The sequence below is a fragment of the Paracoccaceae bacterium genome (assembly GCA_033344815.1).
Lineage (GTDB): Bacteria > Pseudomonadota > Alphaproteobacteria > Rhodobacterales > Rhodobacteraceae > Roseobacter.
The window spans coordinates 3,053,955-3,109,580 of record JAWPMR010000001.1; the positions used below are offsets into that span (position 1 = coordinate 3,053,955).

General features: G+C 56.0%; 62 protein-coding genes and 2 pseudogenes (2 of these 64 running past the window's edge). 34 read left to right on the forward strand and 30 right to left on the reverse strand.

The window, feature by feature from the left end:
- Both R8G34_14095 and R8G34_14100 read left to right on the forward strand, forming a co-directional pair.
- Window positions 1–290, forward strand: the 3' portion of a protein-coding gene (locus tag R8G34_14095) for a transcriptional regulator (protein MDW3223994.1). 22 nt of this gene lie to the left of the window's left edge; 290 of the gene's 312 nt are visible here — the last part of the coding sequence; its start codon lies off the left edge, out of view; it ends in the stop codon at window positions 288–290.
- Window positions 291–326: 36 nt separating this feature from the next.
- Window positions 327–737: a hypothetical protein gene (locus R8G34_14100; protein MDW3223995.1), complete on the forward strand. Its 411-nt coding sequence runs from the start codon at window positions 327–329 to the stop codon at window positions 735–737.
- Window positions 738–862: 125 nt separating this feature from the next.
- On the opposite strand, the gene R8G34_14105 is transcribed toward R8G34_14100, so the two are convergent.
- The 6 genes from R8G34_14105 to R8G34_14130 form a co-directional block, all read right to left on the reverse strand.
- The gene (locus tag R8G34_14105; protein ID MDW3223996.1) at window positions 863–1,633 is read right to left on the reverse strand and encodes a VPLPA-CTERM sorting domain-containing protein; all 771 of its coding nucleotides are present in this window, start codon (window positions 1,631–1,633) and stop codon (window positions 863–865) included.
- A gap of 277 nt (window positions 1,634–1,910) precedes the next feature.
- Complete coding sequence (locus tag R8G34_14110; GenBank protein MDW3223997.1) at window positions 1,911–2,933, reverse strand: aspartate-semialdehyde dehydrogenase; 1,023 nt, start codon at window positions 2,931–2,933, stop codon at window positions 1,911–1,913.
- A gap of 70 nt (window positions 2,934–3,003) precedes the next feature.
- Window positions 3,004–3,780, reverse strand: a complete 777-nt coding sequence (locus R8G34_14115) for an HpcH/HpaI aldolase/citrate lyase family protein (GenBank protein ID MDW3223998.1) — start codon at window positions 3,778–3,780, stop codon at window positions 3,004–3,006.
- Window positions 3,781–3,802: 22 nt separating this feature from the next.
- On the reverse strand, window positions 3,803–4,426 hold the full coding sequence (gene bluB / locus R8G34_14120) for a 5,6-dimethylbenzimidazole synthase (protein ID MDW3223999.1): 624 nt from the start codon (window positions 4,424–4,426) through the stop codon (window positions 3,803–3,805).
- A gap of 32 nt (window positions 4,427–4,458) precedes the next feature.
- On the reverse strand, window positions 4,459–5,133 hold the full coding sequence (locus R8G34_14125; protein ID MDW3224000.1) for a hypothetical protein: 675 nt from the start codon (window positions 5,131–5,133) through the stop codon (window positions 4,459–4,461).
- Window position 5,134: 1 nt separating this feature from the next.
- The gene (locus R8G34_14130; protein MDW3224001.1) at window positions 5,135–5,422 is read right to left on the reverse strand and encodes a hypothetical protein; all 288 of its coding nucleotides are present in this window, start codon (window positions 5,420–5,422) and stop codon (window positions 5,135–5,137) included.
- 174 nt (window positions 5,423–5,596) lie between these two features.
- Here R8G34_14130 and R8G34_14135 point away from each other — a divergent pair, with 174 nt between their 5' ends.
- From R8G34_14135 to R8G34_14155, 5 genes are all read left to right on the forward strand, one after another.
- Window positions 5,597–6,067, forward strand: a complete 471-nt coding sequence (locus R8G34_14135; GenBank protein MDW3224002.1) for a hypothetical protein — start codon at window positions 5,597–5,599, stop codon at window positions 6,065–6,067.
- 172 nt (window positions 6,068–6,239) lie between these two features.
- Window positions 6,240–6,869 carry a ribonuclease HII gene (locus tag R8G34_14140; protein MDW3224003.1) on the forward strand — a complete coding sequence of 210 codons (630 nt, stop codon included), beginning with the start codon at window positions 6,240–6,242 and terminating at the stop codon, window positions 6,867–6,869.
- Between the two features lie 85 nt (window positions 6,870–6,954).
- Complete coding sequence (locus R8G34_14145; protein ID MDW3224004.1) at window positions 6,955–8,052, forward strand: site-specific DNA-methyltransferase; 1,098 nt, start codon at window positions 6,955–6,957, stop codon at window positions 8,050–8,052.
- Between the two features lie 136 nt (window positions 8,053–8,188).
- Entirely contained in the window at window positions 8,189–8,749 is a 561-nt protein-coding gene (locus R8G34_14150) for a TetR/AcrR family transcriptional regulator (GenBank protein ID MDW3224005.1), read from the forward strand.
- Window positions 8,750–8,793: 44 nt separating this feature from the next.
- Window positions 8,794–9,546: a glucose 1-dehydrogenase gene (locus R8G34_14155; protein MDW3224006.1), complete on the forward strand. Its 753-nt coding sequence runs from the start codon at window positions 8,794–8,796 to the stop codon at window positions 9,544–9,546.
- A gap of 42 nt (window positions 9,547–9,588) precedes the next feature.
- Here R8G34_14155 and R8G34_14160 read toward each other — a convergent pair whose 3' ends face one another.
- Both R8G34_14160 and mutY read right to left on the reverse strand, forming a co-directional pair.
- Window positions 9,589–10,014: a response regulator gene (locus tag R8G34_14160; protein MDW3224007.1), complete on the reverse strand. Its 426-nt coding sequence runs from the start codon at window positions 10,012–10,014 to the stop codon at window positions 9,589–9,591.
- A 153-nt stretch (window positions 10,015–10,167) separates the two neighbouring features.
- On the reverse strand, window positions 10,168–11,244 hold the full coding sequence (gene mutY, locus R8G34_14165; GenBank protein ID MDW3224008.1) for an A/G-specific adenine glycosylase: 1,077 nt from the start codon (window positions 11,242–11,244) through the stop codon (window positions 10,168–10,170).
- Between the two features lie 84 nt (window positions 11,245–11,328).
- Here mutY and R8G34_14170 point away from each other — a divergent pair, with 84 nt between their 5' ends.
- Genes R8G34_14170 through R8G34_14180 form a run of 3 tightly spaced genes read left to right on the forward strand, consistent with a single transcriptional unit; the run spans window position 11,329 to window position 13,641 of the window.
- On the forward strand, window positions 11,329–11,838 hold the full coding sequence (locus R8G34_14170; GenBank protein ID MDW3224009.1) for a DciA family protein: 510 nt from the start codon (window positions 11,329–11,331) through the stop codon (window positions 11,836–11,838).
- A 13-nt stretch (window positions 11,839–11,851) separates the two neighbouring features.
- A complete protein-coding gene (locus R8G34_14175; GenBank protein MDW3224010.1) occupies window positions 11,852–12,529 on the forward strand; it encodes a DsbA family protein in 678 nt (225 codons plus the stop codon).
- Window positions 12,526–13,641, forward strand: a complete 1,116-nt coding sequence (locus tag R8G34_14180; protein MDW3224011.1) for a CaiB/BaiF CoA-transferase family protein — start codon at window positions 12,526–12,528, stop codon at window positions 13,639–13,641. Before R8G34_14175 ends, R8G34_14180 begins: the two co-directional genes overlap by 4 nt.
- Here the strand turns inward: R8G34_14180 and lpxK are convergent, their stop codons facing one another.
- The 6 genes from lpxK to R8G34_14210 form a co-directional block, all read right to left on the reverse strand.
- The gene (lpxK, locus tag R8G34_14185; GenBank protein MDW3224012.1) at window positions 13,642–14,628 is read right to left on the reverse strand and encodes a tetraacyldisaccharide 4'-kinase; all 987 of its coding nucleotides are present in this window, start codon (window positions 14,626–14,628) and stop codon (window positions 13,642–13,644) included.
- Window positions 14,615–15,862 carry a glycosyltransferase N-terminal domain-containing protein gene (locus R8G34_14190; protein ID MDW3224013.1) on the reverse strand — a complete coding sequence of 416 codons (1,248 nt, stop codon included), beginning with the start codon at window positions 15,860–15,862 and terminating at the stop codon, window positions 14,615–14,617. Before R8G34_14190 ends, lpxK begins: the two co-directional genes overlap by 14 nt.
- A gap of 6 nt (window positions 15,863–15,868) precedes the next feature.
- Complete coding sequence (locus tag R8G34_14195; protein MDW3224014.1) at window positions 15,869–16,111, reverse strand: DUF4170 domain-containing protein; 243 nt, start codon at window positions 16,109–16,111, stop codon at window positions 15,869–15,871.
- A 56-nt stretch (window positions 16,112–16,167) separates the two neighbouring features.
- Complete coding sequence (locus R8G34_14200) at window positions 16,168–16,956, reverse strand: 3'(2'),5'-bisphosphate nucleotidase CysQ (protein ID MDW3224015.1); 789 nt, start codon at window positions 16,954–16,956, stop codon at window positions 16,168–16,170.
- Window positions 16,943–18,289, reverse strand: coding sequence for a TldD/PmbA family protein (locus tag R8G34_14205; GenBank protein ID MDW3224016.1), 1,347 nt, complete (start codon window positions 18,287–18,289; stop codon window positions 16,943–16,945). Before R8G34_14205 ends, R8G34_14200 begins: the two co-directional genes overlap by 14 nt.
- 119 nt (window positions 18,290–18,408) lie before the next feature.
- Window positions 18,409–19,920 carry a DUF2125 domain-containing protein gene (locus R8G34_14210; GenBank protein MDW3224017.1) on the reverse strand — a complete coding sequence of 504 codons (1,512 nt, stop codon included), beginning with the start codon at window positions 19,918–19,920 and terminating at the stop codon, window positions 18,409–18,411.
- 131 nt (window positions 19,921–20,051) lie between these two features.
- On the opposite strand from R8G34_14210, the gene R8G34_14215 reads away from it, so the two are divergent.
- Entirely contained in the window at window positions 20,052–20,801 is a 750-nt protein-coding gene (locus R8G34_14215; GenBank protein MDW3224018.1) for an SDR family oxidoreductase, read from the forward strand.
- Window positions 20,798–21,415 carry an enoyl-CoA hydratase/isomerase family protein gene (locus R8G34_14220; GenBank protein MDW3224019.1) on the forward strand — a complete coding sequence of 206 codons (618 nt, stop codon included), beginning with the start codon at window positions 20,798–20,800 and terminating at the stop codon, window positions 21,413–21,415. The genes R8G34_14215 and R8G34_14220 overlap by 4 nt, the downstream gene beginning before the upstream one ends.
- Here R8G34_14220 and R8G34_14225 read toward each other — a convergent pair.
- Together R8G34_14225 and R8G34_14230 are read right to left on the reverse strand one after the other, a co-directional pair.
- Window positions 21,407–21,769, reverse strand: coding sequence for an STAS/SEC14 domain-containing protein (locus R8G34_14225; GenBank protein ID MDW3224020.1), 363 nt, complete (start codon window positions 21,767–21,769; stop codon window positions 21,407–21,409). The two genes, R8G34_14220 and R8G34_14225, sit on opposite strands and share 9 nt — an antisense overlap.
- 1,412 nt (window positions 21,770–23,181) lie before the next feature.
- Window positions 23,182–23,601 (reverse strand): annotated as a pseudogene (locus tag R8G34_14230) (transposase).
- Between the two features lie 32 nt (window positions 23,602–23,633).
- Between R8G34_14230 and R8G34_14235 the strand changes: the two are divergent.
- Window positions 23,634–23,900, forward strand: coding sequence for a DUF6471 domain-containing protein (locus R8G34_14235; protein MDW3224021.1), 267 nt, complete (start codon window positions 23,634–23,636; stop codon window positions 23,898–23,900).
- Between the two features lie 134 nt (window positions 23,901–24,034).
- On the opposite strand, the gene R8G34_14240 is transcribed toward R8G34_14235, so the two are convergent.
- The gene (locus R8G34_14240) at window positions 24,035–24,430 is read right to left on the reverse strand and encodes a hypothetical protein (GenBank protein MDW3224022.1); all 396 of its coding nucleotides are present in this window, start codon (window positions 24,428–24,430) and stop codon (window positions 24,035–24,037) included.
- A gap of 97 nt (window positions 24,431–24,527) precedes the next feature.
- Window positions 24,528–24,704 (reverse strand): hypothetical protein, encoded by a 177-nt coding sequence (locus R8G34_14245; GenBank protein ID MDW3224023.1) that lies wholly within the window; start codon window positions 24,702–24,704, stop codon window positions 24,528–24,530.
- 73 nt (window positions 24,705–24,777) lie between these two features.
- Here R8G34_14245 and R8G34_14250 point away from each other — a divergent pair, with 73 nt between their 5' ends.
- Complete coding sequence (locus R8G34_14250; protein MDW3224024.1) at window positions 24,778–26,112, forward strand: mechanosensitive ion channel; 1,335 nt, start codon at window positions 24,778–24,780, stop codon at window positions 26,110–26,112.
- On the forward strand, window positions 26,109–27,293 hold the full coding sequence (locus R8G34_14255; protein MDW3224025.1) for a TIGR03862 family flavoprotein: 1,185 nt from the start codon (window positions 26,109–26,111) through the stop codon (window positions 27,291–27,293). Before R8G34_14250 ends, R8G34_14255 begins: the two co-directional genes overlap by 4 nt.
- On the opposite strand, the gene R8G34_14260 is transcribed toward R8G34_14255, so the two are convergent.
- Window positions 27,272–27,856, reverse strand: coding sequence for a glutathione S-transferase family protein (locus R8G34_14260; GenBank protein MDW3224026.1), 585 nt, complete (start codon window positions 27,854–27,856; stop codon window positions 27,272–27,274). The genes R8G34_14255 and R8G34_14260 overlap by 22 nt on opposite strands.
- A gap of 134 nt (window positions 27,857–27,990) precedes the next feature.
- On the opposite strand from R8G34_14260, the gene R8G34_14265 reads away from it, so the two are divergent.
- Window positions 27,991–28,419 carry a GFA family protein gene (locus R8G34_14265; protein ID MDW3224027.1) on the forward strand — a complete coding sequence of 143 codons (429 nt, stop codon included), beginning with the start codon at window positions 27,991–27,993 and terminating at the stop codon, window positions 28,417–28,419.
- A 3-nt stretch (window positions 28,420–28,422) separates the two neighbouring features.
- Here the strand turns inward: R8G34_14265 and R8G34_14270 are convergent, their stop codons facing one another.
- From R8G34_14270 to R8G34_14285, 4 genes are all read right to left on the reverse strand, one after another.
- A complete protein-coding gene (locus tag R8G34_14270; GenBank protein ID MDW3224028.1) occupies window positions 28,423–29,424 on the reverse strand; it encodes a DNA polymerase III subunit delta in 1,002 nt (333 codons plus the stop codon).
- Window positions 29,421–29,900 carry an LPS assembly lipoprotein LptE gene (gene lptE, locus R8G34_14275; GenBank protein MDW3224029.1) on the reverse strand — a complete coding sequence of 160 codons (480 nt, stop codon included), beginning with the start codon at window positions 29,898–29,900 and terminating at the stop codon, window positions 29,421–29,423. Before lptE ends, R8G34_14270 begins: the two co-directional genes overlap by 4 nt.
- On the reverse strand, window positions 29,887–32,433 hold the full coding sequence (gene leuS / locus R8G34_14280) for a leucine--tRNA ligase (protein MDW3224030.1): 2,547 nt from the start codon (window positions 32,431–32,433) through the stop codon (window positions 29,887–29,889). The genes lptE and leuS overlap by 14 nt, the downstream gene beginning before the upstream one ends.
- Before the next feature lie 83 nt (window positions 32,434–32,516).
- Window positions 32,517–33,023: a DUF3576 domain-containing protein gene (locus R8G34_14285; GenBank protein MDW3224031.1), complete on the reverse strand. Its 507-nt coding sequence runs from the start codon at window positions 33,021–33,023 to the stop codon at window positions 32,517–32,519.
- 285 nt (window positions 33,024–33,308) lie between these two features.
- Between R8G34_14285 and R8G34_14290 the strand changes: the two genes are divergently transcribed.
- The gene (locus tag R8G34_14290; GenBank protein ID MDW3224032.1) at window positions 33,309–34,328 is read left to right on the forward strand and encodes a porin; all 1,020 of its coding nucleotides are present in this window, start codon (window positions 33,309–33,311) and stop codon (window positions 34,326–34,328) included.
- A gap of 102 nt (window positions 34,329–34,430) precedes the next feature.
- Entirely contained in the window at window positions 34,431–35,084 is a 654-nt protein-coding gene (locus R8G34_14295; protein ID MDW3224033.1) for a YggS family pyridoxal phosphate-dependent enzyme, read from the forward strand.
- Window positions 35,085–35,103: 19 nt separating this feature from the next.
- On the opposite strand, the gene R8G34_14300 is transcribed toward R8G34_14295, so the two are convergent.
- Both R8G34_14300 and ribA read right to left on the reverse strand, forming a co-directional pair.
- Window positions 35,104–35,601 carry a L,D-transpeptidase family protein gene (locus R8G34_14300; protein MDW3224034.1) on the reverse strand — a complete coding sequence of 166 codons (498 nt, stop codon included), beginning with the start codon at window positions 35,599–35,601 and terminating at the stop codon, window positions 35,104–35,106.
- Window positions 35,598–36,686 carry a GTP cyclohydrolase II gene (gene ribA / locus R8G34_14305; GenBank protein ID MDW3224035.1) on the reverse strand — a complete coding sequence of 363 codons (1,089 nt, stop codon included), beginning with the start codon at window positions 36,684–36,686 and terminating at the stop codon, window positions 35,598–35,600. The genes R8G34_14300 and ribA overlap by 4 nt, the downstream gene beginning before the upstream one ends.
- A 161-nt stretch (window positions 36,687–36,847) precedes the next feature.
- Between ribA and R8G34_14310 the strand changes: the two genes are divergently transcribed.
- The 5 genes from R8G34_14310 (at window position 36,848) to R8G34_14330 (ending at window position 40,433) form a co-directional block, all read left to right on the forward strand.
- Complete coding sequence (locus R8G34_14310) at window positions 36,848–37,534, forward strand: response regulator transcription factor (GenBank protein MDW3224036.1); 687 nt, start codon at window positions 36,848–36,850, stop codon at window positions 37,532–37,534.
- Between the two features lie 286 nt (window positions 37,535–37,820).
- Window positions 37,821–38,609: an exodeoxyribonuclease III gene (locus R8G34_14315; GenBank protein ID MDW3224037.1), complete on the forward strand. Its 789-nt coding sequence runs from the start codon at window positions 37,821–37,823 to the stop codon at window positions 38,607–38,609.
- 52 nt (window positions 38,610–38,661) lie between these two features.
- Window positions 38,662–39,579 (forward strand): thioredoxin, encoded by a 918-nt coding sequence (trxA, locus tag R8G34_14320; protein ID MDW3224038.1) that lies wholly within the window; start codon window positions 38,662–38,664, stop codon window positions 39,577–39,579.
- Between the two features lie 27 nt (window positions 39,580–39,606).
- Window positions 39,607–40,251 (forward strand): LON peptidase substrate-binding domain-containing protein, encoded by a 645-nt coding sequence (locus R8G34_14325; protein ID MDW3224039.1) that lies wholly within the window; start codon window positions 39,607–39,609, stop codon window positions 40,249–40,251.
- Window positions 40,248–40,433, forward strand: coding sequence for a Trm112 family protein (locus tag R8G34_14330; GenBank protein MDW3224040.1), 186 nt, complete (start codon window positions 40,248–40,250; stop codon window positions 40,431–40,433). The genes R8G34_14325 and R8G34_14330 overlap by 4 nt, the downstream gene beginning before the upstream one ends.
- Here the strand turns inward: R8G34_14330 and R8G34_14335 are convergent.
- Window positions 40,430–41,692, reverse strand: coding sequence for an FAD-dependent monooxygenase (locus R8G34_14335; GenBank protein ID MDW3224041.1), 1,263 nt, complete (start codon window positions 41,690–41,692; stop codon window positions 40,430–40,432). The two genes, R8G34_14330 and R8G34_14335, sit on opposite strands and share 4 nt — an antisense overlap.
- Window positions 41,693–41,739: 47 nt before the next feature.
- Between R8G34_14335 and R8G34_14340 the strand changes: the two genes are divergently transcribed.
- From R8G34_14340 to R8G34_14355, 4 genes are all read left to right on the forward strand, one after another.
- Window positions 41,740–43,068, forward strand: a complete 1,329-nt coding sequence (locus R8G34_14340; GenBank protein MDW3224042.1) for an amidase family protein — start codon at window positions 41,740–41,742, stop codon at window positions 43,066–43,068.
- Window positions 43,069–43,177: 109 nt separating this feature from the next.
- Window positions 43,178–44,359, forward strand: coding sequence for an aminotransferase class I/II-fold pyridoxal phosphate-dependent enzyme (locus R8G34_14345; GenBank protein MDW3224043.1), 1,182 nt, complete (start codon window positions 43,178–43,180; stop codon window positions 44,357–44,359).
- 18 nt (window positions 44,360–44,377) lie between these two features.
- Window positions 44,378–47,197 carry a DNA translocase FtsK 4TM domain-containing protein gene (locus tag R8G34_14350; protein ID MDW3224044.1) on the forward strand — a complete coding sequence of 940 codons (2,820 nt, stop codon included), beginning with the start codon at window positions 44,378–44,380 and terminating at the stop codon, window positions 47,195–47,197.
- A 116-nt stretch (window positions 47,198–47,313) separates the two neighbouring features.
- Window positions 47,314–47,919 (forward strand): outer membrane lipoprotein carrier protein LolA, encoded by a 606-nt coding sequence (locus R8G34_14355; GenBank protein MDW3224045.1) that lies wholly within the window; start codon window positions 47,314–47,316, stop codon window positions 47,917–47,919.
- Between the two features lie 5 nt (window positions 47,920–47,924).
- On the opposite strand, the gene R8G34_14360 is transcribed toward R8G34_14355, so the two are convergent.
- Complete coding sequence (locus R8G34_14360; GenBank protein MDW3224046.1) at window positions 47,925–48,512, reverse strand: lytic transglycosylase; 588 nt, start codon at window positions 48,510–48,512, stop codon at window positions 47,925–47,927.
- A 249-nt stretch (window positions 48,513–48,761) separates the two neighbouring features.
- Between R8G34_14360 and hspQ the strand changes: the two genes are divergently transcribed.
- Entirely contained in the window at window positions 48,762–49,088 is a 327-nt protein-coding gene (hspQ, locus tag R8G34_14365) for a heat shock protein HspQ (GenBank protein ID MDW3224047.1), read from the forward strand.
- A 15-nt stretch (window positions 49,089–49,103) separates the two neighbouring features.
- On the opposite strand, the gene R8G34_14370 is transcribed toward hspQ, so the two are convergent.
- The 3 genes from R8G34_14370 to R8G34_14380 form a co-directional block, all read right to left on the reverse strand.
- Window positions 49,104–50,678, reverse strand: coding sequence for a gamma-glutamyltransferase family protein (locus R8G34_14370; protein MDW3224048.1), 1,575 nt, complete (start codon window positions 50,676–50,678; stop codon window positions 49,104–49,106).
- 258 nt (window positions 50,679–50,936) lie between these two features.
- Complete coding sequence (locus R8G34_14375) at window positions 50,937–51,392, reverse strand: ATP-binding protein (protein ID MDW3224049.1); 456 nt, start codon at window positions 51,390–51,392, stop codon at window positions 50,937–50,939.
- Window positions 51,393–51,418: 26 nt separating this feature from the next.
- Complete coding sequence (locus R8G34_14380; protein MDW3224050.1) at window positions 51,419–51,757, reverse strand: STAS domain-containing protein; 339 nt, start codon at window positions 51,755–51,757, stop codon at window positions 51,419–51,421.
- Window positions 51,758–51,836: 79 nt separating this feature from the next.
- On the opposite strand from R8G34_14380, the gene R8G34_14385 reads away from it, so the two are divergent.
- The 6 genes and pseudogenes from R8G34_14385 to R8G34_14410 form a co-directional block, all read left to right on the forward strand.
- On the forward strand, window positions 51,837–53,009 hold the full coding sequence (locus tag R8G34_14385) for an acetyl-CoA C-acyltransferase (protein ID MDW3224051.1): 1,173 nt from the start codon (window positions 51,837–51,839) through the stop codon (window positions 53,007–53,009).
- Window positions 53,006–53,409, forward strand: a pseudogene (locus R8G34_14390) (GAF domain-containing protein). The gene R8G34_14385 and the pseudogene R8G34_14390 overlap by 4 nt, the downstream one beginning before the upstream one ends.
- Window positions 53,410–53,611: 202 nt before the next feature.
- On the forward strand, window positions 53,612–54,184 hold the full coding sequence (locus tag R8G34_14395) for a helix-turn-helix domain-containing protein (GenBank protein ID MDW3224052.1): 573 nt from the start codon (window positions 53,612–53,614) through the stop codon (window positions 54,182–54,184).
- Window positions 54,184–54,804 (forward strand): LysE family translocator, encoded by a 621-nt coding sequence (locus tag R8G34_14400; GenBank protein ID MDW3224053.1) that lies wholly within the window; start codon window positions 54,184–54,186, stop codon window positions 54,802–54,804. Before R8G34_14395 ends, R8G34_14400 begins: the two co-directional genes overlap by 1 nt.
- Window positions 54,801–55,187, forward strand: coding sequence for a GFA family protein (locus R8G34_14405; protein MDW3224054.1), 387 nt, complete (start codon window positions 54,801–54,803; stop codon window positions 55,185–55,187). The genes R8G34_14400 and R8G34_14405 overlap by 4 nt, the downstream gene beginning before the upstream one ends.
- A gap of 12 nt (window positions 55,188–55,199) precedes the next feature.
- A protein-coding gene (locus R8G34_14410; GenBank protein ID MDW3224055.1) for an FAD-dependent oxidoreductase crosses the window boundary here: on the forward strand, window positions 55,200–55,626 show its 5' end (the start). Its footprint extends 2,024 nt past the window's final position; the window shows 427 of its 2,451 coding nt (coding positions 1–427); its start codon is at window positions 55,200–55,202; its stop codon lies off the right edge, out of view.

Genomic DNA, 55,626 nt, shown 5'->3' on the forward strand with positions numbered 1-55,626 from the left:
GGGTCGAAATCACCATTGAGGCGATCATGCAGTCGCGTCTGACCGAGGCTCTTCTCAAAGCTGGCGTGACCGGATTCACCGTGCTGCCGGTTCTGGGCGGATCGGGCCGCTCCGGGGATTGGGTGCGCGCCGGCGAAATCGGGCGCGCCAGTGGTATGGTGCAGATGATTTGCATCATCCGATCTGAAAAACTGGATGATCTTCTGGATGCCGCTTTCAGTGTCGTGGACCGTCATATCGGCGTCGTGAGCATCGTTGACTGCGAAGTCCTGCGCGCCGAGAGATTTTAACACTTTCTAAACCATAATTCGGGAAACCTCGGCCTTATGAACAGCCGTACCGTAACGATTGAATTGCCTGCCGATCTGGTGTTGGCCGTACATGATCTGGCAACAGAGCGTGAAGGCACCGTCGGCAAGATCGTGGAAGATCTTCTTGTGGCGCATCTTGCTACGCAAAAAGGCGTCAAAAAGAAGGCGCAAACCGCGGATGAACGGCTGGTTTTCGCCCTGCAGAAACTGTTGTTTCGGGATATGGCGGAGGCCGAAGGGTGGCATGATCTGGATGTGCGCCTGCGCCGTCACGGGTATTTCCTGAAAATCGCCTGGGGCGGCTTGTCTCTGCATACGGAAACCAGCGGGCAATGGCTGTGCAACGCGTCGGATCTGGGTTTTTCCTATGTGACCTTCCTGCGCCGTTTCGGCCCCGGTAAGCCAAAAAACCCCAGCGAAATCTGAACCGGGCGTCATTGGCGCCAACAGTCAGAAGCGCGATAGGTCTGGACCAGAAGGCTCTGTATTTGATCAAGAAACTGCGCCTTTCTCAGGCGCAGCTGCATAGGTTTCAATAGCGCGCGAAGACGTCAGGCTTGGGCGTGCGGGGCACGACGTGCTTTGCGACGCAGGAACGCCATTGCGCCCAGACCACCAAGCAAAAGCGGTAAACCTGCGGGCAGCGGCACGGGGGCCACATCCACGATCAGAGCGTCGAGAAAAAACCTTTCGTTCCCTCCGTCCACACCGCCGGGCGCGACGTCATCCCCGTGGAACAGACTGAAGCCGAATTGAGCGTCAGTAGAGAGAAATCCAACGAACACCGGATCCGTATTTTCGACGCTATTAACGTTTTGACCATCTGATGAATTCGTCAGGCCTAGAATATCGCTGAGCAAAAAGCTCTCTGTGCCAAAGCTGATGCCAATCTCTTCGAGATCGAGCCCGGCAGGGTCAGTTAGGTTGTCGTTTTGCAGCCCCACCAACCCAAAGCCAAAAATGGGGCCTGTGTTGAAAACATAGGATTCCCCGTCGCCGCTGCCCACCAGGCTTGAATCCACTTCGCCGTTGAAAAATCCGTTTCCGTCGATCCCATTGAAGCTGTCGTCATCAAAGCCGCCAATCACGTCCACAGTTGTTTGTAATCCAACAGGATTGCGCTTGCTGTTGTCGGCGAATTCGACCCGATCTCCATTGAAGTCTTCGGTCACGGGTGTGGCAATGGCGGCCTCAAACAGCGCCTGATCGGTAAAGACGGTCACAAGGCTGGCCGCGTGCGCAGAGAGGGCCGCAATGGAAAGCATCCCGGCTAGCCCTATTGCGCGGGATTTCGTCACCAATTTAATCGTTAACAAAGACATGATACATTTCCTGTTCGTAAAAGTTTTCGCAAATGCGGATTCACAATCGACCCCGAAGAAGTCATTCAACACGGGTCAAGAGTGCTACGTCTCAGGTGCAGCATCTATTCGGATAAATTTGAGGTAAGTTTTAAAGGATACTGCAAACGCTCTTGCGCGATTGCGGTGATCTATGTCGATGCAACACCTCGCCGGGTTGCAGGCGAGACATCGTATGTCTTCCTTGATGGAATGGCGGATCAATCCGACTTGCGCCGGATCGACCCTTGAAATCACGTCACCCCTTTTTGAGCACCCGGTTGCCCAGCAGTTCCGCGATCTGAACCGCGTTCAACGCGGCACCTTTGCGCAGGTTGTCGGACACGCACCACAGGTTCAGGCCGTTGTCGATCGTGCTGTCCTGACGGATGCGGCTGATGAAAGTGGCGAAATCGCCAACGCATTCAACCGGAGTCACGTAGCCGCCGTCCTCGCGTTTGTCGATCACCATGACGCCCGGCGCTTCACGCAGAATCTCGCGCGCCTCGTCTTCGTCCAGGTGGTCTTCGAACTCAATGTTCACGGCTTCGGAATGCCCTACGAACACAGGCACGCGCACACAGGTTGCGGTGACCTTGATCTTTGGATCGACGATCTTTTTCGTTTCCGCGACCATCTTCCACTCTTCCTTGGTCTCACCGGAATCCATGAAGACATCGATATGCGGGATCACGTTGAACGCAATCTGCTTGGTGAACTTGCGCGCAGGCTTGTCATCCACCGGATTGTAGATGGATTTCGTCTGGTCCCAGAGCTCATCAATGCCGTCTTTGCCCGCACCGGAGACCGATTGATAGGTCGAGACCACAACGCGCTTGATCGTGGCGCGATCATGCAGGGGCTTGAGAGCCACAACCATCTGCGCTGTGGAACAGTTCGGATTGGCGATGATGTTTTTCTTGGCATAACCTGTGATCGCATCCGCATTCACCTCGGGCACAATCAGCGGTACATCAGGATCATAGCGGTAGAGCGACGAGTTATCGATCACAACGCAGCCGGCTTTGGCCGCCACAGGCGCATACTTCTTGGTCGCCTCAGAGCCCACCGCAAACAGCGCCATGTCCCAGCCCGTGAAGTCAAACGTGTCCAGGTCCTTCGTCTTCAGCGTCTTTTCCCCAAAGCTCACTTCCGTTCCCAGAGATTTCCGGCTGGCCAGCACGGCGATCTCGTCCACGGGGAAGTGTCGCTCAGAAAGAATGTTCAGCATTTCGCGGCCCACATTGCCTGTGGCGCCCGCAATAACGACGCGGTAACCCATCTGTTTTACTCCAATACGAAAGGGATGGTGCGCGCGTCTTATACCCGATGCGGGTTAAGGGAAAGACCCGTTACGATTTCGTGTCCTGCCATTTTGCGGCCACGGATTTCGCGGAGTTGAGCAACAACGCAATGTCCATCGCCACCGCAACAAACCGTGCGCCCGCCTCAAGCGAGGCCTTAATCATTGCATCATCCGGGGTCAGGATGCCCGCCGCCTTGCCGCTGGCGTCGATTTTGCGCAGCGCGGCCATAATCGTGGCCTGCATGTCCGGGTGCATGGACTGACCCAGATAGCCGAGGCTGGCGGAAAGATCGGCGGGGCCGATGAATACGCCATCGATGCCGTCCACAGCCAGAATTTCGTCAAGGTTATCCAGCCCGGTTTTATTTTCCACCTGCACCAGCAGGCAGATTTGTTCATTGGCGGTGGGGCCGTAGTTTTCCATCTGGCCAAAATTTGACACACGCCCCACAGCATAACCAACGCCTCGCGTGCCATTTGGCGGATAATGACAGGCGCGCACCAGCTCGCGGGCCTGATCGGCGGTTTCCACCATGGGCACCAGGACGGTTTGCAAGCCCACGTCCAGCACCTGTTTGATGATCCACGTCTCCCCCACGGGGACGCGCACGACCGGGTGGCTGTTTGAGCCTTTGAGCGCGACGACCTGATCGCGGATCGAGCGGATGTCATTGGGTGAATGTTCCCCGTCAATCAGCAACCAGTCAAAGCCCGCGCCGGAAAGGATTTCGGCGGTATAGCTTTCCGCCATGCTCATCCAGCAACCAAAGAGAGTCTCGCCCCCGAGGAGGGCTTTTTTGAAGGTATTGAGAGGCGCGGGCATGGTGTGTTCCTTTTTTGAGGTCTTAGCGGGTTTGCCAGGGGAGGGCGGTGTTTTCCTGCCATCCCGTGCGATGCAACAGGGGGGTGTCGGAGGTGGTTTCGGGGTGGCCAAGACACAGATATCCGGTCAGCGACCAATCAGATGGGGTATCCAGAATGCGCGCCACGACCACAGGATCAAGGATGGACACCCATCCCAGCCCGATGTTTTCCGCGCGGGCGGCAAGCCACAGCGTGTGAATCGCCATCACTGTGGAATAGCTGAGCATTTCGGGCATGGTCTGGCGCCCAAGGCCTTTGCCCTCGGCCACCGCCAGATCCGTGAACACGGCCAGATGCACCGGCGCCTCGCGCAATCCCGCAAGTTTGAGGGCGAGGTAGTCGCGCCGGGCATCATCGGCGTAATTTTCGGCGGCCTGCTTGTTACAGGTCTCGAAATTGTCGGTGATAGCCGCGCGACAAGGCGCGCTGGTTACATGGATCACGCGCCAGGGCCGGGCGTTGCCCACCGACGGCGACATGTCCATCCGGGCGCGCAGCCGGTCCAGCACAGCGGCGTCAATGGGATCGGTGCGGAAATGGCGGATGTCGCGCCGCCATGTCAGCAGATCGTCCAAAGCCTCGCGATGCGCGCGGGTCAGTTCCATCAGGGGCGCTTCCTTATGTGTCGCCCAGCCGCTTAAAGCACCTTGATCACGTCTTTATCAATGGCGAGCATATAGCCGCGCCGCGCGATGTTCTTCACCAGCAACTCCGCCACGATCTGATTGCCCAGCGTATCGCGCAAGCGTTTGATGCGCGTGGCACCCGCCGCCTCGTCACACTCAGCCGAGGCGCGCCCGGAAATCACGCCTTCGATTTCAGAGCCAGAAAGCACGTCATCATCCATGCGCGCCTCGGCCAGCACGGACATGGTTTCCATGGCCGCATCGGTCAGTTTGAAACCAAGGTTGTTGAGGTAAACGGTGTTTTCCTCGCGGCTGATCAGCAGGGAATTGACCTGAATGCCAGCGCGCTCGATCTGCGCCATGCGGCGGTTGAACCCAACCAGAAACACCAGAAAGACCAGTGCCGCGATCAGCATCGCCGTGGCAAACACCAGCAGCACGAAGATCACCAGACGATAGCTCATCAAGGTATCGGAAAAGGCGGTGCCCGATTGGGCAAGTATTTCCAGAAGTTTGATTTCGGCCTGCGCGGTGAGGTCATTGTTTTCCACAAAAAGCTGTTCCACGCGCGCGTTGAACGCATTGGCGTCGGGCAGAGCCCAGAACAACAGGGCGGCGGCCAGCACCAGAATGCCGACAATGGCCGCGATCCCAAAGGTCACGATCCGCCCACCCGAGCGGCGCATGTCAGAAGCGGAGGTAGTTTTGTCCTGCACTTTGCCTCCTTTCTGCCAGCCCGCTTTCATCAAAGACGGAAAGGATGTTCAGCAAGGTCCAGCCCTCTGCTGCCAAGCGGGCGGCAAGCTCATCGCGCGCCGCACCCGCCGAACATTGGGAAACCTGCGCCACGCCGTAATGCAGACGCAGGGGATTGTCTTGTTTGGCCTTGTAATCAGCATAACATCCGGCGGCATGGCCGGGCGTGGCAAGGGCAAGGGCGGCCACAAGGCTAAAGATCAAAGTGATATGTTTCATGGCCGCAACCTGCGCGCGCCGCCGTCGATATTCAATAACAAAGCGGGATTTGCACCCGTGTTATCCGATAACATCGCGACGATATTGCCTGTCCGAGGGCAGTGCACCCAGATTGTTTGAGACAGACCCGACACACTGCCGGGCAACATAAAAACACTTTGGAAGGACCCGCCCATGCACCGCAAATTCATCGCCACAATCGTCGCTGCCGCCCTCGCCGTCACCACGATCGGCAACGCCCCGGCGCGGGCAAACGACAATGTGCTGGGGGCCTTGGCGGCGATCGCCGGGATCGCCATCGTGGGTAAAGTCATCCATGATCACAACAAGCGCAAAGACCAACGCAATACGGTCACGCGTCAGACCTACAACCCCCCGGTTCAGAGCTACAACAATCAGGTTTACAATCTCAAACCGCGTCCGCTTCCCAAACGCGCCAATCGCAAGCTGTTGCCGGGCAATTGTTTGCGCAGTGCTGACACGCGGCAGGGGCGGGTGCGGTATTTCGGACAGCGCTGCCTGCAGCAAAGCTACAAATTCGCGAACCGTTTGCCGCAAAACTGCAAGGTGCGGGTGCGCGGTCAGGGGCGCGGATATGAGGCGCGATGCTTGCGTCAGAACGGATACCAATTGGCGCGTCGCTAAGAACGTGCCGATGCAAAGCCGGTGGGGTCTCCCCTTTGTCGGCTTTGACCCTGCAAGGTTGCGTTCGGGCGCGACCTTGCATTTTAACAAGTAACGCGCCCCCTTCCCGGGGGCGTTTTTTGTCTGGCGTTAGGGTCTTGCGCTTTCGCGGCGTTCGTTGGATCACACTTGGATGAAACCAGATTTTGAAATGGAACAAGCGGCGATGGCCAAGGGCCTGTTGCGCGTGGCCGGCGTGGATGAGGTCGGACGCGGCCCATTGGCCGGGCCCGTGACGGCGGCGGCCGTTGTTCTGGATCCCGCGCGCATTCCTGAGGGTTTGAACGATTCAAAACAGCTCTCGATCAAAAAGCGGATATATTTGGCTGAACTGCTGGAAGACTGCGCGGAGGTTTCCGTAGCCCATGCCAGCGTGGAAGAAATCGAACAACACAACATCCTGCGCGCCAGCCACATCGCGATGCGCCGCGCGCTGGCCGGATTGGCGCACCCGCCGGATCACGTGCTGATCGATGGGTCGATGATCCCGCATGGTTTAAATATCTCTGCGCAGCCGGTGGTCAAAGGGGACACCCGATGTTTGTCGATTTCTGCGGCGTCAATTGTCGCCAAAATCTGCCGTGACAAGCTGATGGTGGATTTGGCGCAACAGCATCCGGGCTATGGCTGGGAGACAAACATGGGATATGGATCAAAAAGTCACATGTCTGCGCTGCAAAATCTTGGGCCAACCCCACACCATAGACGTACGTTCAAACCCGTACACAATATGTTGTATCAAGATAAAAACATAAAGTATTGATTCAAAAAAGAAATTGACCGCGAATCAGGTTTGACTCATGCTGAGCTCAACCAACGAGTGCATAAGCACCGGGACAGAGGCAGACATGATGACCAAAACCAAAGGCGCAACCGCGCTTCCTTTAAACACGATTCTGAACGGCGATTGCATCGAAATGATGAACAGTCTGCCGGAGGCGTCGATTGATCTGATCTTTGCAGATCCGCCCTATAATCTGCAGCTCAAAGGGGATTTGCATCGCCCGGACAACAGCCGCGTGGACGCGGTTGATGATGAGTGGGACCAGTTTTCCAGCTTTAAAGCCTATGATGAATTTACGCGGGCCTGGCTCAAGGCAGCGCGGCGTTTGCTGAAACCTAACGGCGCAATTTGGGTCATCGGCAGCTATCACAATATCTTCCGGGTCGGCGCGGCGCTTCAGGATCAAGGATATTGGATCCTGAACGACGTGGTTTGGCGCAAGTCCAACCCGATGCCGAATTTCCGGGGCAAGCGTTTCACCAACGCCCATGAAACGATGATCTGGGCAGGTCGGGACGAGGCCAGCAAATACACGTTCAACTATGAGGCGTTGAAAGCGCTGAACGAAGGTATTCAAATGCGTTCTGATTGGGTGCTGCCTATCTGCACCGGGCATGAGCGTTTGAAAGACGACAAGGGTGAAAAGGCGCATCCGACGCAAAAACCTGAAAGTCTGTTGCACCGCGTTCTGGTGGGATCGACCAATCCGGGTGACGTCATTCTGGATCCGTTTTTTGGTACCGGGACAACGGGTGCTGTGGCCAAGATGCTGGGCCGGGATTTCATCGGGATTGAGCGCGAGGCGGCCTACCGCAAGGTGGCCGAGAAGCGGATCGCCAATACGCGCAAGTTTGACCGCGAAGCGCTGCAAGTGTCGACGTCCAAACGCGCTGAGCCGCGCGTTCCTTTTGGTCAACTGGTGGAGCGCGGGATGTTGCGCCCGGGTGAGGAATTGTATTCCCCGCGGGGCCAGATCGCCAAGGTTCGCGCGGATGGCACATTGATCGGCAGCGATGTCAAAGGGTCCATCCATCAGGTCGGTGCCCATCTGGAGGGCGCGCCAAGTTGCAATGGCTGGACCTATTGGACCTTTAAGCGCGACGGCAACAAAGTTCCCATTGATGTCCTGCGCCAGCAGATCCGATCAGAAATGACCAGTTGATCCACTTTTAATTCGAACACCGCCGGTGCCTGCGGCCCCTTAAAGAGGCTGCCTGAGAAGGCACTCAACTGACCCCGCCCTTCGTGGCGGGGTTTTTTTTCTTGACGATTGAGATACTACCTACTACTTGGTAGGTATGGATACGAAAACATCTCTTCTTGATGCCGCTGAAAAGCTTGCCCGCAGACGGGGCTTTGATGCCTTCAGCTATGCGGATTTGGCGCAGGCCGTCGGGATTCGCAAGGCCAGTATCCACCACCACTTTCCAACCAAGGCCGATCTGGCCCTGTCGATGGTGACGCGATACCGCGAGGGTTTTGTCGCCGAATTATCCAAGATTTCAACCCAGCATAAAACAGCCGGGGCCCAATTGGGCGCATATCTGGCGCTATACAAGTCGGCAATGGACGGGGGGGAACAGGTGTGCCTGTGCATCTCGTTCAGCGTCAGTCACAACAGTTTCGATGCGCAGGTGTTGCGTCAGGTGAACCGGTTTCATGCAGAAAGCCTCGCGTGGCTGGAATTTGTCTTTGAAAAAGCCGCATTGGATCAGACGGTTGCGAATGTGCGCGATCCAGCGGAGGAGGCGCAGGCCTGCCTTGCCCTGGCGGAAGGTGCGCAGCTGATCGCGCGGGCGAGTGGTGAGATGTCGGACTTCGACCAAGCGGTAAAACTAATGGCCGCCCGTATCCTCTAAAAATTTTGACCTATCAACCAACCAACTAGTAGGAAGAATATAAGGTGTTCAAAGATAAATCAGTGATCGTGACCGGCGGTGCATCCGGTATCGGGCTCGAAGTTGCCTCGCGCTTTGCAAAAGCAGGTGCCAATGTTGTCATCAACGGACGCGATCCCGCGAAACTGGAAGCTGCTGCGCAGAGCATCGGTGCCACAGCCGTCGCGGGGGATATCGGCGATATCCGCACGGCGCAGCGCATCGTGACTGCGGCCGAAAAAGCGTATGGCGGTGTTGACATCTTGATCAACAACGCCGGTATTTTCAGCCCCAAACCCTTTCTGGAGCAAACCGAAGCGGAATATGATGCTTTTGTGGACACGATCCTCAAAGGCAAGTTCTTCATGGCGCAGGCGGCTGCCAAATCCATGATCGCACGCGGCGGCGGTGCCATTGTGCAAACCGGATCCATGTGGGCGCTGCAAGCGATCGGGGCGACGCCATCGGCTGCTTATTCTGCGGCCAATGCTGGTGTCCATCAGATGGTGCGCAACTTGGCGCTGGAACTCGCGAGCCACAAAATCCGGATCAATGCGGTGGCACCGGCCGTAGTGGAAACACCTGTTTACAATACGTTTTTATCTGAGGAAGAAGTGGCAACGACCCTGCCCACGTTCAATGCGTTTCACCCTTTGGGGCGTAATGGTCAACCAAGCGATATTGCCGAAGCGATTCTGTTTCTGGCCTCTGAAAACGCAGGCTGGATCACGGGCACGGTCTTGCCTGTGGATGGCGGCGTGATGGCGGGCCGTAATTGAGCAAAGGTAAGAGCCTGTGCTTTGTTACAGGCTCCACCCGCTCTAATTCAGGCGCGGCCTCTTTACTTTGTGATTAAGGGCGGCGTGGATGTAGCGCGCCCCAAAATCCGATTTGTTAACCACATGAATCACGCCTGCGGACTGGGCCTTGTCAAACATGAAGGGTGTTGGCCAATCACTGACGATGATAATCGGAATGCCTGCAAATTCCGGCTTTTCCGCCAATTCGACCGCAAAATTTGCACCGTTTCCGTCGGGAAGGTTATTGTCGAGCAGGATCATGCTGGTTTGGTATCGCGCCATGTGTGCGCGCGCGTCTTCGAGCGTTGAGGCCATGGCCACAAAAACACCCTGAAAGCTCTTGTCCATAATGCGTTTGATCCGCTCTTGATCAAAGATATTGTCCTCAACCACCAGGCAGGTTTTTGTCGGTTTTGCCGCGCGTGTTGTTGCGATTTGTGCTTGCATTCTCGGTCCTCGCCTCGATCAGCCGGAACACCTTCTGTCACACAAAAGCCTTAATATATGGTGTCCCGGATCACCGAGGCACAATTATTCCTGCACCGGTTTGAGCGACCAAAACGACAAAATTACTTGCAGGGATCAAACAACAGGACACCCTCAAAATACGCCCTGAGCCAGATTAAATGCTTTGCGCATCACAGTCGGCAGGTCGGAAGGGCGAAATTCATCCTTTGGCAGGAAGGTGCCACGTTCCGGTGCGATTGACGGGTCAATCTGCGCGGTGAAAACGCGCAAGGTCAAATGGAAATGGGTAAAGGTGTGACGCACCTCGCCGTCCAACTCGCGCCACGCGCCGGGTGCTGGAGGGATGGCATCGGGAGGGTTATCGGTAATGTCCACCCAATCGGAGCCCGGCCAGCCCAGCATGCCACCCAAAAGCCCCTTTTCAGGACGCGTTTCCAGCAACCACGCACCATCGTTTCGCGTTCCCAAATATATACTGCCACGACGCGTGGGTTTGGGTTTCTTGGGAGTCTTTTTCGGCAAATCGGGTGCAGTTCCGCGCAGACGCGCAAGACAAGGATCGCGCCAGGGGCAAATGCCACAAGCGGGGGATTTGGGTGTGCAGATCGTCGCGCCCAGGTCCATGACTGCCTGTGCGTAATCACCGGGACGCGATGCGGGCGTCAGGGCCTCGGCATATATCATCAACGCAGGCTTTGCCTCGGGCAGCGGCGTGTGAATGTCATGCAGACGCGCCATTACACGTTCGACATTTCCATCAAGCACCGCGTAGGGCAGATCAAAGGCGATCGAACTGATTGCGGCGGCTGTGTAGGGGCCAATGCCCGGCAGTTTCAACAGGGCTGCATGGTCCGCCGGAAAGTACCCGCCATGATCGGCCACGACGGCACGTGCGCATTTCAAAAGGTTGCGTGCGCGTGCGTAATATCCAAGCCCCGCCCATTCCCCCATCACATCCGCATCGCGCGCGGCCGCAAGGTCGCGGACCGTCGGCCAGCGCGCGGTAAACCGTTCAAAGTAGTCCTTGACGGTCACAACAGTGGTCTGTTGCAACATCACCTCGGACATCCATACGCGGTAAGGATCGGGCGCTTGCCCTTCGAGGCGATTCTGCGGCGGGACGCGCCAGGGCATGGTGCGCGCATGAACGTCATACCACGCCAGTAGTTCATCGCCGAGCGTCACGGGGTTTTGAAGCTTTTCACGCAATGTTTATAATCATCCATCGGCTTTGACTGGTTGCGGTGGCGCCAATTGTCTATGATATGGCAACTGATCCTGTGAAAGATAGCGATGCCACCCCGACGCGCCAGTACAAAAGGCTTTACCCGCACCTCCAGTCTTTTGACGGGGCGGATCAGGGCAGCGTCGGAAAGCCGGGGATTCGCGCAAAGTCGTCTGTTGACGCAGTGGTCTGAGGTGATGGGTAAGGATATCGCCGCCATCTCGCGCCCTGTTGAGGTCAGCTATGGTCGGGGCGGGATGGGCGCGACGCTGACGCTTCTGACCACGGGGGCCAATGCGCCCATGCTGGAGATGCAAAAAGAACAGATGCGCGCCAAGGTGAATGCTGTCTATGGCTATAACGCCATTGCGCGGGTGCGGATCACACAAACTGCGGCTACCGGATTTGCCGAAGGGCAGGTGCTGTTTGAGGCCAAGACATCCCAGGCACAGGACCCGGAGAGCCCGCCAGAAGTGCGCCAACAGGCCGCCGAGACCGCCAGCCCGGTGCGCGATGTGGGGCTGCGGGATGCCCTGGCGCAACTGGGCGAAAACATTCTGAACAAAACAAACCGTTGAAAAGGAAATGCCGATGTCGCGTTTAATGATCGTTTCTGCCGCTGTGGCCGTCTTGGGGGTTGGGGCGTATTTCGTGACCTCTCCGAGCACAACGTCGGTGACCCCTGCCAATCCGCTGGGGGCTGCAAATGCGCAAGAAGCCAGCGCAGAGATTGATACATCCACGATTGCCGAAATGTCACTGGGCAATCCGGATGCACCTGTAACCGTGATTGAGTATGCATCCTTTACCTGCCCGCATTGCGCGTCTTTTCACGCGGGCGCCTACAAGGAGTTGAAGGCCGATTACATTGATACCGGCAAGATCAATTTCGTCTACCGCGAGGTCTATTTTGACCGCTATGGTCTCTGGGCCTCGATGATTGCGCGCTGTGCCGGCACGCCGGAGAAATTCTTTGGTATGGCGGACCTGATTTATGCAGGCCAATCCGAATGGGCCCGTGCGGGGGAGCCGACCGCCATTGTCGCAGAGTTGCGCAAGATTGGTCGTCTGGCCGGACTTGATGCAGAGACCATGGAAGCCTGCCTTCAGGATGGGGAAAAGGCGCAGACGCTGGTCGCCTGGTATCAGGAAAATGCAACGGCTGATGGTGTGGAAAGCACGCCCAGCTTTCTGATCAACGGTGAAAAGCACTCCAACATGCCCTATGCCGACATGGCGGCGATCATCGACGCAGCAGCCGGGGAGTGAGCGCACCTCTTGTTGGTCTCAAGGTCGTCGAACTGGCCCGTGTTCTGGCCGGCCCCTGGGCGGGTCAGACGCTGTCGGACCTGGGGTGTGACGTCATCAAAGTGGAAAGCATGGCGGGAGATGATACCCGCCAGTGGGGCCCGCCCTTTGTCACCCGCGACGAGGATGAATCCGCCGCCTATTTCCATTCAACCAACCGTGGCAAACAATCGGTCACAGCTGATTTTCGCACCGAGGAAGGCCGCCAGAAGGTCAGGGACCTGTTGGTCGATGCCGACATTCTGGTGGAAAATTTCAAGACCGGCGGTTTGGCGAAATACGGGCTCGATTATGCCAGCCTCGCGCAGGATTTCCCGCAGCTGATATACTGTTCCATCACCGGATTTGGGCATACCGGTCCCTATGCGACGCGCGCGGGGTATGATTTCATCATTCAGGGCATGTCCGGGCTGATGTCTCTGACGGGTGAACCCGAGGGCCAGCCGCAGAAATACGGCATCGCGATCACAGATATTCTAACGGGCGTCTATGCGACAACGGCGATTTTGGCGGCCGTGCATCAGCGCCACAGCACAGGTCGCGGGCAACATATCGACATGTCCTTGATGGATGTCGCCGTGGCGGTCACGTCCAATCAGGCGATGAATTACCTGACCACGGGCACGCCTCCAAAACGAATGGGCAATGCGCATGTCAATCTGGCCCCTTATCAGGTGTTTGATTGCGCGGATGGCCACATCATCATCGCGACCGGGAATGACGGGCAATACCAACGGCTATGTAAATTGCTGGGGCTGGAAGACATGATCACCGCGCCGCGTTTCCTGAAAAACGTGGACCGCCTGGCGCATCGAGAAGAGATGATTTCACGCCTGACCGGGGCCACGCGTCTACGCACGCGTGATGACCTTCTGGCGGCTTGTGAGCTTGAAGGTGTACCAGCGGGACCGATCAACCACATGGATGATGTGATGGCTGATCCGCAGGTCCGCGCGCGTGGGATGCAGGTGGAATTGGACGGTGTGCCTGGTGTCCGGTCGCCGTTCACGTTTTCAGATGCGGGTCTGGCATTGCACCGACCCGCCCCAAATCTCGGCGAAAACGATCCCTGATCAGGGCGTTGGCAGCGCGTCTAACTGATCAAAAAGCGCGTTTGACTCGTTTTCAAACCGGAGCCGTACGGGCAGGGTAATCACCTTTGTGCGAAAGGACGCGGGCAAGCGCACCGCGTCCTTTTCCGTGGTGACCAATTGCGCGCGGTGGGTTTTGGCATCCGATTCCAAACGGCCCAGGAGGGCTGAGGTCAGCGGTTGGTGATCCTCCAGTGGTTCGGCGTGTATGACATTTGCGCCAAGCCCGCGCAGGGTGGCAAAGAACTTTTCCGGATGACCGATCCCGGCAAAGGCGACAACACGTTCGTCCGCCCAGTCCATCCCGGTTTGCAAGGGCATGAGAGCGCCGCGGACATGCGGGATGGCGCTGCGCGGATCAAACCCGTCCTGCGCTGGGCGATCTCCGATGGACAGCAAAAGATCAGCACGCGCGAGCCCTATATCAACCGGTTCGCGCAGAGGCCCCGCAGGCACGCAGCGCCCGTTGCCAAACCCGCGCGCGGCGTCCACCACCACAATACTGATGTCTTTGTGCAGAGACGGGTTTTGAAACCCGTCATCGAGGATCACCACGCTCGCCCCGGCTTCTTGGGCCGCCCGTCCCCCCGCGGCGCGGTCCTCGGCGACCCAGACCTCGGCAAAGGCTGCGAGCAGTAACGGTTCATCCCCCACATCGCTTGCTGAATGACGCGCGGGATCTACCCGCAGGGGGCCTTTGAGCCGCCCACCATAGCCGCGCGTGACAACATGAGGTGCGTGAAAGCGGTTCGCCAAATGCTCGACGACTGCGATCACAGTGGGGGTTTTACCGGTGCCGCCCGCATTGACATTGCCAACGCAGATCACCGGCACATCCAGTTTGAGCGGCGTTGTCCGCGCTATCCGGCGCGCAGTGCCCCACGCATAAAGCCGCCCTAACGGGCTGAGCAAGCGCGCGGTGAAGGTGGCTTTGTCCGGGGGCGTAAACCAGAACTCAGGGGTGCGCATGAGCGCGCTCCAACCGATCATCCAGCGTGGTTTCGACAAGCTCAATGACCTTGTCAACCAGTTCAGCGCCATCGCTAATCACGTCCCATCCTGCATGGGCCATGGCGGCGGCCTGATCAGGCGCAATCAGACGGGTCACCGCAGTGCCGAGCGACTGCGCATCATTTACGATGCGTGCCGCGCCTGCATTGGCCAAGCGCGTGTAAAACGGCATGTAGCGTCTGACATTTGGTCCATAAAGAACCGCAGAGCCCAGAGCGGCCGCCTCGAAAGGGTTGCATCCGCCATATCCAGGCATCAGCGAGCTTCCCAGAAAGGACACGGGCGCCAGCCTGTAAAACAGGCCAAGGTCCTCACTATCCTCGGCCAACATGACTTGCGTGGCCTCGCTTGGATCGCCCTCGGTGACCCAATCACAAACCCGAAACCCTTCCTGCGTCGCGCGTTCGGCAAACTGCGCGGCCAGGCGGCGCTGCGCAGGATGCAGGATCAACAAAAGCCTGTGGGAATACCGCAGGGCTTGACGATGGGCTGTTAAAATCGCGTTGGCTTCGTTGTCCTGAACCGACGTCGCCAGCCACACCGGACGCCCCGCAAGGGCGGCGGCCATGTCGTTCAGATCGGAATCCTTGCACGGTAACGCCTGACCGCCGGCCTGCAACGGAGGTGTCATCTGAATTTCGCTGGATTTCAGACCAAGACCTTCAAGACGATGCAGAGCCTGAGCGGACCGGGTCATCACAGCAATAAAGTTCGACAGCAAATCGCGCGACAGATCAGGAAGCCAGCGGTCACGACGTCCGTCAAACCCGTCTTTTCCGGCATCGATCAACGCCATCGGGCAACCGGCGTCATACGCCAGAAACAATAGGTTTGGCCGCAAATGCCCCCATGTCCAGATGCACATGTCTGGCGCCCAGTGCTTCAGAAAACACTCAACCGCTTCCGGATGTTCGGAAGGGATTTCCTCAAGCAAGACGCTCGGGTGCCGCGCGGTGGTCGTGCGCGCCCGGTCCAGCGTTTCGCGATCCGGCAAGGTGATCAAGACATGCAGATCAGCGCGGGTGGCGCAGAGCCTTTCAGCCAGATCCTGGATGGCCAGGAGGTTGGAAGGTTCTGCTGAGTGAACCCATAAGAGCTCACCAAAGGGGCGTGCGGTGCTCGGCACAAACGACCGGCTGGCCGACCTGTGGGTCAGCGCGCGATAGGCCGACAGTCCAAAGGAACGGCCCATGGCGTTTTATTCCAGTTCTTCCGTTGACGAGGCTTCGGCCTCTTCGTCCCGCAGACGGTGTAGATGCGCGATGAAATATCTCATATGCGCGTTGTCCACGGTCCGCTGGGCTTCGGATTTCCAAGCATTGAAGGCTTTTTCGTAATCCGGGAAAATCCCGACAATATGCAGGTCATCGACATCCTTGAAGACGGTCTTGCTGGGGTCGACAAGCTCTCCTCCAAACACAAGGTGCAGGCGCTGGGTCATGGGGTTTCCTTTGGGTCAGAACGGTCGGCGGAAGTTTGCGTATCTATGCGTCCGGGTCAAGGCATGCCGGTAGGTGCAAGTGCCTGAAGAACATCGGCATGCAAGGCAGGGCCGGCCGCGATCACGCCATTGAGCAACGGTTCCGGGTTGTTGAAACGGAGCGGTGCGCCGGTTTTATCCGTACAAAGCCCGCCCGCTTCGGTCACGATCAAAGCACCGGCTGCAATGTCCCATTCCCAACTGGGGCGAAATGTCAGCATGCCATCAAAGCGCGCTTCCGCCACCAGCCCCAAGCGATAGGCCAGAGAGGGGCGATGAGATCTGTTGAAGCCCGGCAACCCTCTGGGCCAGTGGTCGGTTTTCATAACAGGTTTGGTCGCGAGAATTTCCGCCGTGTTCAGATCCCTTTGATCGCTTGCGGACAATCGCACGCCATTGTGAAACGCGCCCCGCCCCCGTGCGGCGGAATAGAGTTTGTCGCGGAGGGGCAGGAAAATAGCGGCTGCTGTGACCTCACCCTTATGGGCAATGGCAATGGAATGGGCCCATGTGCGGGACCCTTCAACAAAGCTGCGGGTGCCGTCAATCGGGTCGATGATGAACACCGTTTCATGCTGAAACCGCGCGCCTGTGTCCTCGGACTCCTCCGAAAGCCAGCCATATTCTGGCCGCGCGGTACGGAGCACGTTTTCCAGCGCTGTGTTCACCGCCAGATCGGCTTCGGTCACCGGGCCTGCGCCATCCGGTTTATCCCAGGATTGCGCGGTTTTGCCGACAAAGCTGGTGGCCACACGACCTGCAAGCCGCGCGGCATCCGTCAACAGATCAAGATCAGTTGCCTGCAAGGGTCATTCCCGGCACCAGAAGCGACGGCACGACACGGCTCAGATGCGTGCGCGCGTCGTTTGCAGGCACAATGCTGCGCAACATATCGCGCAGGTTTCCGGCAATGGTGCATTCATTGATGGCCTCTGCGATCTGGCCGTTTTCGACCCAGAACCCCGCCGCCCCGCGCGAATAGTCCCCGGTATTGGGATTGATCGTGGAACCAATCATGGAGGTGACCAACAACCCCGTGCCCATATCGCGGATCAAGTCCTCGCGGCTGGCTGTGCCTTGCGTGAGCGCCACGTTCCAGCTGGAGGGCGATGGCGGGGAGGAGGTGCCGCGTGCGGCATTTGCGGTTGAAGCCATGCCCAATTTGCGCCCTGTTGCCAGATCAAGCGTCCAGCCCGTCAGGATGCCATTTTCTACGATATTGCGCGGCTTGGTGGGCAACCCTTCCGCATCGAACGGTCGTGAACTGGAGGCACGGGGGCGGTGCGGGTCCTCAACGAGGGACAAATGATCCGGCAGGACAGCATCGCCCATGGCTTCGCGCAGCCAGGACCCACCACGCGCCACGGAAGATCCATTCACGGCCATCAACAGGTGCCCGATCAGAGAGGAAGAGACGCGTTCATCAAACAGAACGTTGAAAGTCCCGGTGCGCGGTTTGCGCGCGTCCAACCGTTCCACGGCCCGCGCGGCGGCTCGTTTCCCGATCTCTTCAGCGCTGCGCAAGTCCGATTGGAACGTGCGGCTATCACCGTCGTAATCCCGCTCCATGCCTGCGCCGGTGCCCGCGATGGCAACACAGGACAGGCCGCGTCCGGTTCGGGCATAACCGCCTGAAAATCCGTTTGTGGCAGCGAAATGGACCTGACGTGCGGAATACCCCGCACTGGCGGATTGCACCTGGCTGACGCCTTTGTTTTCCAGTGCGGCCGCCTCGGCCTGCACCGCATCCTCTTGCAGGCTGGCGGGGGAGGGTTCTGGCGCCGGGTCGTGTAGTTCCAACACATCAACATCGAAATCACGTACCAGTTGATCCGGCGTGGCGAGGCCTGCAAATTCATCTTCGGGCGCTTCGCGGGCCATGGCAATCGCGCGCACAGCCATTTCCTGTAGTGTTTCAGGCCGCGTATCAGAGGCCGAGACCGTTGCACTTTTCCGGCCCACAAAAACACGCAAACCCAGATCGACCCCTTCGGAGCGTTCGGCCTGCTCCAAGGCCCCTGCGCGCACTTCGATACTCACAGCAGCCCCCTGAAGCGCCATGGCATCAGCGGCATCGGCACCCGCGTCCTTTGCGGCTTGCAACAGCTGTGCTGTCAGGGTTTCAGGGGAATGGGTCATAAGAAAGGCTCCAGAGAGGTCCCACCTCAGGTAGCCGCGCAGCCCGGCCACCGCAAGGGCACGTACTTAAAAGGGGCGCGGAATGCGCCCCGATTATCCTTTGAAGGAGGTGAGTGAGACTACTGGATCCGTTGACCGTTGGCCAGAATGTGACCCTGTTCGTTCATCTCGATCTGGGAATTGAGCGTATCAGGGGCATCTCCGGGCACCGCCAGCAGGCCCATCATCATACGCGCACCCATCGCCTGATCTTCGGGCAGCAGCCCCATCGCAACCAACGTGTCGATCAATTTATTCCCGCCGACCAGCGATAGATCCGCAACGCCAATAGGCTGTGGCATGCCTCCGGGCGCGTCGTTTTTGAAGCGAAACGCGCCCTCTCCGGTCAGTTCTGCACCCGCCACGGTGATCTGCAATTTATTGATGTCCACGGTTTCCAATTCCGCCGGGGCACTGGTCAGAACCTCTGGACTGGTCGCAAACATATCCACCAGAACCTTGGCTTTGCCCGTCAGATCCAGGGCGATGGTGGCCGGATTGCGTGGCAGTTGCGCGCCGGGATCAAACATGCCCCAGAGCGCCTCGGACATGGAGAAATCATTGAGAGAGAAACCTAGTGCGAAATCTTCCGCCTCTTCAGATTTTTGAATGGGCATGGTCAGGTTGAAGCTGGACTTCACCATATCGATGTCCAGCGGAACCGGTAAATCAGGAGATGTCATGGCCAGTTTGAGGTTATTTTGCCCACCTGAATAGGTAAGGCCCTCTGGGGACATGGCCACATCAAGGGTGCCGCCGGTGGAGGTGGTCGCGCTGCTGAAAGCTTCCACGTTGTTCTCCGTCACGCGCATATTTGACGCGCCTGCGGAGTAGGCAAAGGTTCCGTCGCCGTTCATACCGGCCGCCAACATCGCATTTATGTCGCCTGCATCCATTTTGGCCAGCGGCAATGCGCTTGATCCACTGAAGTTGACATCCGCCATTTGACCGTTCGCTTTGATGTCGCCGCTGCCTTCTGGATCAACGAATGAAAAATCAAAGGTGACGCCGCTGGCTGTCATGTCTTGGTCAAACACGCGTTTGCCGCCCACAGTCGATTTTGTGCTGCCCGCCATGTCCTTGATGCCAAGGATAAAGCTTGCAATATCATCACCCATGGTTTCGCCATCAACAGTCAGGCCAGTCAAAACAAGATCAACACTTTGCGCGGAATAGGCGTTGATCATTTCTGTTGGCACACCCGAAACCGTCGAGATCAGACCGGACTGACGGATTTCCATGTCGATGTCTGCGGTTTCGCCTTCTTCGCCGACGACCTGCATCTGGACCGGCATCACGTCGGGCACGTCGATGCCGACGGTGCCATCGCCATTTTCGGTAAAGGTAACCTGTTCCATCTCTATGACGGCATCGTTTTGGCCTTCCACGCCCGGCATGGTCAGGACCAGATCACTGAGAGTCAGCCTATTGCCCGATTGCACCTCAGTCGCTGATACGTCAAAGCCAGAGCTGTCGAAATAGGACTGCCAATTGCTCCAGACTTCTTGTGCGCCAATATCTGCTTGTGCTGTTTGCGCGGCAAGAAGGGCAAAGGCAGCAGTCGCGGTGCTGCGGAAACTGATAAATGGCATGAGGTGATCCTTATAAACAGATTTTGCGCGCACAGTCAGCCACGGCCCCGGAATGGTCAAGGGGAACCGGGGGCTGGACCCTTCATGCGCGGCACATTACCACAAGGCAGTAACCTCAGGGAGCACAACATATGGACATGACGGGCAAAACGGTTCTGATCACGGGGGCCAGTCGGGGTATTGGCGCCGAGGCCGCGCGGGTTTTCGCAGCCGCTGGTGCGAATGTGGCGTTGCTGGCAAGGGGTCAGAAGGATATTGCGGACCTCGCCGGAGAGATCGGCACGCGCGCGATTGCCATTCCTTGCAACGTTGCCAATGCCCGCGAGGTGGCGACGGCTGTGGATGCCACAGTAGAGACTTTTGGCGGATTGGACGTGTTGATCAATAACGCAGGTGTGATCGAGCCCATCTCGCATCTGTCAGATGCAGAAGTCGACGCCTGGGGCGATGTGATTGATATCAACCTCAAGGGCGTTTTCTATGGCATGCGTGCGGCGGTCCCGGTGATGAAGGCGGGGGGCGGTGGGTCGGTTCTGACCATCAGTTCCGGTGCAGCGCATGGGCCGGTCGAGGCCTGGAGCCACTATTGTGCGTCCAAAGCGGCGGTGAACATGTTGACGCGGTGTCTGGACAAGGAAGAGGCCGCTCACGGCATCCGCGCCATCGGATTGTCGCCCGGCACCGTGGCCACGCAGATGCAACGCGAGATTAAAACCAGCGGCATCAATCCCGTGAGCCAACTGGCGTGGGAGGACCACATACCTGCGGACTGGCCGGCCAAAGCGCTGTTGTGGATGTGCAGCCCTGCGGCGGATTCGTTCTGTGGGCAGGAAATATCATTGCGCGATGAAGGCGTGCGCCAGCAGGTCGGCTTGATATGATAGATATCGACCGCGCGGGCGATGTCTGGATCGTTGCGTTGAATCGTCCGGACAAGGCCAACGCGTTGAACGAGCAGATGTTGTCGCAACTGGTCGAGGTGATGCGTGCGGCGCAAGAGGCACGCGCTGTGATCCTGACCGGGCGGGGCCGCGTGTTTAGTGCGGGTGCTGATCTGGAGGCGGCACGCGCCGGGCTGGCCACATCGCCGCTGTGGGAAGAGCTTTCCGCAGCAATTGCAGCTTTGCCGGGCTTGTCGGTTGCGGCGTTGAACGGAACACTTGCGGGTGGGGCGACGGGCATGGCGCTGGCCTGTGATGTACGGATCGCGCCCGCGCATGCGACGTTTTTCTATCCGGTGATGAAACTGGGATTTCTGCCACAACCGAGCGATCCCGTTCGGATGGCGGGTTTGATTGGGCCAGCCCGCACCAAGCTGATCCTGATGGGCGGGCAAAAAATCGGCGCAGAAGAGGCCTTGCGCTTTGGTCTGATCGACCAGATCATTCCGGCCGAAGACATACTGGATCATGCGAGAGGTCTGGTCGCGGATGTCATTGCCGCCAAATCCGGCCATGCACAACAGATCAAGAGGATGTGCGAGGTCTCAGACTGAGGCCAGCCAGTCCCGCGCCGCATCCACCTGATCAAGATCAAACGTGCGCAATTTCGTCGACATGAATGCGCCCGCCGCTTTGGACAGCGGACTGACCCAACCAATGTCGCTGACCACGGCAACATGGCTGATATGTTTCAGGTTTTTGATATCAAACTTGATGCCCTGCCAGATGACCGAGGCTTCAAAACCCTCAAAACTCTCCAGGATTTCGATGAACTTGATGGTGCCATGCTTGTCGATGAAGGCTTGCAGAGGCGTAACAGCCTCTTGGTAATCCTGCTCGGTGATGCGGCCGGAAACTGTGATCTCGGCCGTGCGCGTGGCATCGTTTTCGCTATACCTAACGGTCATATCGCACCTCTTTTTTTGGTACAGCGACACTAGAACGTTCCATTTGCAGACGTATTGACAGGGATCAACCCTTGCGGCGCTTGCGAACTTGGACTGTGAACTTTTTTGGCCGTAGAAGTTGTCGCAAGGCCGGCACAGACGCATAGGGACGTACCACTTCTGCCTCCGTGAGGGATGATTAAATCTCGCGGTGCCAATGTGTGGCGCAAAATATCAAATGCACCAAGTATGACACTTTGGGATCTGGCAACGAATTTCTATAACGCGCAGATACTTTTACCCCCTCAGGCAATAGACCGTACCTGATACCCTGCATTTCGTGAGGCCAGAGATTGTGCGCTATGAGGGCGACAGACTCGAATACGTTGACGCCCTACTTCCCATGTATGGGGCAGAGCCTATGGCGCTCAAGATGCCGCGCGAGATGACTAATGATTTCCATAAGGGCGAAATGCGCAGAGTCGTGTCAGGGGCGCTCAAAGCGGGGCCGCAAACGGGCGCAAGGACTGCCAAGTGAACGCCAGAAAGCCGCACATGGATTACACGAGGATCTTTGAGCGCGTATACATCTGCCTATGGAGTCAGAAGCGACGAGGGCAAGTCAGGCATAAAGGAAGATTGCGGCTGACAATGATGTGGGTTTTTTTGTGGATATGTTGGATAAGGCCTGTGGATTTCTTGATGTCTATGGAAGAAGTAGATGATATTTCAATTACTTCTGTGGGATATAGGAGTATCAACAGGATTCTGATCCGGCGAATTGACGAAACACCAGTTGTAGACTTTCAATGAGACGTGGATATTGGCTGCTGGCCTATGCATGGGGTTGTCTTTGACACGGTGATATTCTGCCGACCGCAGCACCATTTGTGGGATATGGGAGCGATTTATGGGGTTACGGGCAAGCCCTGCCACATGACCCAAATTACGCCTACCAATGATCACGGAGCCTTGCACCTTTCCGGCCTGTCCGTGGTACGGTTTTTCGGCGACTTCTTCTGAATGAAACGACCAAATTCTCCTTCACGTCACCAGTCACTTTGACCACTGCGTGGAAGCGCCATTTTTGCTCTTGAGAGAAAAAGAGCATTGCACAATGGTCTTTTTCGGTCGTTTATCCACGCCCCAGTTGAAGAATTTTCGGCAGCATTGCTAATTCCGACGGACCAATGTGATCTCCATGTTCATTTAGGATATGCCACGCTGATTCACTCGAAAGCAGTATTTGTGATTTTGCTGTCCCAAAGTGCTTGCAGACTTCATGCGGCAAAGGTCCGACTCCAAGCCGTGGCCGTTTTCCGGCAACCAAAAAGGCAATACCATCTGGTTCAACATTAATCGGGCGCCCCATATTAGTGGTATTGCTCAGGTCCAAAACAGGTTTCTTAAACCGGCCGATGCCAGTAACCTTTCTACTGGCGCGATACAGGCGCAGCCATTGAGTTGCTGACCACGATCTTCGCCACTTTGCCATTATCCGTGCGGCGGTTGTCCTCCAGCCATGCAGCGCGGTTCGCATACTGATAAAGGTGCTGCAGGCTAACGTGGTGGTGCGGGCCCAGTACCACACTGCGTAAGCGACTGAAGAATGGCTCAACGATTTTGGTGAGCTAGCTGTGGTTTGAGTAATTCTCCGAGTGGTTCGCCCGGTCAACATGGTAACCCAAGTGCAATTCATCCCAATGGCTGGCGTCATTGGCCGACATAGTGGACAGGCGTGATACGTTCTCTCTAGCCAGTAGTGCAATACGATCTGCCTCAGATTGACCAACGAAAGGCAAGGTGCTGCCTTGATGCTCAATCAGGCTGATTACAATGCGGCGCTTGCCCGTCTTCGTTCTCATCTCGTGTCCTTTCAAGGATGATGAGCGAAAGACTCTCCTTTAACAAAAAAATGCTGTCTGTCTCAAAAGCCGTGACGGGTTACAATTTACATAGGCGATGCATGCCCGAGCAAAACGACTGGGAAAGCAAGGCGGCGAACCTGCTAAAGGCAGAGCTAAAACGCACAGGCGTCACTTATGCAAATTTGGCAAGGTTGATCTGCGAAAAAAAAGTGAGCATCCGCAATAAGCTGTCGCGTAGCAAGTTTAGCGCTGCTTTTCCTTTTCAGGCGCTAGATGCTTTTTAGGTAAGTGATCTAGGCCCATAGTGGGCCGCATAAGATCGACGTCGTTACCACACTCAAAGAGAAAGCCGGATGTATTGAGCTTGCTCTTAAGTTTGATGGCCAACGACGTGTTAGTTTGTCTATCACTTCAAAAATCAACTTCTCTCCATCGTTGTGGTGTAAAGAAACAACTTCTCTCCCGATTGGCTTCTCGAAGGCCAAAAACAAAAATCCCCCTGCTTGCCGCCAGTGCAGAAAAATCTGGCAACATTCTTGCTTTCTGTTCGACGGAGCTTTCCACTTGCCGAGTCCAAGAGTGTCTTTAAGCGAGAATGTAAGCCCCCACTCACGGCGATTTCACTTTCACCTTCTGGCAGAGTTTTTAAGTACTTTTGCGCAAAATAGTGCAGCCAAAATCCACCACCAGCACAAATTGGACCCAAAAGAATAGATGTGTTTTCCGCAACCCAAGTCACGAGCGGAAACACATAGTCTTCGGTGTTCCACTGAATGTAGTCGAAAAACTTCGCATAAAACGGTCCAAATAGCATTGCCGAACACGGGCCAACGAAACAAATGAGTGCAATGGTTCGCAATACTGACATGAAGACGTCTCTCTCATACGTCTAGGGCGGCATGGAGCCCTAATCACCGGTCACACCCCGCCGCAGCTTGGTGCGTTTGATACTTAAAGCCCCAAATGCGGTGCAAGAGCAGCGTCGGTCCGTTTTTGCCACCCTTCAGCCTGAGGATCAGATAATAGAGGCTCTGTTTGATGTCAGGCGGGATGGGCCGATCACACAGGGGACAAATCGGGTCAGACATCCGGGCTTGCTCCATGGTGCGTGCGCAGGCAAGAGTCTAGGATAGGGTTGCGAGATGAAAAGAGGGGGTGCCCGTGGAGTTTGACCTGTCCGCCCAGCCAGAGATCGTACAACGTGGTGCTGAATATGCTATTTTGGCATGGGACCTCGCAAAGTCATGGGCATTAAGCCCTGCTGCCTGGTCTCAATTCGCCCTGCTGGTTCTGGCCTATCTGTTGGCTATTGTGGTGGCGCGGCGTCTGCGCGGATTTTTGACGCGCATCCTGACCCCTGCTGAGGGCGTGGAAACAATAATTGCACGCGCGCGCCGGACCTCATTGTTGGCCTTGCCCTTGTTGTTGCCCCTGCTGGCCTATCTGTTCACGGCGATCGGTGAAAGCGTTGTGCGGTCCGTGTTTGACAGCGGTGCGGTCATCGCTTTCGGCAAACGGGTGTTCCTGTTTCTGGCCGTGCGCATCCTGGTGCGCGATGTCATTGCCGATCCATTCCTGAAACTGCTGGGGCGCTACGCCCTCGTGCCAGTTGCCGCGCTTTACATGTTCGGCATCCTGGATCCCTTGATGCTCAAACTGAGCGAGATGACAATTTCGCTTGGAAACATCTCTTTCTCGGTCATGGCGCTGATCCGGGGCGTGATTGCGGGCGGTATCCTGTTCTGGCTCGGCGGATGGTCCAATCGACAGACTACGCAGTTCATCGAAAACCAGAAAGAGATGCGCCCCTCTCTGCGACAACTGACCTCCAAGGCAATTGAATTCTCCATCTTTGGGATCGCGTTTCTGTTGTTGCTCAACATCATGGGCATCAATCTCAGCGCTTTGGCGGTGATCGGGGGCGCTATCGGCGTCGGCCTTGGGTTTGGTCTGCAAAAGATTGCATCAAATTTTATCTCTGGCGTGATCCTGCTGATCGAAGGGCAGGCAACAGTCGGCGATTACGTCGAGTTGGATGGAGGTGAATCGGGACAGATCGTCAAGATGACCGCGCGTGCCGCTGTGCTGGAGACCTTTGATGGCCGGTGGATTGTCGTGCCCAATGAGGATTTTATCACAACGCGGGTGATCAACTATTCTGATTCCGGATCTGCCAATCGCTATGAGGCGCCTTTTTCTGTGAGCTATGACACGGACATCAATCTGGTCCCGCCGATCATTGAAGCGGCGGTTGCCAAACATCCGGACGTGCTGGATGCCCCCTATCCGCCGGATTGCGAACTGCGCGGATTTGGCGACAGCGGTATCGATTTTGCCGTCGAGTTTTGGGTCAACGGGCTGGATGACGGGCCGAATAAATACACCTCTGATGTGCTGTTTCTGGTTTGGAATGCGCTCAGGGAAAATGGCATCGAAATTCCCTACCCACACCGCGTTGTGGAATTCAAAGGGGCGCTGCCGCAGGTGGATGCGTGAAGCACGCGCTTGTGATTGGCGCAGGTCCTGCCGGGTTGATGGCAGCAGAAGAACTGGCCGCACGTGGTTTGCGCGTGACGATTTGCGAAGCGAAACCTTCCGTTGGTCGCAAGTTTCTGATGGCGGGCAAGTCGGGTCTGAACCTGGCCAAGGATGAACCCATCGCGTCGACATTGCCGCACTATTACGAAGCCGCTGACCGGTTGCGTCCTGTTTTGGAGGGATTTGACGCTGTTGCCGTTCAGGAGTGGGCGCGGGGTTTAGGGCAGGAGGTGTTCACTGGCTCCACCGGGCGCGTGTTTCCAAGAGCGATGAAGGCCTCGCCGCTGTTGCGCGCTTGGCTGGGCAGGTTGGGCGATGCGGGTGTGGTCTTGCGCACCAACATGCGGTGGCAGGGATGGCAAGGCTCTGACGTTGTGTTTGAGGGTCCGCAGGGCCGCGAAGCAATGCATTCGGATGTAGTGGTTCTGGCGTTGGGTGGTGCAAGTTGGGCGCGCCTGGGATCCGATGGTGCATGGGCTGAGCATTTGGCGGCGCGGGGCGTTGCGCTTTCCCAGTTTGAACCCGCGAATGTCGGGCTCTGTATCGCTTGGTCATCCCATATGTTGGCGCACAGGGGCCAGGCTCTCAAAGGGGTGCGCTTTCGCTGCGGGCCGATGGCGTCACGCGGCGAGGCTGTGATTAGTCAATCCGGGCTGGAAGGCGGCGGCCTTTATGAGGTCAGCCGCGCAGTGCGTCAAAATCATCCGCTTTATGTCGATCTGTTGCCTGATCTATTAGAGGACGCGGTGGCAAATCGTTTCGCCCGACCACGCGGCAAAGCCAGCCTTTCCAATCATCTGCGAAAAACACTCAAACTGGATCCCACTAAAATCGCGCTGGCTTTGGAATGTGTCCGCCCTTTGCCCGATGATCCGGCGTCATTGGCAAAACTGCTCAAAACCCTGCCGTTGGATCACGATGGTTTGCGCCCCATGGATCAGGCGATATCGGTTGCAGGCGGTGTGGCTTTCGACGCGCTGACGCCGGATCTGATGCTCAAAGCTGTACCGGGCGTCTTTTGCGCAGGTGAAATGATCGACTGGGAAGCCCCGACGGGCGGCTATCTGATCACCGGCTGCCTTGCGACAGGGCGATGGGCCGGGCGGGCCGCGGCTGATTATGCCTCAGAGGCGGCTTGAAACGCGGGGCGTTCACGCAGCGCCTTGGCATATTGAAACAGTTTATCGTCCGTGCGCGGGAACTTCGCGCCAATGGCCCAGTTCAAACAATGGCAGGCCAGAATATCCGGCAGGGTAATCCCATCCCCCATCAAGAACGGACCTTCCAGACGTTCCGACAAATGTGCTGCTGATTTTTCGAACTCAAACTTCAACGCTTCCTTGGCAGCAGGCACGCGCAGATGTTCGGGCAGCACGAAACTGTGTTTGGCCGCCGCCCAGAGGATCGCATCCATCTCATCAATCAGCCAAAAGGTCATGGCATCCTGTCTGGCGCGGGCAACGGTGCCTGCCGGAGCAGTCAGTTTGCCGTGCTTGTCCGCCAGATAGGTCATGATTGCCACCGAATCCGTCAGCACGTCATCGCCATCAACCAGCGCGGGGATTTTACCCAAAGGGTTGAATTGCATTGCCTCTTCGGACCTTGGGGCGGCGGCGATCTGCTCATATGGTGCGCCGATTTCCTGTAAGGTCCACAAAACGCGAAAGGCGCGAGACTTGGTTGTTCCGATCACTTTGTACATTGCGGCGTCCTTTGTGGGCGTAGGGTTTCGTGAAAGTGACATGCTTGTATCGCGCCGACAATCTGGTGACACAATTTGTCAGTAGATTCTGACACTTTTTCAAGGGAGAGTTTGACGGGAAAGGGAGACGTATCATGTCAAAAGACGGAAGCTGCCTGTGTGGCGCGGTAACCTACTCGCTTGCCAACGATCCCAAAGAAATTGGTGCTTGTCATTGCAACATGTGCCGTAAATGGAGCGGTGGTATTTTCCTGGGACTGGAAGTCCCCGCCGACACCGTCAAGATCAGCGGAGCGGAGAACCTCAATATTTATTCTTCTTCCCCGTGGGCGGAACGGGCGTTTTGTAAAACCTGTGGCAGCAGTGTCTACTATCGCGTCACAGCGCCGGGCCCACATGAAGGCACCTATCATTTTGGCGTCGGGACGTTGAATGATCTGGGGGATGTCCCGTTGACCGGTGAGTTGTTCATCGATGAAAAACCGGGCGGATATAGTTTCGCCGAAAAGACCCATCAGATGAACACCGAAGAGGTGATGGCATTGTTCGCGCCGCCTGAGTAACTATTAACGACTGCCCAGCATGGCCAGACGGATAAAAGCGCGTTCGACCAGGGCCATACCGGGCGCGTGTTGCCCTGCGGATCGCAGTTGCAGGTCAGTATCCGTCAACAACGTGATCGCCGTCTCCAGTTTGGCAGCACCCCATCGCCGCGATTGCGCCAGCATGCGGTCGCGGTTCGGACCAAAGATCGTAGGCCTGCCGGAAGTATCGCACGCGGCGCGGTGCAGCGCGCGAAAATGGCGCATCGCTCCGATGCATAATCCAACGGGTGTCGCACCCTGTGCCACCAGTTTTTGCATGACAGGGCCAATATCATGCGCGCGCGCATCCGCCACAACCATCAGAACATCGTCGACATCTGCCTCGGTCGAGGTTGGGGCACAAGCGGCGACATCTTCCAACGACAGCGGTGTCGAATCGCCCAGTTTGAACAGCGCCAGTTTCTCGACCGTTTGACGGAAATCGCCGGGATCTATCGCCTGCGCAAGATCATTGAGAGCGCCCATCACGTCGCCAGATACCTGACCAAGACCGGCATCGCGCAAGGCGGCTTCAATTTCGTCTCTGGTTGGTGGGTTGTCATAGATCGCGGCGGCATAGGCCAGCGGATGTGCTTCAAAGCCCTTGCGCAGTTTTGATGTCGGTTTGAGCGGCCCGGCGGTCACGATAATCTGGGCATCCCCGGATTGCCACGCATCAAGTGCCGCTAGAATAGCCGCCGCAGAGTTCTCGTTGGCCTCTTCGACAAAGACAGCGCGGGCGCCGGGAAAAAACCCGATGGCTTTGACGGCATCCATCAACAGCGCCGGGTCTTTGCGAATATCCCCTCCGCCCATGCGGGTCAGACGCATTTCCTCTTCCGCTCCGTCACCCAACAATGCCGCCAATACCTGTTGCCGTTTCAAAGCCACGCGCATTGCATCGGTGCCATAGATCAGAAGTCCGGTTTTGGTGGTATCGGGTTTTGCAAAATAGGCGTTGGCGTCACGCGGCGAGAGCTTCATTGCAAATCCAGGCTCAAAACCCGCGTTACAATCTGATCCGCCAGCATGACCATCAGCCGTTGTTGTGCATCTCGCTCTGCCGCCAGCGTCGCAACGGTGGTGCCTGCAGCGGAATAGCCGGTAAAATTATCCACGGAATTTGAGGCAACGACCCGTCCAGTGCTGGTTTCGATCAATGAATAATTGGCGACACCGATCAGATTGAAGCGTGTGACGCTGCCCTCGGTATCTACAGCCAGGTTCGCTGCACTTGAACGCACCGTATAATTTAGGGTGTAGGGAGCGTTCGCGGCCCGACCGAGACGCTGCTCCAGCCGCTGCGTCAGTAAAAATCCATCACGCGTTGTCGGGGCCTGTACCGAAATATTGTTTTGAAACTGCGCGCCGGTGCCGCCCGGTGCATAAACCGGGGTAAAACCACAGGCCGCCAGCATCAGGGGCACCACAAAAAGGATGTTTCTGCTAAACAACGACATTTATGATCCGTCCAGGAACGACGATGACCTTTTTAGGCGTTGCACCGTCGAGGCTTCGCTTGACAGCCTGATCTGCCATCGCCAGCTTTTCAACCTCTTCTTTGGGCAATTCTGCCGGAACGGTGATTTCTGAACGGCGTTTTCCGTTCACCTGAATCGGCAAAGTCACGGTATCAGAAACCAGCATTTTCTCATCCGCCTTGGGCCACGGAGCGGTGGTGACCAGACCCTCGCCGCCTTGATGCGACCAGATGTCTTCGGACAGATGCGGCGTCATCGGCGACATCAATTGCGCCAGCGTCATCACGGCTTCGCGTTGCGCGGCATATCCGCCTTTGGATTTTTGCAACGTGGCCGTGAAGGCATAGAGTTTCGCGATAGCCGCGTTAAAGCCAAAGCTCTCGATCCCCATCGTCACGTCATGGATGCACAGGTGCATTGCGCGCAGTAGATCCGCATCGCCCGCACCTTGGGTGGTTTTGTCCATCTCTGCGATGCGATCGCACAGGTTCCAGACACGCCCGAGGTGCTTATAGGCCGCTTCTGCCCCGCTTGCCGTCCATTCCACATCGCGTTCGGGCGGACTGTCGCTCAGCACAAACCAACGTGCAGTATCTGCGCCATAAGCGGAGATGATGCTGATTGGGTCCACAACGTTTTTCTTGGACTTTGACATCTTGGCGGATGGGATGATCTCCACCGCGGTCCCATCAGCCAATTTACCGTCAGTCACGTCTTCGGGCAGGTGATAGATGGGACGCGCGGTTTCATCGCGAGTCTGATAAATCTCATGCGTCACCATGCCTTGGGTGAACAGCGCGTCGAACGGTTCGATTGCACTTTCCGGCAAATGACCTGTGATCTGCATCGCCCGCGCAAAGAAGCGTGAATAAAGCAGATGCAGGATCGCGTGCTCCACCCCGCCGATGTATTGATCGACGTTCATCCAATAGTCGGCGTCTTCCATAACGGTAGGCGTTTTAGCATCCGGCGCAGTGAAACGCGCGAAGTACCACGAACTGTCCACGAAGGTGTCCATCGTGTCGGTTTCGCGCTTGGCGGGTTTGCCGCAAGAGGGGCAAGGCGTGTCGCGCCATGTCGGATGGCGGTCCAAAGGATTGCCCGGCGTGTCGAAACTGACATCATAAGGCAGCTCGATGGGCAGGTTCTCTTTTTTCTCAGGCACCACGCCGCAGTCGTCACAGTGTACGACTGGAATCGGACAACCCCAATAGCGCTGGCGCGACAGCCCCCAATCGCGCAGACGGAATTTGGTCACGCCCTGACCGATGCCGTTCCCTTCACAAAAGGCGATCGCTGCGTCGATGGCTTCCAGTCCAGTTTGATGCGCTTCACCCGCAAAACCGCGATTGTAAAAGACCTTTTCGGTTTTTGCGGGAACATAGGCTTCGCCAAGCGCGTCGGCCGCGTCTTCAGAGGGCAAATAGGTCGAAATGATGGGCAATTCATATTTCGTTGCGAATTCAAAGTCGCGTTGATCATGTCCGGGGCAGCCAAAGATCGCACCCGTGCCATAATCCATCAGAATAAAGTTCGCGATATACACCGGCAATTCATGTGCGGTATCAAACGGATGGCGTACCTTTATACCGGTGTCATACCCCAGCTTTTCCGCAGTTTCGATGGCTTCTTCGGTGGTGCCGCCCTTGCGACATTCCGCACAAAAGGCGGCAACCTCTGGGTTGTCGCGCTCCAACAGCTTCGCCAGCGGATGGTCCGGTGAGATCCCCACAAAGGACGCACCCAAAAGCGTGTCGGGCCGCGTGGTATAGACTTCAATCCGGTCGTGACCTTCGGGTCCGTCAATGGTGGAGAAGGCGAACTGAAGCCCGCGCGACTTGCCGATCCAGTTTTCCTGCATCAGACGCACCTTGGCGGGCCAGTGTTCAAGCGTGTCGAGGGCATCGAGCAGCTCTTCGGAATAGTCGCTGATCTTAAAGAACCATTGCGTCAATTCGCGCCGTTCCACAATTGCACCAGAGCGCCAGCCGCGCCCCTGTTCGACCTGTTCATTGGCCAGCACAGTCATATCGACCGGGTCCCAGTTCACGATGGCGTTCTTGCGATACACCAGCCCAGCCTTGAGGAAATCGAGAAACAGCGCCTGTTGCTGGCCATAGTATTCCGGGTCGCAAGTGGCGAATTCGCGCGACCAATCAATTGACAGCCCCAGCGGCTTCATCTGATCGCGCATGTCGGCGATATTGCCGTAAGTCCAGTCCTTCGGGTGCCCGCCAATCGCCATGGCGGCGTTTTCCGCGGGCATGCCGAATGCATCCCAACCCATCGGATGCAGTACATTATGACCGGTCGCCAGTTTATAGCGCGCGATCACATCGCCCATCGTGTAATTGCGCACATGACCCATATGGATACGACCCGAGGGATAGGGGAACATTTCCAGCACATAGTATTTGGGCTTGTCAGCTGAGCGAACAGCTTTGAAAACTTCGTCCTGCTCCCAGACCGTTTGCCAACGGGCTTCGATCTCTGCAGGGGTGTAACGCGTCATGTCAGCGGCCTTCTTAACGTAAGCGCACCGCTTGCCGCTTCACGTCACGACCCCGGCGCTGGAGTTTCTTCTTGATACGGTCTTTACAGCTTGTTGTCAGCAATACGCAATTGCCGCGCCCGGCTCAGAATTGCGTTTTCCACGGCGCGCACGGTCGCGGCATCTGCCGGGCCGCCCCTGGTTTGCAGCGAAACGTTCAAAGAACGGGCGTCAAGTGCTGGATCTTTGATCAAAACGGTCGCGCGATAGGATCTGCCACTACCCGGCGGGGTGCCAAACCCTGTGATGATGACACCTGTAAATGGATCGACTGTCTGCACCGGCAGGAAATTCAAAACCTCCAAAGATGCCGACCATAGGTATTTGTTGACGGAGACAACGGTTTCATTGTTCCGGCTGCGAAAGGCGTCCCAGATTGTTGTTGCACCAGCACCGTCAGCAGCGCGATTGGCCACGTTGTCCAATTCACGCGCATCCGCAGAACTGACAACCGGCGCGACGCCCTGTGTGCTGGTGCCTGAGCCGCAACCATAGAGCGCGACAGTTATGGCGATCACGCCGAAAACCCTTGGGATAATTGCTGTTGTCATGTGATTGCCTGCTGGACCATTTGCGCTGCACGTTAGTCCATCTGATGGAGCAGGGACAAGGGCGATATCACGCGTTACATCGCAGGGTTGTGGCCGTTTACTTTAAACAGGTGGTATTATCGCCGAGCCGGTCGAAAAGAGTGTGGCAAAGCTGCACCATTTTGCCCGCCTCTCGCCTCTCTCTCGCCCAAGTTCTTGCCAAAGGGGGCCGTTAAGCGCCAAACACGGCTCAGGTTCAAAAGGGATTCCCCCGTTGGACAACGAATAGAAACCGAGGACAAGTTCATGAAAAAACTTCTCATTGCCACTACAGCACTGGTGGGAACAGCCAGCGTAGCAGGCGCTGACATTGCAAACTTCAACTTCAGCGGTTACGGCCGTTTTGGTATCCTGTACGAAGAAGATCGTACGGCGGACCAAACTTCCGACAACGTATCAAACCCGACCAGCGCGGAAGAAACACGCTTTGAAAGCCGTTTCCGTTTGAACATCTCTGCGGCAACAACCACAGACGGTGGCATCCGCTTTGCTGCATTCACTCGTGTTGAGATGAATGACAACGCTGACAACACCTCGAACACAGGTTCCTTCTCCGGACCACGTTTTCAGGCGTCCTCCGGCGGTCTGCGTGTACAGGTTGGTAACATCTCTGGTGTCACAGACGCGGCTGAAGTCGTAGACTACTTCGGCTTCGAGCCAGGCCTGATCGGTCAAACAGGTCAGTACGCCAACAGCGGTGTGTCGCTTCCAGCATTTGCCAGCACAGGTGCAGGCAACAACGGCATCAGCGTTAAGTACGAAGTCGGTGACTTCGCAGTCATGGGTTCGTGGACAGATGACCATGACACCAACGAAGGCAGCCCAGCACGCGGCGGAGACTTCATCGAGTCATATGAAATCGGTGCGTCTTACTCCTTCAGCGGTTGGACTGTTGGCGCGGCATACGGTAGCTTCGAGCAGACAGCCAACTTGAATGGTGGTGTCGGCGATGCGACCGCAGCTTCCGACAACGACTTCTGGGTCATCACAGCAAACGGTTCCTTGGGCATTGCTGATGTTTCCTTCCTGATCTCCGACTTTGATGGCGATGCCGACACCGTATTCGGTGCATCTGCATCCTTCCCAGTTGGTGCCTCCACTGCTATTCTGGCATCCGTGTCTGATGGTGGCGCGGCAACCAACGACACGTCATACGGCTTGGGCTTCCGCCACTCGCTCGGTGGTGGTGTACGTCTGGACGGCATGGTTGGTTCCAACGAAAAAGGCAACACAATTGCTGACTTGGGTGTTCGTTTCGACTTCTAAGTTGAACGCAACTCTGTGAATTTGGGGCAGGCCTTCGGGTCTGCCCCTTTTTATTTGCGCAGGGGCGTTACGTTAAGCGCAATGACAAGACGGAGTTTCGAAATGGGTTTGCAAGAGATTTCAGATCGCGTGGCACAAGCTGAAACCGCTGCCGGTCGCAGCGCGGGTTCGGTCAAGCTCATCGCGGTGTCAAAAGTCCAGCCCAATGATCGCGTAAAAGCTGTTTTGGAGCAGGGTCACCGCTGCTTTGGCGAAAACCGTGTCCAGGAAGCCGCAGGCAAATGGCCTGACTTTTGCGACGCTTTCGAGGGAGTCGACCTGCACCTTATCGGACCGCTGCAGACCAACAAGGCGCGCCAGGCTTTTCAGTTGTTTCAGAATATCCATTCACTGGACCGTCCCAAACTGGCCAAGACCTTTGCGCGGCTGGCACAGGAGATGGGGCAATGCCCAGGGCTTTTCATTCAGGTGAACACCGGTGAAGAACCTCAAAAGGCCGGCGTATTACCAACAGAGGCTAATGCCTTTGTGAAAGAATGTCGGAAAATGGACCTGCCTGTCTTGGGCTTGATGTCTATTCCACCCGCGCAGGAGGAAGCCTCTTTGCATTTTGCGCTGCTGGCAAAAATCGCCGCGCGCAATGGGCTTGAAGGTCTGAGCATGGGCATGAGCGGTGACTTTGAGAAAGCCATTGCGTTGGGGGCAACCCATATTCGGGTCGGCTCAGCGATTTTTGGCGAACGCACGATGACCTGACGCCGACCTCACAGGCGCTCTATCCCGAAATGAAAAGCCGTGTCCGATAAGTGATCTTTTTGGCAATTCTGTGCAGATCAGTGCGCGAAAGAGCAATGCAGCCTTCGGTCGGGAAGCCCGGCCTGCGGTGCTGGTGGATGAAAATGGCGGACCCGCGCTGTTTCACGGCATAAGGCCAATTCCAATCCGTGAGGATCACAAGATCATATAGGGGATCGGCGCGGCGCAGCTTTTCATGGGTGGGTTCATAGGGTGCTCGGACCATCATGTTGTAGTCTTCATCGCAGGGATCGTCGGACCAACAATCCAGCGGGCCAATTGGCCGCGCCCAGTCAGTTGGCCGGGCCATCCTGTCAGGACGGTAGAGCATGCCGATAATGCGGTGTGTTCCGACTGGTGTTGCTCCATCCCCTTCACGCTTGTTTCGTGTGATCCCGGATTTCCCCAGTGCACAGGGATACTTTCGCCCTTGAAATCGCAGACCCATGGGCGTGAGCACCAGATCATCAGATGTCACAGGAGATGCCCTGATTTGGCGGCCTTTGTGGCCAAATACGCTCGGTTATGATGGTTTTCGCCGACTTTGAGCGGTACCCGTTCACTGACCTCAATCCCGCTCGACTGCATCATCTCGACTTTCTTGGGGTTGTTTGTCAGCAGGCGTACAGCCGAAAACCCCAAGGCGGTCAAGATATCCGCGCCGAGCCGGAAGTCTCTTTCGTCATCCTCAAAGCCGAGGCGGTGGTTGGCCTCAACCGTGTCAAAGCCCTGATCCTGAAGCGAGTAGGCGCGCATCTTGTTGGCCAGGCCAATACCGCGCCCTTCCTGATTCATATAGAGCAGAATGCCTGTCCCTTCTTGCCCCATTTGCCCAAGCGCTGCGCGCAGTTGTGGACCGCAATCACATTTCAAAGAGCCCATCAGATCGCCAGTAAAGCAGGCCGAGTGAAGGCGGGTCAAAACGGGGTGTGCGCGGTCCGGCCTGCCAATCTCGACGGCGTAATGCTCTTCGCCGCCGTCTTCGGGACGAAAAATGTGCAAACGGCCGGCTTCTGATACTTCGAGGGGCAATTTCGCACTTACAACTTCGCCAAGTGGGCTGCGCACGCTCATGTGCGGTAGCATTTCGGCAAGGGGAAGCAGGGTGAGGCCGTTTTGGCGCGCGAAAACCGGAGCATCGGTAATTTCTGTGACCAGACAGGCGGGCAACAATCGGGCGGTCTTGCACAGCGACAGGGCAGCGCGATGGGCAGCGACATCTCCGCCGCGCGCACAGGCAAGTGGCCCTTTCAGGGGTGCCATCAGATCACCTGCCGGATCGGCTATGCTATCCGCCCAGGCCAGTGTTGCATCCGGCACCATTACTATTCTTGCCAGATCATTGTCATAGACCCGTGCTTTCAGGGTTTCCGCTCGGCGCGCCGTTATCGTCAGCACGGTGTCGCCAGAAAGTGTCAAGAGAGATGAAAATCGGTCTGTGTCGAGCGTTTCAATGGCAGCAATCAGGACAGGACCCGGGCCGTCCAGCACGACAGGAACGCCCATACGCAGGTCCGATCGCGCGCGCGCGAGCAGTTCGGTGATGTCTGGTCTGATGCTCATGATGTTACAATGCCTGCATAATCCATGCGTGATCTAGGCTAAATACGTTCGAATTGAAACATTTGCCGGGTGTTGTAACACGAGCGCGTGAGAGAAATGGGTCGAAGCTTGCCAGAATAGCAGTGAGGACACATCTGTAATGCAAGAAATGGAGAGGTTTAATGGCACAATTGAAAAAAATACTCTTGGTTGATGATGATGATGATCTGCGCGAAGCGTTGAGCGAGCAGCTGATCATGACCGAAGACTTCGACGTTTTTGAAGCGGCCAATGGCGCGGACGCAATGATCCGCGCAAAAGAAGCCCTCTACGATCTGGTAATTCTGGACGTGGGTTTGCCCGATACAGATGGTCGTGAACTGTGTCGCTTGATGCGGAAACAAGGTGTGAAAAGCCCGATTCTGATGCTGACCGGTCACGATAGCGATGCCGACACAATTCTTGGTTTGGATGCGGGCGCGAACGATTACGTAAGTAAACCGTTCAAGTTTCCGGTTCTGCTTGCGCGCATTCGCGCTCAATTAAGGCAACACGAACAATCTGAGGACGCGGTGTTCCAATTAGGCCACTACACGTTCAAACCTTCCATGAAAATGTTGATCACGGAAGATGAAAAGAAAGTTCGGTTGACTGAAAAAGAAACTAACATATTGAAATTTCTATACAGATCTACGGACGGTGTGGTTCCGCGGGATGTTCTGTTGCATGAAGTATGGGGGTACAATGCTGGCGTCACGACGCATACCTTGGAAACGCATATTTACCGGTTGCGCCAGAAAATTGAACCAGATCCATCAAATGCGCGTCTTTTAGTGACAGAATCAGGCGGTTATCGTCTTATGGCCTAAAGCGTTTGGTTTTTGTTAACCATTTTATCGCTATATTAACTGTATCGGATAGCTTCGTTGCTTACCCGGTAAAAGATCCCGCGCACGTCCGGGTGTTTGACGTGCACCTCCCTGTTGGACTTGGCCGGGCCTTGTGCCCGGTCCTTTTTTTTACCGGGTACCCTTCCCAAAACTGATACGGTCCGACACCGTTATCAAATTGGCGCTTGGTGGGTCTTGAAACACGTGGCGGAGCCATTCCACCTACGTTAGGGTGTGATGAGATTTTTTAATCGGAGCTCCCCGCATGACCTTCTCCCTTGCCACCTGGAACATTAATTCAGTTCGTTTGCGCGAAGCACTCGTGCTGAAGTTATTGTCCGAGGAGGGGCCCGATGTCCTGTGCCTGCAGGAATGCAAAAGCCCGGTTGACAAAATGCCACTCGCGGCTTTTGCGGCGGTAGGATATGAGCACGTCGTAGCGCGCGGTCAAAAAGGATACAACGGCGTCGCCATCCTCTCCAAGATCCCAATGCAGGAAGCCGGAGCGCATGATTTCGCTGCTCTCGGGCACGCCCGTCATATCGCTGGAAAACTGGAAAACGGGATCACCGTTCACAATTTTTATGTGCCAGCCGGCGGAGATGTTGCCGATCGGACCGTAAATGAAAAGTTCGGCCAAAAGCTGGACTATCTTACAGAGATGCGGGATTGGTTTCACAACAACAGACCTGAAAAATCCATTCTGGTTGGCGATCTAAACATCGCTCCGCGTGAGGATGACGTATGGGATCACAAAAAACTATTGAAAGTGGTCAGCCATACGCCGGTCGAAGTCGCGCATCTTACCGACACGCAAGAGGCGGGCGGTTGGGTGGATGTGACCCGGCAAGACATTCCAGAGGGGCGGCTGTATAGCTGGTGGTCTTACCGCGCCAAGGATTGGGATGGTGCCGATAAGGGGCGCCGATTGGACCATATTTGGGCCAGTGGAGATATTTCACAGGCTGCGCACGCGAGTCGTGTATTGCGATCTGCACGTGGATGGGAGAAACCCAGTGATCACGCACCCGTATTTGCGAGCTTTGACCTTTGAAAAGCCCGCCTGACCCCCATATAACCCCTGACGCAAGCGTAAGGACGACAAGATGATGGACCTGAACCTGAGTGCTGCCCCCGCAGCGGATGATCTGATTAAAGACAGCAGTGAAGCAAGCTTCATGGCAGATGTGGTTGAGGCGTCACAGACCACTCCGATCATCGTCGACTTTTGGGCACCCTGGTGCGGGCCATGCAAAACGCTGGGCCCTCAATTGGAGGAGGCCGTGAGGGCCGCCAAGGGCGCGGTCAAGATGGTAAAGGTCAATGTGGATGAGGCCCAGATGATCGCCGGGCAACTGCAAATTCAATCCATTCCAACGGTTTATGCCTTTCACAAAGGCCAACCTGTGGATGGGTTTCAAGGTGCTGTGCCGCAATCCGAGATCAAGGAATTCGTCGATCGTGTCGTGAAACTGGGCGGCGGTGAAGCTCCCGGAGAGGCTTTGGCCGACGCGGTGTCAGCCGCTGAAGAGATGCTCGCGGAAGGCGCGGCGACAGATGCCGCGCAGACATTTGCAGCGATCCTCGGCGAAGATCCAAACCACGCAGCGGCCTATGGCGGCATGGTGCGTGCGCACATCGCACTGGGAGAACTGGATCAGGCCGAAGCCATTCTGAACGGGGCACCCGCAGAAATTTCGAACTCGCCGGAGTTGGAAGCTGCTCACGCGCAACTGGAACTGGCGCGACAGGCCGAAGGCGCTGGTCCGGTGGATGAGTTGCGCGCGGCCGTGGAAGCCAACCCCGACGATCCGCAGGCGCGTTTCGATCTGGCGCAGGCGCTGCATGCCAATGGGGATGTCGAAAATGCAGTGACTGAGTTGTTGGAACTGTTCCGGCGCGATCGCGACTGGAATGACGGGGCGGCAAAGGCGCAGTTGTTCACTATTTTCGAAGCGCTAAAGGCGAACGACCCGATTGTGTTAAACGGGCGGCGAAAATTGAGCTCGATGATATTTGCCTGATGCGCTGCGCGGGCTAGGTCCCCTTTCATGATAAAAGCCGCAGAGCTCCCCGATACCATCGCTATTTTTCCGTTGTCCGGCGCGCTCCTGTTGCCACGCTCCCGGTTACCGTTACACCTCTTTGAGCCCCGCTACCTGCAGATGTTCGAAGATGCGCTCAAGACCTCAACTCGTCTGATTGGCATGGTGCAACCCAATGAGGTGCCGGGTCGTGCGGGTCACGGGTTGCAATCTATTGGCTGTGCGGGCCGCATCACTCAGTTCTCCGAGACTGAAGACGGGCGTTACCTGATTACTCTGGGCGGCATCTCGAGGTTTCGGGTGGTGCGAGAAGTAGAAGGGTTCACCCCCTATCGACGGTGTGATGTGAAATGGGACGGGTTTGATCGGGATCTTGGACCTGATGAGAAGGATGCGGCTTTCGTCCGCTCTGGGTTCATTGACCTGTTGGAGCGCTATTTTGATGCGCAGCAGTTGTCAGCGGATTGGGACACGTTGAAAGAGGCCGATGATGAGTTGTTGATCAATTCACTGTCCATGATGTTGGATTTCGATCCCGAAGATAAGCAGGCATTGCTGGAAGCACCTTCCCTGTCAACGCGGCGTGAAACGCTGGTGACGTTGATTGAATACCAACTCAGGGGCGGTAACGAGAGCGAAATGATTCAGTGAGCGATACGGAAGTCATTTTTGATCGCCGCATGCTGGAAGCGCTGATTTGCCCACGCAGCCATGCGACTTTGAAATACGACAGTGCACGCATGGAACTTGTTTCGCAGCCGGCCAATCTGGCTTACCCGATCCGAAATGGGATTCCGATACTGCTGGTCGACGAAGCGCGCGTGCTCGATTAGAGCTTTTCCCCTCTCAGCATTCTTGGAAGATCCCCGGTTAGTCCAGCAGCCTCGCGGATAAAGCCGCGCCGCAGACCCGGCATCCGTGACAGCAATCCCATACCGACATTGCGCACACCGCGCAGAATAGAACTATCATTTGAAAACAAACGGTTGAATGTATCTGTTGCTAACGCCAGCGCGGTATTGTCGAAGCGGCGCCATGTTTGATACCGGGATAAAACGGCTGCTGCACCAATGTCTTCGCCGCGCCGCGTGGCGTCTGCAATTACCTCAGCGAGGGCCGCAACATCGCGGATGCCTGCGTTCAGTCCCTGACCTGCGATCGGGTGGATGCCATGTGCCGCATCACCAACCAATGCCACGCGCCGCGCAACAAGGTTGTTGGCCAGCGATAAGGACAGGGGATAGGTGAAACGCGCACCCGCCAAAGAGATGTCACCCAGAAAGCTGCCGAAACGAGGTCGCAGGACATTGAGGTAATCCGCATCACTCATTGTATTTATGTTTTGTGCGTTCTCGGTCGTTTCGCTCCAGACAATCGATGACCGATTGCCTTTGAGCGGCAAGATCGCAAGCGGACCCGCTGGCATAAAGAACTGATGTGCAACACCGTTGTGTGGCAAGGCGTGGTTCAGGGCGCAAACCAATGCCGTCTGATCATAACCCCATCCGACCCGCGAAATACCGGCCCGCTGCGCAGTACCGGACCCGCGCCCGTCGCACCCCACCAACAGTTTGCCTTGGATGGTTTTACCCGAAGCCAGATGGGCCACCACGCCCGTCGTATTGATCTTTTGTGCGACAACGGGGTCTTCATTGATCTGACGGATCATCTTGACCTTTTTTACCGCATTCAGCAGCGCGGGACGCAGGTGACGATCCTCAACCATATAGCCCATCGGACCTTCTTCGATTTCGGCGTGATCGAAGTGCATGAAGAATGGCGATGGCCCTTCACCCGCATGTCCATCGCTGACTTTGATGTCTAGCATGGGTTGCGCGTGCTCTTCTATTGCATCCCAAATGTCCAAAGCCTGCATCAAGCGCGCGGAGGTCAGAGCCAGCGCGTAGGAACGTCCGTCAAACCCTGCATTCTTGCGTGTTTTAAGGGGCAACACGTCAATGAGCGTGACGGATTGACCTGCGCTGGCAAGCGCTAAGGCAAGAGCAGGGCCATTCAGGCCGCCGCCCACAATGATGATGTCGCAATCGAAATCCATAGACCTAATTACGGCCGGAGTCGGGGGATTGTCCATGCGCGCTTGCGTCGCTACCCTGCACAAAAATATCGGGAGACGACAACATGCAGGCATGGTTGCAGATGACAGCGGCCGATCTTGGGCGCGGGATTGGGATGGGCGAAATTGACCCTGTGGCGCTGGCGCAAACCTATCTGGATGCGATTCAGGCGCATGCTTTAAAGGATCGAATTTTTGCACGCCTGACTCCTGATCGCGCTTTGGCCGAGGCTGCAGCATCCGCAGCGCGTGCCTCTGCCGGGCAACGGTTGTCACAACTGGATGGCGTCCCGATCAGCTGGAAAGATCTCTTTGATACGGCGGGCATCGGGACAGAAGCGGGATCAAAACTTTTGCAAGGCAGGGTGCCTGATCATGATGCACAGGTGCTGAAAAATGCCAATGCTGCCGGGTTGGTCTGTCTGGGCAAAACCCATATGAGCGAGTTGGCGTTTTCGGGCCTCGGCTACAATCCCAGCACCAACACACCGCCTTGCGTCAACGATGCTGGCGCGGTGCCGGGTGGGTCGTCCTCCGGGGCGGCGGCATCCGTGGCATTCGGACTGTCGGCGGTTGGTATCGGCTCGGATACAGGCGGGTCTGTGCGTATTCCGTCGGCATGGAATGATCTGGTGGGTCTGAAAACAACCGCTGGGCGCTTGAGCCTTGAAGGCGTTGTCCCGCTTGCGTTGAAATTCGATACCGTGGGTCCTCTTTGCCGATCTGTCGAGGACGCCAATCTGATCACAGCGGCCATGGAGGGACGCGCGCCATTTGATTTGCGCGGGGCGACACTGGCAAACAAGCGGTTTGCTGTTCTTGAGACCGTGGCGTTGCAAGACGTGCGTGATGCACCCCTGGCCGCTTTTGGGAATGCTGTCGAGAAGTTGAAAGACGCAGGCGCTCATGTCGAACACATCGAGGTTCCTGAAGTTGAAACGGCAATGGCGCAAAGCACGTGCCTATATACTTCAGAGGCTTACGGGTTGTGGCGTGATGCTATCGAAGCCAATCCAGATGCCATGTATGATGAAATTCTGGAACGTTTCCGCTTGGGGAAAAATCATTCAGGACCAGACTACGTCGCAGCTTGGGCCACCTTGGATGGGGCGCGTTTGGCATATGGTCGCGCTACCGCGCAATATGATGCGGTGCTCCTTCCAACCGCGCCGATCCTGCCGCCAAATCTCGAACGTCTCAACACGGATCATGACTATTACATAACCGAAAACCTGTTGGCTCTTCGCAATACGCGGATCGGAAACTTGATGGGATTGTGCGCGCTGAGCCTTCCAACGGGGACGCCGAGTTGCGGTATCATGTTAATGGCACCGCCAAATTGCGAGGGCGCGCTGTTGCGTCTGGGTGCTGCGGCAGAGAGCGCACTGGCGTAAAAGCCACAAATCGCGAATAACTGGCGCGTTTTTGTGGACGCAGACCCCTGCCTTAGGTAGTTTAAAAGAAACGGGACGCTAATGATCCCGATCTGAGGCAGTTTTAATGGTGTATCCTGAGCGGTTTTCGAACCTTCCGGCACATGCGTGGCCACGTTTGCGTGCTCTTTTGGACGTGCACGAGGGCGGTGGTCCGGCCATTCACATGACCATCGGCGAGCCGAAACATGAGTTCCCAGCGTGGGTTACGGATTTGATCGCGCAAAACGCCGCCGGTTTTAACAGCTATCCGCCCAATGAAGGCTCACCCGAATTGCGCACGGCGATCAGTGGTTTTGTGAACCGGCGCTATGGCGTGCCGCTTGACCCGGATACGCAGGTTATGGCGCTGAACGGCACGCGCGAAGGGCTGTACAATGCGGTCATGGCGCTGTGTCCCGAAACCAAGAATGGCGCGCGCCCCGCAATCTTGATGCCAAACCCGTTTTATCAAGTTTACATGATTGCGGCGATGTCTGTCACGGCCGACCCGATCATGGTGCCCGCGACAATCGAAAACGGGCATTTGCCCGATTTCGCCGGGTTGTCCGATGAAGTGTTGAACCGTACGACTGCGGCATTCATATGTTCCCCGGCCAACCCGCAAGGCGCAGTAGCAAGCCGGGAATACTGGCGGGATCTGATAAACCTGGCCGAGAAGTTTGATTTCAAAATCTTCGCAGATGAATGCTATTCTGAGATCTACCGTGACACCCCGCCCGCGGGTGCGTTGCAGGTTGCCCGCGAAATGGGCGTTGACCTCAACCGGGTGGTGATTTTTCATTCACTGTCCAAGCGGTCAAACCTGCCGGGATTGCGGTCTGGTTTTGTTGCCAGTGGCGCAGACAACATTACTGAAATCAAGCAGCTTCGCAATTTTGCGGGCGCTCCTTTGCCGCTGCCCTTGCAGGCGGCGGCTGCGGCGGTCTGGAATGATGAGCAGCACGTCATAGAAAACCGCGCGATGTACGTTGAAAAATACGACATTGCGGATCGGATGCTGGGCAATGTGCCCGGCTACGCCAGCCCGGAGGCCGGATTTTTCCTATGGTTGCCCGTCGAGAATGACGAGGCGGCTGCGGTGAAATTATGGCGAGAAACCGGTGTAAAGGTGCTGCCCGGCGGATATCTGGCGCAGGATTGGAACGGGGTGAACCCCGGTCAAGGATACATCAGGGCCGCTATGGTGGCCCCAAAAGCGGAAACGGCACGCGGGATCGAATTGATCCGCGACTGCCTTTATCCGCAATAGTTAACGAGGGATCAGAGCATGGCATATCAAACACGAGGTCGCGATCCATTGCTGGACAGCAACATGGCGCAAGCGGTCGAAAAACGTGGCAAGGAACTTTTGGGTCTCGTGCTGATTGCATTGGGGTTTATGGCCTGTGCCATGATCGCCTCTTATACGCCAGATGATCCCAACTGGATGGTTTCAACTGATGCGCCGGTCCAGAACTGGCTGGGGCGCACAGGAGCCTCTCTGGCCGCGCCGCTCTTTATGATCGTGGGCTGGGGCGCATGGGGGATCGGCATTGTATTGCTGATGTGGGGTGCGCGATTTACCTTGCATCAAGGCGCTGAACGGGCGTTGGGGCGTTTGATTTTTGCGCCGATTGCCATCGCGCTTGGCTCGATTTACGCCGCAACACTGACGCCGGACGGTAATTGGCTGGATACGCACAGCTTTGGTCTTGGTGGTCTCTTTGGAGACACGGTCATGGGCGCATTGCTGACGCTTTTGCCTATAGGGTCGGCTGTCACTGTAAAGGTAATGTCGGTATTAATGGCGGTCGGTATTTTGGCGATTGGTGCATTTGTGACCGGTTTTACCCGCGCCGAGTTGATGCGCATTGGTCGCTTTTTGCTGGTGGGCCTGGTGATGATTTACGCCGCCATCATGGCGCTGCTTGGGCGCGGCGCGCAAGGCGCTCTGAGCACCGCGCAAAATCTTTCTGCAAGACAAGCCGAGAAACGCGAACAGGCCCGCGCCGCCCGGGAGGCCAAGGCACAAGCCGTCGCTGAGGCTACCATTCATACCGAAGTGGCACCGATGCAAAACGCGCCTGCTTTTCAGGATGTGCGGCCGGAGCCAAAACTGGGGCTTTTCTCGAAAATGCCCGGTCTGGTCAAACGGCCCGATGTGATGCCCGAACCTGAACTTGTTGAATATGATGCCTTTGATGACTTCGATGAGGCCCCGGGCGAGGAGCGTATCAAGGCGCGTATTGCCGATGTAATCAAATCACGGGCCCGCACCAGCAAAGCAGTGCAGGTCCCGGCGACTGCACCCTTGACCAAAGGCCGTGGGCGTGGACCGGATCCGCTGGTTTTGGATGCCGGTGCCGGGCGCGCTGAGCCGCCATTGACTGCTGCACCTGCGGCGGCGATTCCACCCGCACCCGAAGAGATCGACATTGTAGAGCCGTTTGTCGAAGCACCACAGGCTCCGGCACCTGTCATCCCAACTGCGGAACCGCGTCGCGTCGTTCAGCAGTTGAACCGGAAACCCGTGCAGCCGTCGACGCGCGCAAAGGCAGAGGCTCAACCCACCTTGTCCTTTGATGACACGCATCCTGGATTTGAGTTACCGCCGCTGAATTTGCTCGAAAATCCGGTAGAAGTCCCGCGCTTGCATTTGAGCGACGAAGCGCTTGAAGAAAATGCACGGATGCTCGAATCTGTGCTGGATGACTACGGTGTGAAGGGTGAAATCGTCGCTGTGCGTCCCGGCCCGGTCGTCACCATGTACGAATTGGAACCTGCTCCGGGTCTTAAAGCGTCCCGCGTTATCGGGCTCGCAGATGATATCGCAAGATCCATGGCCGCACTTTCTGCGCGTGTTTCGACGGTGCCGGGTCGTTCGGTCATTGGCATCGAGCTGCCCAACGAGGCACGCGAGAAAGTGGTGCTGCGCGAAATCCTCTCTGCGCGAGATTTCGGTGACAGCAACATGCGCCTGCCGCTGGCTTTGGGCAAGGACATCGGGGGCGATCCGATGGTCGCCAACCTTGCGAAAATGCCCCACCTTCTGATCGCCGGAACGACCGGTTCCGGTAAATCCGTGGCCATCAACACCATGATCCTGTCTCTGCTTTACAAGCTTACGCCAGATGAATGCCGCATGATCATGATTGATCCGAAAATGCTGGAACTGAGCGTCTATGACGGCATTCCACACTTACTGTCACCCGTTGTAACCGATCCAAAAAAGGCGGTTGTCGCCCTGAAATGGGTCGTTGGCGAGATGGAAGAGCGCTATCGCAAGATGTCCAAAATGGGCGTGCGAAATATCGAAGGGTACAATAGCCGTGTCCGTGAAGCCCTGTCCAAGGGAGAGCTTTTCAGTCGCACGGTACAGACCGGATTTGACGAGGAAACCGGCGAGCCCGTTTTCGAGACGGAGGAAAACACACCCGTCGCATTGCCCTATATCGTGGTCATTGTTGACGAAATGGCCGACCTTATGATGGTGGCGGGCAAGGAAATCGAAGCTTGCATCCAGCGTCTTGCACAAATGGCGCGGGCGTCTGGCATCCATCTGATTATGGCCACGCAACGCCCGTCTGTGGATGTGATCACCGGCACAATCAAGGCGAACTTCCCCACGCGTATTTCGTTTCAGGTCACGTCAAAAATCGACAGTCGCACCATTCTGGGTGAGATGGGAGCCGAGCAATTGCTCGGCATGGGCGACATGCTTTACATGGCCGGGGGTGCAAAAATCACCCGTTGTCACGGCCCCTTTGTGTCTGATGAAGAGGTCGAGGAAATCGTCAATCACCTCAAAGCCTATGGCGAACCCGATTATGTGTCCGGCGTTGTTGAAGGCCCTTCAGATGAGAAGGAAAACGACATTGACCTCGTGCTTGGTCTTGGCGGCAACACTGATGGTGAGGACGCGCTCTATGATACCGCCGTACAGGTCGTCATCAAGGACCGCAAATGTTCTACGAGCTACATTCAGCGCAAACTGGCGATCGGATATAATAAGGCGGCGCGACTCGTCGAGCAGATGGAAGACCAGGGGCTTGTCTCTCCGGCCAATCATGTGGGGAAACGTGAAATTCTGGTGCCAGAGCAAGGGTGACCACCTCACTTGCAACGCTCAACGCCACGGGTTCTGCGGAATTTTTCCACTGTTGATATCGCATAACACTCCCCCGAGACCTAGGTATAGAAGACAGAATTGGTTGGGAGCCCTTGATGAAACATGTTCTTTTGGTCGCATTGCTCTTTGGTTTTGCCAGCATTTCGACGCTACGCGCTGCGGCGGAAAAATTGCCACTTAGTGACATATCCAGTTATTTCAATAGCTTCAAAACGGCGCAAGCCACGTTCACGCAGATCAATGATGATGGGACAATCAGCAGCGGCACCCTGTATATCAGTCGCCCGGGTAGAATGCGTTTCGAATATGACCCGCCGGAACAGGCGCTTGTGCTTGCCAGCGCGAATGCCGTCGTGATCATTGACAAAAAATCAAACCAGCCTCCCGAGACTTATCCGCTGAACCGGACTCCCTTGTCCTTGATTCTAGCGCGTCAGGTTAATCTGGATCGCGCACGCATGGTAACGGGCCATGACTTTGATGGCTCTGCAACAGTTGTGACTGCACAAGACCCCGATAACGCCGACTATGGTACCATCCAAATGAGTTTCACCGATGAACCGGTCCAACTTCGGCAGTGGACCATAAACGATGCAAACGGGGGGCGGACCACCGTTGTTCTTGGCGATCTTGAAACTGGCATCAGTCTGCGCAACACATTGTTTGACCCCGGCGTCGCATTGCAAAGCCGGGAAAGGTAGGCTGTTCAGCGTCTTAGCATACAGGTCGCAAGCTGCGCCTGATAGACATCGGCGCGCTGATCAACCTTATTTGCGACCTGCAACAACCATGATTTGCGATTGTAACTCCCGCGCGCATATCCGGTGTGGCCTTCATGGTAGGCAAGATACTGGTTGCGCGTGTCCGTCAGTGGAATTCCGTTTTTGGACCGGCTGGTCACCATGTACCATCCCATGAAATCGGATGCATCTTTGATCCGGTCACGCCGTGCAAATCGCTTGCCGGTCGCTTTTTTATAATCATCCCACGTACCGTCCAGCGCTTGCGCATATCCATACGCGCTGGATTGACGTCCCATCGGGATCACGCCAAGCGCATACTTATGTGGTGTGCGCGCGTTGGATATGAATTTGCTTTCCTGATGCATTGTTGCCATCTGAACATGAACGGGAACGCCCCATTTCTGTTCTGTCTTTCGGAAAGCTCTCAAGTATTCAGGGCGCTCACTGGTGATTCTGCACGCATCGTCAAGATGACGCGGCGCGCTTCCTTGGCCCCCTCCACAGGAGGCAACCAATAGAACCAGGATCATAGCGCGAAGAGTTCTGCTCATCTGCCTCTCGCTTATTTCTTATATTTTCGAGCAGTGTAGCCTAAAAAGCATCCCTAGGGAATTGCATTTCCAATTGTGGGCAGATCAAATCACGTTTTTTGAAGGTGTTAGCCATTTTTGCAACCCGTTTCGCATATACTTGTGACTGTTCGTGCAATGATCACAGACTGTTTCTCAAAAAAGGCCGGGCGTGATTGGACAAATACCCCTTGAAGGGTCTAAAATCGGACGTTAAGGGATTTGCTGGCTATGTTGAAAACACTTGCAAAATATCATTTGGGCCAAGTTGTCCGCCACAAGAAACATCCTTTCCGGGGTGTAATCTTTGATGTCGATCCGGAATTTGCCAATACCGAAGAGTGGTATGAGGCAATCCCCGAAGACAGCCGCCCTGTAAAAGATCAACCTTATTACCATTTGCTCGCTGAAAATGATCAGAGTTATTATGTGGCCTATGTCTCAGAGCAGAACCTGATTGCCGATTATTCAGGGGAGCCGGTGGATCATCCGGACATTCCCGATTTGTTTGGTCCGTTCAGCAATGGGACCTATCCGCTCCACTTTCAATTGAACTGACGCTTTACAGCAGACTTAATATCCCAATGCGCAACCGTCTTTGCGTGGATCACTGGCGCCTTCCAAAACCCCGTCATCCCGGATCAAGATCGCCTGAGCGCCGCCGATTGGGGTTTCGGGGATACTCACATTGTGGCCGATGTCACTGAGCTGTTGGCGCACCTGATCTGAGAAACCGCGCTCCACCTTCATATCGCCCTGATCAGAAAATGCGCGAGGCAGATCAATTGCGGTCTGCGGGTCCATCCCAAAATCCGCAATGTTCGACGCAAAGCTTGCATGACCTGCGGGCTGATAGGCACCGCCCATCACACCGAAGGGCATGATGACTTTACCCTTTTTGCGCACCATCGCGGGAATAATCGTGTGCATCGGGCGCTTGCCGCCTTTCAACTCATTTGGATGATCCTCTTCGAGGGTGAAGCCAGCACCTCTGTTTTGCAGCAAAATTCCAAATTTGTCGGATGCAATGCCTGAGCCAAACCCATGAAAAATGGAGTAAATCAGTGACACGGTCATCCCGTCACGATCCACAGTGGTGATATATATCGTATCTTTGTGCACGCTTTCTGAAATCGTGGTGGCATTTGCCATCGCTTTTCGCGGATCAATTAGCGCGGCCAATGCCTTTGCGGTGTCCATGCTCAGCATGTGTTCCAGACGTGTGGTGTAATCAGCGTCCGCCAGAAACCGGTTGCGCGTATCATACGCCAGCTTAGCTGTTTCAGCCTCTAGGTGCGCACGCTCCGCCCCCACAGGATCCATACCCGAAACATCGAACTGGGACAGAATATTCATCATTAGCAGAGCGGTCGCGCCGTGTCCGTTTGGGGGATGCTCGACAACTTGGATGTCCTTGTAAGCGCCTGAAATGGGCCTCGTCGGGGTACAGGCCGTATTCGCAAAATCGTCTAACGTGTGCAGCCCGCCGAGTGCGTTTAGGGTGCTGACCATGTCTTCGGCAATTTCGCCTGCGTAAAATGCGTCACGGCCCTTTTGCGCGATGCGGCGCAGAATTTCGGCCTGACCCGGCGCGCGAAAAACCTGACCGACGTTCGGGACCTTGCCGTTCAAAAGGTAGTAATCGCGCGCTTTTCCTTGCAGAACGGGTGCGTCATTGATCCAATCAAATGCCACACGCGGCGTGACCGGTACACCATTTTCTGCAGCGTTGATTGCGGGTTTCAAAATCGCCTCCAACCCGATTTTTCCTACATTATCAGATAGGTGGCAGAACGCGTCAATTGCACCCGGGATCGTCACAGAATGGGGGCTTTGCACAGGTACTATTTTGTTGCCTCCGGCGCGCAAATCAGAGGCGTCCAGTGCATTTGGTGCCCGACCTGAGCCATTCAATGCTTTCACGTCGCCGTCGCCTGTATGCCAAAGCACAAAGCAGTCACCACCAATTCCGGTCATTTGTGGCTCGCAGATGCCGAGGACAAGAGCCCCGGCAATGGCCGCATCCATTGCATTGCCGCCCTGTTCAAGTATGTTTATTGCTGCTTTGGCTCCAAGAGGATGTGAGGTTGCGCACATACCGTTAGTTGCAAGGACAGGTGATCGCCCGGGAAAATGAAAATCGCGCATGTAAGAACCCTTTGCAGCCTGTTTTTCTGCAAAATAACGGCCCATGCGCTAATGTCCATGGCGGGGTTGTTCACCTGATGAAACGGGGAGTGGGATCCTCGACGCTACACATTGGGTGGGGGCTATTACATGCAGCGCCGAGGAAAGCTATTGTTAGCTATGCCCCACATATGCGCTGTGATTGAGGCGGATTTATGATGCTAAAACGGCCGCTTTGCGAAATTTCATGCAGTAAATGAGGCGCTATGCAAGGAGAACTTAGCAATCACATGGGTGTTCCAAGCCAACGGCCAACCTCATTGACAGATGATTTTCCTGATCAACTCTCTGATATAAAATATCTTTTGCAAGATCCTGTATTAGGAACCAGCCGAAACCACCTTCCGGAAGCTCATCAAGGGTTAAATCAAATGGAGCGCGTGTGCGCTCAGTAAGTGTAACGATCGACATTTCCTCGCCTTGATCAGAAATTTGCAAATGCAGGCCATCGGCATGATGTGTACATGAAACTTTTATGCGAGCGCCCGTGTTTTGCGTTGAGTAAGCGTGTTCAACAATGTTGTTGAGGGCTTCCGCAAGGACCAGTTCGACGGTTCCGGCTTCTTCTTTGTCTAAATCCAAGGGGCTCAAAGCTTGCGCAAATTGAGAGAGCACTTCTCTTACAGCCATTGCGTTGCTTTTGATGGAGGCTTCAAATGGGGGCAATCGTGCCATTTGTGAGTGACTTCCTTGCGCAAGCGCTAGTGTTGAAGTTCTGCAAGGGCGCCGTCAACTGTTGTGAAGACGCTGAAAACTGTATCCATTCGCGTCAATTGAAAGACTCGTTCGACCGTCGGATTTAATCCAGCGAGCGCCATTTTACGCTCAACGCCGAGGTTCTTCATGGCGGAGACAATCGCGCCCAGCCCACTGGAATCAATGAATTGTACTTCGCTGAGGTCGAGGACGACGATGTCCTTGCATCCATCTGTCTGAACCCGCATGGCATCCTTAAAAGCAAGCGCGACCGCAGCGTCGATTCGTTCTTCCTGAACCGAAACGATGCACAGTGCGTCTTCTGTTTGTTTGGAGAGTTGCATAATGTAGCCTCATCATAGGTTTGGTATCGCCTTAACGGACAAGTCTTACGAATCCATTAGGCATCAAGGAGACGCAGAGATGCAGGATGTTTTCATAGCGGGCGCTGCACGGACCCCAATGGGCGGATTTCAGGGAGATTTCAGCACATTGGAGGCTTCCGATCTCGGAGGTGTTGCATTCAAAGCGGCGCTTCATGGGGCTGGTTCAACCACGGTTGATGAAGTGATGATGGGCTGTGTTTTGCCCGCGGGGCAGGGCCAAGCGCCGGCGCGGCAGGCCAGCTTCAAAGCGGGATTGGGCGATGAAGTACCAGCGACCACGCTCAACAAAATGTGCGGGTCAGGCATGAAAGCCGTGATGATAGCATATGATCAAATAGCCCTTGGGCAAAGCAGTGTCGTGCTCGCCGGTGGTATGGAAAGCATGACAAATGCGCCCTACATGCTGCCAAAAATGCGGGATGGCGCGCGATTGGGCCATGCTCAAGTGATCGACCATATGTTTCTGGACGGTCTGGAAGATGCCTATGACAAAGGGCGCCTGATGGGCACTTTTGCAGAGGATTGTGCTGAAGTCTTCCAATTCACGCGTGAGGTCCAGGATGCTTATGCGCTGACCTCTTTATCGCGCGCACTGGAGGCGCAAAAATCCGGCGCGTTTGAAGAGGAAATTACGACCGTCTCGGTTCGATCACGCAAAGGCACTGTGGTCATTTCAAGCGACGAACAACCTGCTACCGCGCGCCCGGAAAAAATACCGCAACTGAAACCGGCTTTCCGTGAAGGTGGTACGGTCACCGCGGCAAACGCATCGTCGATTTCGGACGGCGCGGCAGCGCTTGTTCTTGCGTCAGGAGATGCTGCGCGCACCAAGGGTTTGAATGTCCGAGCGCGGGTTGTTGGGCATGCAAGTCACGCGCAGGCACCGGGCCTTTTCACCACTGCCCCGGTGCCAGCAGCGCAGAAGTTACTGGCCCGGATCGGATGGGAAAAGGACGACGTGGACCTTTGGGAAGTTAACGAAGCATTCGCGGTTGTACCGCTTGCTTTCATGCATGAAATGGGCCTTGCTCATGATATCGTAAACGTCAATGGCGGCGCTTGTGCCTTGGGTCACCCGATCGGTGCATCCGGCGCACGCATTCTGGTCACATTGTTGAATGCAATGGAGAAACGTGACGCAAAGCGGGGTATCGCGGCGATTTGTATAGGAGGCGGTGAAGGCACAGCCGTTGCAATTGAACGCCTGTGACCGTCGACTATGGTGATTTGTCAGAAACGATCAGATCACTGACCAACGGGGAAACGGATGCTGTGGCATTGATGGCGACCGTTACCTGCGAGGTGCATCATTCGGACGCCGGTTTGACTGGACCGGTTTTTACCGCATGACCGCGCCGGACGTGCTAAAAATCGGGCCTTATCAAGGCGGGCATGGCTGTCCGGTGATCCTATTTGATCGTGGGGTTTGCGGTGCCGCAGCGCGCACGGGGCAAGTACAGTTGGTTTCAGATGTTGCTTCTTTTGATGGGCATATTGCATGTGCGTCGTCCACGAAATCCGAATTGGTTTTGCCCGTCAGGAATGGCAACGGAGACCTCATCGCTGTATTCGACATTGACAGTGATCAACCGGATGCGTTCACTGATTAGGACGCAGAAGAACTGGGCATCATTTTCAAGTTGGTCTTTGCGCGCATCTGACGCGTTTTGCATGATACGTCCTGTTGTGTCATTGCGCGGCATCCCTTCCGCAGGGGACCTTACGGAAATTTCAATCAAGAATGTGAAATTCAGCTGGATTTTTTCACAGACTCAGGGCAATATGAAAAAAAGACGGGAAATTTCATAAAGCATGCGCCACAGCCTTCCATCACACCCCGACACGCTCGGCGCTGACCTTCGTGCCCTGCGCAAGACCCGCAATCTGACGCTCGCGGAACTGGCGGGTAAACTGGGGCGTTCTGTTGGATGGCTCAGTCAGGTGGAACGCGACAAATCCGAGCCTTCGATTACGGATTTACGTCACATTGCGGCGGCGCTCGATGTTTCGGTTTCCATGCTTTTCCGCCATTCTGCTGCGCCGGTGGATGAGGCAGGGTTTATTGTCCGAAAAACAGCGCGTCGTCCAATCGGATCATCCGTTGCAGGATTGGTTGAGGAACTGCTTTCCCCTGATCTGACAGATGACTTCGAGATGGTTCACTCGACATTTGCCCCTCACAGCAAGATTGTCGAACGCGTCACGCGGCCGACTCAAGAGGTCGGCTATCTGATCCAGGGCAAGTTGGATCTGGAGATTGCGGGCAAGAACCATGTGATCCACCCCGGTGACAGCTTCCGTATTCGGGGCGAACCTTTCCGTTGGTCGAACCCCTATGATGCGCCTGCCGTGGCGATCTGGGTCATTGCGCCGCCGGTCTACTGATGAGTTTTGAAGCCTGGATCATATTCGCGCTTTTCTGGGTGGTTTTCGTGACAACCCCGGGGCCAAATGCCGTCAACTGCATTAGCAACGGTATGATCCTTGGGTTTGGGCGCGGCATGGTGGGCGTCTTGGCCATCCTGACGCAAGCGGCTTTGTTTCTGATCCTTTCAGCACTAGGCGTAACGGCATTGATCGCCGCGTCGCCTACTGGCTTTTTCATTGCCAAATTGATCGGCGCAGGCTTTTTGATCTACTTGGGCGTGCGCGGCTGGTTGCTGGCCAAGCAACCGGTTGTGATCAGCGATAAACCCGCGCGTTCAGTCTATTTGCGCGCATTAGCGATTGCGACAATCAATCCCAAAAGCGTCGCTGGTTATCTCGCCGCTTTTTCCCAATTCGTCCAACCGGATGTGCCAATCTGGGGGCAAATGGGTCTGATCATGCCGACCGCGCTTGTGATTACGGCCCTGAGTTACACGGGTTTCACAGCGCTTGGCGCTGGCATTGGGCGTGCGGCGCTTGGCGCGGTTTTCAATGTCTGGGTGCGCCGTGTGATGAGCGTTTGTTTCATCATATATGGCCTTTTGTTGGGCGCCAGCAGTGCACCGGTGAGATCATGACACGCAAGGGAAGCTGCCTCTGTGGTGCTGTAAAATATACCTTGAGCGGTGATCTTCGCAATTCGGTCGCGTGTCATTGCCAACAATGCCGCAAAACCAGTGGGCATTATGTCTCGGCCACACAAGTTGGAGCAGACCAGCTAGAAATTACGGAAAACGCGACGCTGGTGTGGTATCAATCTTCGCCAGGGGCGCATCGTGGGTTCTGCAACGCCTGCGGGTCCTCGCTGTTCTGGCGCCATGTGGATGACGAAGGCGCTGTTTCTGTCATGTCGGGCACTTTGGATGGCGCAACCGGCATCACCACAGAAAAACACATTTTCGTCGCTGATAAGGGCGATTACTACGACATCGCGGATGGACGTCCGCAACATGACCAATAAGGGGTTATAGAAATGGCAGATTTCCCAACAACAGCGCGCGTTGTTATTATCGGGGGCGGGGTGGTTGGAACTTCGACACTCTATCATCTGGCAAAAGCAGGCTGGAAAGACTGTGTGTTGTTGGAAAAAAACGAACTGACCGCTGGATCGACATGGCATGCGGCTGGAAATTGCCCGAACTTTGCCGGGTCCTGGGCGGTCATGAACATGCAGCGCTATTCGCTGGAAATGTATCGGACGCTGGCCAAAGATGTCGATTATCCGATGAACTATCATGTGACCGGAGCCTTGCGTCTGGCGCATTCCAAAGACCGGATGATGGAATTTGAAAAGGTCGCCTCAATGGGTCGGTATCAGGGCCTTGAGATGGGCATTTGCACGCCGGAAGAGCTCAAAGAATACAATCCTTTCATGGAAACCCACGACCTTGAGGGCGGAC

Coding starts and splice junctions, on each gene's coding strand:
- R8G34_14220 (MDW3224019.1), top strand. CDS start 20,798: ATGATAGATATCGACCGCGCGGGCGATGTCTGGATCGTTGCGTTGAAT.
- R8G34_14170 (MDW3224009.1), top strand. CDS start 11,329: ATGCCACCCCGACGCGCCAGTACAAAAGGCTTTACCCGCACCTCCAGT.
- R8G34_14380 (MDW3224050.1), bottom strand. CDS start 51,757: ATGCAACTCTCCAAACAAACAGAAGACGCACTGTGCATCGTTTCGGTT.
- lptE (MDW3224029.1), bottom strand. CDS start 29,900: ATGTCGTTGTTTAGCAGAAACATCCTTTTTGTGGTGCCCCTGATGCTG.
- R8G34_14140 (MDW3224003.1), top strand. CDS start 6,240: ATGAAACCAGATTTTGAAATGGAACAAGCGGCGATGGCCAAGGGCCTG.
- R8G34_14130 (MDW3224001.1), bottom strand. CDS start 5,422: ATGAAACATATCACTTTGATCTTTAGCCTTGTGGCCGCCCTTGCCCTT.
- R8G34_14235 (MDW3224021.1), top strand. CDS start 23,634: ATGAGCGAAAGACTCTCCTTTAACAAAAAAATGCTGTCTGTCTCAAAA.
- R8G34_14110 (MDW3223997.1), bottom strand. CDS start 2,933: ATGGGTTACCGCGTCGTTATTGCGGGCGCCACAGGCAATGTGGGCCGC.
- R8G34_14360 (MDW3224046.1), bottom strand. CDS start 48,512: ATGAGCAGAACTCTTCGCGCTATGATCCTGGTTCTATTGGTTGCCTCC.
- R8G34_14405 (MDW3224054.1), top strand. CDS start 54,801: ATGACACGCAAGGGAAGCTGCCTCTGTGGTGCTGTAAAATATACCTTG.
- R8G34_14135 (MDW3224002.1), top strand. CDS start 5,597: ATGCACCGCAAATTCATCGCCACAATCGTCGCTGCCGCCCTCGCCGTC.
- R8G34_14150 (MDW3224005.1), top strand. CDS start 8,189: ATGGATACGAAAACATCTCTTCTTGATGCCGCTGAAAAGCTTGCCCGC.
- R8G34_14270 (MDW3224028.1), bottom strand. CDS start 29,424: ATGAAGCTCTCGCCGCGTGACGCCAACGCCTATTTTGCAAAACCCGAT.
- R8G34_14215 (MDW3224018.1), top strand. CDS start 20,052: ATGGACATGACGGGCAAAACGGTTCTGATCACGGGGGCCAGTCGGGGT.
- R8G34_14290 (MDW3224032.1), top strand. CDS start 33,309: ATGAAAAAACTTCTCATTGCCACTACAGCACTGGTGGGAACAGCCAGC.
- R8G34_14160 (MDW3224007.1), bottom strand. CDS start 10,014: ATGCAAGCACAAATCGCAACAACACGCGCGGCAAAACCGACAAAAACC.
- R8G34_14370 (MDW3224048.1), bottom strand. CDS start 50,678: ATGCGCGATTTTCATTTTCCCGGGCGATCACCTGTCCTTGCAACTAAC.
- R8G34_14190 (MDW3224013.1), bottom strand. CDS start 15,862: ATGGGCCGTTCCTTTGGACTGTCGGCCTATCGCGCGCTGACCCACAGG.
- R8G34_14335 (MDW3224041.1), bottom strand. CDS start 41,692: ATGGACAATCCCCCGACTCCGGCCGTAATTAGGTCTATGGATTTCGAT.
- R8G34_14295 (MDW3224033.1), top strand. CDS start 34,431: ATGGGTTTGCAAGAGATTTCAGATCGCGTGGCACAAGCTGAAACCGCT.
- R8G34_14210 (MDW3224017.1), bottom strand. CDS start 19,920: ATGCCATTTATCAGTTTCCGCAGCACCGCGACTGCTGCCTTTGCCCTT.
- R8G34_14340 (MDW3224042.1), top strand. CDS start 41,740: ATGCAGGCATGGTTGCAGATGACAGCGGCCGATCTTGGGCGCGGGATT.
- ribA (MDW3224035.1), bottom strand. CDS start 36,686: ATGAGCATCAGACCAGACATCACCGAACTGCTCGCGCGCGCGCGATCG.
- R8G34_14245 (MDW3224023.1), bottom strand. CDS start 24,704: ATGTCTGACCCGATTTGTCCCCTGTGTGATCGGCCCATCCCGCCTGAC.
- R8G34_14285 (MDW3224031.1), bottom strand. CDS start 33,023: ATGACAACAGCAATTATCCCAAGGGTTTTCGGCGTGATCGCCATAACT.
- R8G34_14195 (MDW3224014.1), bottom strand. CDS start 16,111: ATGACCCAGCGCCTGCACCTTGTGTTTGGAGGAGAGCTTGTCGACCCC.
- R8G34_14145 (MDW3224004.1), top strand. CDS start 6,955: ATGATGACCAAAACCAAAGGCGCAACCGCGCTTCCTTTAAACACGATT.
- R8G34_14100 (MDW3223995.1), top strand. CDS start 327: ATGAACAGCCGTACCGTAACGATTGAATTGCCTGCCGATCTGGTGTTG.
- R8G34_14375 (MDW3224049.1), bottom strand. CDS start 51,392: ATGGCACGATTGCCCCCATTTGAAGCCTCCATCAAAAGCAACGCAATG.
- R8G34_14260 (MDW3224026.1), bottom strand. CDS start 27,856: ATGTACAAAGTGATCGGAACAACCAAGTCTCGCGCCTTTCGCGTTTTG.
- R8G34_14115 (MDW3223998.1), bottom strand. CDS start 3,780: ATGCCCGCGCCTCTCAATACCTTCAAAAAAGCCCTCCTCGGGGGCGAG.
- R8G34_14125 (MDW3224000.1), bottom strand. CDS start 5,133: ATGCGCCGCTCGGGTGGGCGGATCGTGACCTTTGGGATCGCGGCCATT.
- R8G34_14225 (MDW3224020.1), bottom strand. CDS start 21,769: ATGACCGTTAGGTATAGCGAAAACGATGCCACGCGCACGGCCGAGATC.
- R8G34_14350 (MDW3224044.1), top strand. CDS start 44,378: ATGGCATATCAAACACGAGGTCGCGATCCATTGCTGGACAGCAACATG.
- bluB (MDW3223999.1), bottom strand. CDS start 4,426: ATGGAACTGACCCGCGCGCATCGCGAGGCTTTGGACGATCTGCTGACA.
- R8G34_14325 (MDW3224039.1), top strand. CDS start 39,607: ATGATAAAAGCCGCAGAGCTCCCCGATACCATCGCTATTTTTCCGTTG.
- R8G34_14205 (MDW3224016.1), bottom strand. CDS start 18,289: ATGACCCATTCCCCTGAAACCCTGACAGCACAGCTGTTGCAAGCCGCA.
- leuS (MDW3224030.1), bottom strand. CDS start 32,433: ATGACGCGTTACACCCCTGCAGAGATCGAAGCCCGTTGGCAAACGGTC.
- R8G34_14105 (MDW3223996.1), bottom strand. CDS start 1,633: ATGTCTTTGTTAACGATTAAATTGGTGACGAAATCCCGCGCAATAGGG.
- R8G34_14400 (MDW3224053.1), top strand. CDS start 54,184: ATGAGTTTTGAAGCCTGGATCATATTCGCGCTTTTCTGGGTGGTTTTC.
- R8G34_14395 (MDW3224052.1), top strand. CDS start 53,612: ATGCGCCACAGCCTTCCATCACACCCCGACACGCTCGGCGCTGACCTT.
- trxA (MDW3224038.1), top strand. CDS start 38,662: ATGATGGACCTGAACCTGAGTGCTGCCCCCGCAGCGGATGATCTGATT.
- R8G34_14355 (MDW3224045.1), top strand. CDS start 47,314: ATGAAACATGTTCTTTTGGTCGCATTGCTCTTTGGTTTTGCCAGCATT.
- R8G34_14265 (MDW3224027.1), top strand. CDS start 27,991: ATGTCAAAAGACGGAAGCTGCCTGTGTGGCGCGGTAACCTACTCGCTT.
- hspQ (MDW3224047.1), top strand. CDS start 48,762: ATGTTGAAAACACTTGCAAAATATCATTTGGGCCAAGTTGTCCGCCAC.
- R8G34_14240 (MDW3224022.1), bottom strand. CDS start 24,430: ATGCTATTTGGACCGTTTTATGCGAAGTTTTTCGACTACATTCAGTGG.
- R8G34_14310 (MDW3224036.1), top strand. CDS start 36,848: ATGGCACAATTGAAAAAAATACTCTTGGTTGATGATGATGATGATCTG.
- lpxK (MDW3224012.1), bottom strand. CDS start 14,628: ATGCGCACCCCTGAGTTCTGGTTTACGCCCCCGGACAAAGCCACCTTC.
- R8G34_14315 (MDW3224037.1), top strand. CDS start 37,821: ATGACCTTCTCCCTTGCCACCTGGAACATTAATTCAGTTCGTTTGCGC.
- R8G34_14175 (MDW3224010.1), top strand. CDS start 11,852: ATGTCGCGTTTAATGATCGTTTCTGCCGCTGTGGCCGTCTTGGGGGTT.
- R8G34_14385 (MDW3224051.1), top strand. CDS start 51,837: ATGCAGGATGTTTTCATAGCGGGCGCTGCACGGACCCCAATGGGCGGA.